Below are 57,671 nucleotides of genomic sequence, written 5' to 3'. Positions count from 1 at the left end.
TATCAATTTTTTCTGATGCACTAATATTTAAATATGCGCTTCCACTCATATCATGAAAATCACCTCTTTTTCTTTCCCCCGAATAGAGGAACTGGGATCTGTAATCTATTCCTATCGAAATATTTTCAGAGATTTTAGGAGACATTAAAAATTCGCTATCACGTGGGGAAATCATACTAATTACATTTTTACCGAAATTTATTCCATCTTCATTCCTCATTCCCCCGCCGGATGGATTAACATGACATTGTGCGCAGTTATCATTTAAACGGAGAGAAAATCGTGGCAGTGAATATATGTTTGATGAGATTTGTAATAAAAGTAAAAATAAAATCGTTAACAATTTATTCATGCTTACCTCAACTTAATTTAGAATTGTTGGCCTCAACCATGCAAGTTGCCCTCTTACTATTAGAAGAGACCATCTAATAGATTATAGCTTGTTTGAACCTATCAAATTCACATTCACATCAATTTTTTCGGCTACTTTATTTCCCACCAAATTATTATTCACTCCAAAGTCAGAAAGATTGATTACAAACTTTGCGGTTAAACCTAACAAATCTCCAGCGGCTCTCTTTTTTGTCTGTTCATTTTCAGCAAGCAATACCGATTCAACATCAGCCGCTATCTCTTTTTGTTTACCTTTTAATGTAAAAGTGCCAATTGCTTTAAAGGATAGTTTATTATCAGAAATTTGTTTTAAATCTGTTATTGATTTTAACTCAAAAGTGATATCGGGAAATTTTGGTTCGTTGAGCCAATCCTTACTTTGAAGATGCTTGTTTCGTAATCCTATTCCTGTGTTGATCGATTTCACTTTTACTGTAAAAGTACCTTTGAGCGATTTTGAAAAATCAGCTTGGTTAAAAAAAACCTCTCCCGAAATAGAACTTGCTGAGCCGGTGAAATCTTCTAATGGGGTTGAACTAGAAAATGTTATTTGATTGCCTTCTATCTTATCACTAAATATAAATTTTGAAGGATTTTTTATATCGGTTTTAAATGATTGCGCTTGTATTGTGTTGATGATTATTAGTGCTAAAAAAGAAATTCTAACTAACTTCTTCATCACAGCTCCATTTATATAAGATAGAAACATTCTTGATAATAAGATAGTTCATCGTTTTTTGGTTCTAAAAAGAAAAAATAATGATCCGGTGATGATAGCACTACAAAAAGCCAAAATTAAGGTTAGATCAAGTCCCCAAATAAATTTATCCTCCCATACTTTTTCGGTCCAGCCAAAAAGTTCATCCTTCCTTTCAACTAAAACTTGAGTTTTAGTAAAGATTTCAGAACCAGCAGAAATCCAAATTATTAATAAAACTATTACGGTTACAATAAAGCCACTTACAATGTACCTCTGAGTCTTATTCATATTTGACTCCTTTTGAAAAGATAGATTAGCTAACTATTATTTCGTCGAAATAGTTTACTTCATTTAATTCATCAGTGAATTGAGTAGATTTTGCTAAATAAAAGTGAAAAAAGGTATTTAATTGGGAATAGTTTAGGGAAAAAATATGTTATTAAGATAATTCACAAATAGAGAGGAAGAATGGCAAACTCAAAGAGTTTGATAGAAAAATCATTAGCAGCGATTGAGAAAGTTGGAAATAAATTACCAAATCCCACAACATTATTTGCACTTTTCGCTTTTGGCGTAATCATACTTTCCTGGTTTGTTTCCCAGTTTAATATTTCGGTAACACTCCCCGGCTCTGATAAAGTGATAAGACCTATAAGTCTTCTCTCGATTGAAGGACTTCACAAAATAATTGCAAATTTAATCACCAATTTTACCGCGTTTGCACCACTAGGGACTGTGCTTGTTTCACTATTAGGAATTGCTGTTGCAGAACACAGCGGATTGATAGGAACATCATTGCGTTTGCTGGTTATTAAAGCCCCTAAAAAATTACTAACGTTTGTAATTGTATTTTCCGGCATCATGTCCAACACAGCAAGTGAAATTGGATATGTATTGCTAGTTCCCCTTTCAGCGATGATATTTTTAGCAGTCGGGCGAAATCCAATTGCCGGATTAGCCGCGGCATTTGCTGGAGTCTCCGGCGGGTACAGTGCTAATCTTCTTCTTGGAACAATTGATCCCCTCCTTGCAGGTTTAACTCAGGAAGCAGCACACATAATAAATCCAGCTTATGAAGTTAACGCAGCAGCAAATTATTACTTTCTTTTTGTTTCAACTTTTTTTATTGCGGCGGCAGGAACATGGATAACCGAGAAAATTGTAATTCCAAGATTAGGCAGCTACCAGGGAACGACTGAAGTTGAAGAGATAAAAGAATTATCAATGAATGAAAAAACCGGATTAGTGTATGCCGGAATCGCCGTTACAATATTCCTTGGTATTATTTTAATTGGAATCATTCCAGAAAATGGTTTCTTGAGAGATCCCAAAACCGGAAGTATTCTTAAATCCCCATTCTTAAGCGGGATAGTTGCGTTTATTTTCCTTGGTGGATTAGTGGCAGGATTGGCCTATGGAATTGGCGCAAAAACAATTAAGTCCGATAATGATGTGATTAAAGGAATGAATAAATCAATGGAAACTCTGGGTTCCTATATTGTTCTTGTATTTTTTGCCGCACAATTTGTTGCGTTTTTTAACTGGACTAATCTCGGTCAGATTTTAGCAGTTGAGGGAGCTCAATTATTAAAATACTCGGGACTAGGTCCAATTCCATTGATGATAATGTTTATAATAATGACTGCCATTATTAATCTTTTTATTGGAAGCGCATCAGCTAAATGGGCAATTATGGCCCCAATCTTTATTCCAATGTTTATGTTATTGGGTTATTCACCTGAGCTGGTGCAAGCCGCATACAGAGTTGGCGATAGTGTTACAAATATAATTTCTCCAATGATGTCTTACTTCGCGCTTATTATTACTTTTATAAATAAGTATGATAAAAATGCAGGTATAGGAACACTTATTTCAGTTATGCTGCCTTACACTATTGTTTTCTTTATAATATGGACTTTACTTTTTATTGTATGGTTTGCGTTTGGATTGCCAGTTGGGCCCGGTGCTTCATTATATTATTCTTTATAAAATTATTTGTGAGACTTTGAGATAATAGTTATGAAAATTTTGTTGACCGGTGCTAACGGCTATATTGGGAAAAGATTACTTCCTCTGCTTTTGGAACAAGGGCATGAAGTTGTTTGCTGTGTTAGGGATAAAAAACGTTTCCCACCTGAAGGAGTTTATAAAAACTCGAGAATAATTTTATATGAAATAGATTTTCTGAAAGAAAATTCTTCTCCTGAAATTTTACATGATATTGATGCCGCATATTATCTTATTCACTCAATGAGTTCTAACCTCACTGATTTTGAGAAATTGGAAGAACTCTCCGCTAATAATTTTCTAAAACTTGTGGAAGGTAGCTCAATAAAACAAATTATATACCTTGGGGGGATGTCGAACGAACAAAAACTTTCTAAACATTTGGCATCAAGAAAAAGAGTTGAAGAAATTTTAGGTAAAAGTAAAATACCACTGACTACATTGAAAGCCGGAATAATTGTTGGTTCGGGAAGTGCTTCATTTGAGATTATTAGAGATCTCGTAGAAAAATTGCCAATTATGATAACCCCGAAATGGTTGAACACAAAACATCAACCAATTGCAATTAGAAATGTGCTCGAGTACTTAACCGGAGTTTTATTAAAACCCGAGTTGTATAATAAATCTTATGATATAGGCGGATCTGATATTCTTTCATATAAAGAAATGCTGTTACAATTTGCAGAAGTGAGAGGATTAAAAAGATTTATTACAACAGTACCGGTAATGACGCCGCGCCTATCATCTTACTGGCTCTATTTTGTTACATCAACTTCATATAAATTGGCTGTTAATCTAGTTAATAGTATGAAAATTGAAGTGATCGCAAAAAATAATGATCTCGAAAAAATCCTGAACATTAATCCACTAACTTATAAAGATGCTGTTCAATTGGCATTTCAAAAAATAGAACAGAATAATGTTATTTCCAGCTGGAAAGATTCATTGATCTCAAGTTACTCCGGCAATTCACTTCTCGAAAATATTAACATACCTACGAATGGTTGTTTTATTGACAAGAGGAAAAAAAAGATTAAAAATGATGATGAAAAAGTTTTAGAGAATATTTGGGCAATTGGTGGTGAGCGGGGTTGGTACTATTCAAATTGGCTCTGGGTTTTAAGAGGTTTTATTGACAAAATATTTGGCGGGGTGGGATTACGAAGAGGAAGAACAAATAAATCGGAAATTTATGCTGGCGATACACTCGATTTTTGGCGTGTACTTGTAGCCGATAAAAATAATAAACGGCTTCTGCTTTATGCTGAAATGAAACTGCCGGGTGAAGCCTGGCTCGAATTCAAAATAGATAAAGAAGATGAAAATAAATATCTCAAACAGACGGCTACTTTTCGTCCACGGGGTTTATTAGGAAGATTGTATTGGTATTCAGTTCTTCCCTTTCATCATTTTGTTTTTGAGGGTATGGCAGAAAGTATTCTAAACTATAATCATCAATAAAAATAGTTCTTGTAAATATTCATTATTAATTTTTAGATATGCTTACCGCCGGAATTCTTACCAATAAATCTTCAAGTTGAGCTTGATTCTCCTGCCCGATTGTAAAAGCATCAACAAAATCTTGTTTTAGTACATATTTCAAACACTCATCAACTTTATTAACTAATTGTCCTCCGCCAAAAATTTTCATACCAACAATACCTTTTCCATCAGCATGCATTCTTTTAAGAATTTTTTCCACCGTCGGTACATCGGCATCCATTGAAGCACCAAATGGATTTATACGGGCAAGATCAATCTGTACCCAATCCGAATTTGCTGCGGCTTCCAATGCTCCAAGTGAGTGGCAGGAAACTCCATGAGCTCGAATTATACCTTCCTCACGAGCTTTAGCCAAAATTTCCATAGCACCCTTTTTCTTTTCCGGCCATTTAGGATCGGTCATAAAATGTAGAAGAATTATATCAATGTAGTCTGTTCCAATTTCTTTACGAAAACGGTCAAGATCATCTCTCATTTCCTTTTCGGTTGTTGCATGGGTTTTTGATAATATTACTACTTTATCTCGTTGAATATTTTTTAACGCTTCTTTTAAGTGTGGATGAGTTCCATACTGATCAGCGGAATCCCAGAAATTTATTCCTTTATCAAATGCAATATTCAGCAAATCTGCCAGTCCTTTAACTCCAAGCTTTCTCGATTGATTTGAAGTTCTGTTAATTCCGTGGGTACCGGTTCCCATTGCTAATCGTGAAACTTTGATACCCGTTTTCCCAAGAGTTACAATATCGTTAGCATACTTTTTATTTACATTATCAGCCATAAATAGCGGCATGGGTGAAATTGCGAGGGCGCTTCCCGCCAGCGAACTAATTTTAATGAAGTCTCTTCTGTTCATACTACTTACCTTTTATCTTATCTATTTTTTGCAATTAATAACATCTCTGAATAAATAAAAATTCATTTTAGAATTTTCATTTCCGGCTCAGCTCATCCTTTTTAATTTTAATAAGAGATTAATGAAAGAAAATTCAACAAATCTTTCTTTTTAGTTTATCGTAGAATTTTGAATTTTTTCATTTTTCGCCACAACGTTGATGTGTCGATCTTTAATTCCTTAGCCGCGTTTGTTCTATTCCAATTATTTTTTTCTAATACTGAAATTATAAATCCTTTTTCGACTTCGGAAAATCCTGTTGGAGGATCGGCATTTTTCCTAGAAATCTTATTTCTTTCAGCTTCTCTTAATCTTTTTGGAAGACACTCAACTTGAATTATGTCACTATTGCATAATACAAAACAATGCTCAATAACATTTTCCAATTCCCGAATATTTCCCGCCCAATCGTATTCCATTAAAATATCATAAGCATTGGATGAAAACTGTTTAATATTCTTATTGAATTTTTTGTTAAAACTTTGAATAAAATGATTTACGAGTAGTGGAAGATCATCCATTCTTTCTCTAAGAGGTGGCAAATGAATATTAATCACATTTATTCTATAAAAGAGATCTTCTCGAAATCTACCCGCTGAAATTTCTTCATTAAAATTCTTGTTGGTCGCGGCTATTATTCTTGTTTCCATTTTAATAGATTTATTTCCACCCACTCGTTCAAACTCACGAGTCTCTAGAACCCTTAATAATTTTGTTTGAACGGCAATAGATAGATCACCAATCTCATCCAAAAATAAAGTTCCCCCTTGTGCCAATTCGAACCGTCCAATCTTTGTTTTAATTGCTCCGGTAAAAGCTCCCTTTTCATGTCCAAATAATTCACTTTCAATTAGTGATTCAACGAACGCGCTGCAATTAACGGCAATAAAGGGGCCTGTTCTCCTTGAACTATTTAAATGAATTGCCCTTGCGGCCAACTCTTTACCGGTTCCACTCTCTCCGGTAATTAAAACCGATGAATCGGTTTGTGCCACGCTTTCAAGCACCGAGAATATTTGGGTGATCTCTTTATTTCTACCAACTATATTTTCATACTTAAAAAATTCATTTAGATGCTCAGATAAATTTCTGATTTCCGATATATCAATAAATGTTTCAACCGCTCCAATATTTTCTTTTCTATTATTAATCAGAATTCCGGAATTCAGGCGGATTGGAATTTTCTTACCTCCTTTATGCAGAATTTCGAGTTCGTTTCCAATCATTGGTTTTCCTTTTCGAATGGTCTGTTCCATATGACAACCATTCCGGCATAAAGAGGAATTAAATATATCCCAGCATTTTTTACCTACAGCTTCGGATTTTTTATATCCAGTAATCTTTTCCGCCGAATTATTAAATGAAGTAACATTCCAATCATTATCGATTGTAAACGTTCCCTCAATATTGCTGTTAAAGATTGCATCCAATTTGTTCTTTTGATCAATAAGTTCCGATGTTCTCTCCTCTAGTTCATCGGATAAGGAAAGCATCTCTTTAGTATCACGAAAGACAAAAACCACACTCAAGACGGAGTCATCTTTTGTTATAGGAGTAATTGATGCGAGTACATTTTTAACATTTCCTCTTTTGTCGGTAATGTTAATTGCCAGATTTGTAAACGTGCGATTATTCATTAATGATTCTGAAACAAATTTTAGCTCATGCAAACATTCAGAGAAAAGAATAGTGCAATCAAGACCAATAATTTCATCTTCTTCATAAAATGTGATTCGAGAAGCGGCTTCATTAAAAACAATTAATTTTAAATCTTTGCCGATTACCGCAATTCCATCCGGAATGATAACCGCTTCTTTATTTTTATCTATAATCTTTTGTACTTCGCTCATTGCTTACCTCAAAACTTGTATGCAAAATAGACAGATAGTTGCATTCATGCAATATCCTTGCAATCATCATAGCAAATATGCAAAGCATTGCGCATCAGAAAATAACAATTAGCGCAATAATCGAACTATTTGATTGGAACGATTATGGTAATATTACAGCATAGCTAAATTTTGCAAGGAGTTTTCTGATCATGAAGGATGGAGTGAAATCTTGGTTTAAAGAGCGAGTTGAGTCAATTTGCGTAAAATTGGAAAGTGGCATACTCTCTAACAAATCATTGAAATGTCATGTGGTATTTGGACCTGTCAGATCAAGAAGATTAGGCTCCGTCCTTGGAATAAACAATTTAAAATCAAAAACCTGCTCATACAACTGCATCTATTGTCCATCAGGAGATACATCATGTTGCTCCATTTGTTCAACAAATTGCTTATCCCCTTACGAACTTCATTTGTCAGTTAGAAAAAAATTGTCGGAATTGGAAGAACATGGGGAAAAAATTGACTACATAGTTTTTGCAGGAAGCGGGGCTCCGACTCTTGATGCAAATCTTCCGTCAGAAATTTTACTTCTTCGTGAATTCGGCTACAAGATTGCTGTTTTCACAAATTCTTCCCTGTTGTGGAAAGATAACATCCAGGAAAATCTAATGTATGCCGATTATGTCTCCCTCAAAATAGATACAGTGAACGAGGGAACCTGGTTAAGGTTAAATAGACCACACCGCAGATTAGATTACAACAAGATACTTGAAGGAATTAAACGGTTCTCAAATTATTATCAGGGAATACTTACCACCGAGACAATGCTGATTAAAAACATTAATGATAACGCTGAAGAAATTGAACAGCTATATCAATTCTTCAGCACACTAAAATACGATCAATCATATTTTATGACGCCACGATATCCTCCGGCAGAAAGCTATGCAGAATGTCCTGAGGCCGAAACTCTACAACAATTATCGAAATTGATTAAAAGTAAAATTAAAAAATCAACAATGTTATGTTGTCCCGAGACTGAAGAATTTTTCGCGACTGATGATTTTGAAAATGAGTTGTTAGGTTTGCTAGCTCTCCATCCGGTCAGAGTTGACGCGGTTAATCAGTTCTTAAAAAACGAAAAAGATCAACAAGTTCTGCAAAATTTGCTTCTAAGCCGAACTGTTAAAAAAGTCATTCACAACAGAGAAATATTTTATGCAATTGACAATACTTATCAGACGGCTGGTAGCGGTTTAACAATTTAGTTTTAAGAAAGACTTAGTAGGGTAAATGTGTTAAAAATTGAAATAAGAATTTGCATGAACAGATCAGTGGGTAGCATAGTATATAAATTAACATAATACATAAGGGTAACTAATGGACAATCAAGAAAAACAAAAAGCACTTGAAGAAGAAGAAAAAAGAATAGTAGAAAATGTAGCAAAGATAAAACACCGTATCGCAGTCTTTAGTGGCAAAGGGGGTGTTGGTAAAACTACTGTTAGTGTGAACCTTGCTTATGCTTTACAAACAGAGGGCTATTCAACCGGTATTCTTGATGCGGATATTACCGGTCCAAATGTTCCTAAAATGCTAGGGATCGATAATGAGTTAATTATACTAGATTCTAAAATGATTCCGTTTGAAAAATATGGAGCTAAAATGATTTCGATGGCAAGTTTATTAAAAGACGGACAAGCATTGATTTGGCGTGGGCCCATGCGCTCAAAAGTAATTAACCAGTTTCTTGCCGATGTTGAATGGGGCGAGCTTGATTATCTGATTGCTGATTTACCTCCCGGAACCGGTGATGAAATTTTAACAATAGCGCAGCAGATGAAACCCGATTACGCAGTTATTGTAACTACTCCGCAGGAAGTCTCGGTTATCGACGCCGAACGTGCGATAGATATGGCGAAAAAATTAGAAATTCCATTTATAGGTATAATAGAGAATATGGCGGGATTTATATGCCCTCGTTGTAATGCGGTGGTTGAAATATTTGGGGTTGGCGGTGGTGAAAAACTGGCCAAAAAATATAATTTACCTTTTCTCGGCTCTATCCCAATTGATATTGATGCGCGCATTCTGGGCGATAACGGTAAACCAATCGTTCTTGAAAAACCTAATTGTGAAGTGACAAATGTGTTTAAATCAATAGCAAATTCAATTGAACAGCATTATCAAGTTGAATTAATAGCTAAATAAGATGGGATAATTTTCATGAAAGATAAAATTAAAATTGGAATTATAATTTGCGACAGATACAAAAGCTGTGCGGGGGGTAAGTGTTTTAGATCTATAAAAGAAAGAGTTGGTGCGTTTGATATTTATAAAGAAAATGATGTTGAACTTATCGGTTACACCACTTGCGGTGGCTGCCCCGGCGGCAATATTGAATACGCACCTGAGGAATTAAAGAAGAATGGCGCTGAAGTTATTCACTTTGCAACCGGAATGGTTGTGGGTTACCCTCCTTGCCCATACATCGATCACTTTAAAAAGTTTATAGAATCAAAATATGGGATGAACGTGGTAGTTGGTACTCACCCGATTCCGGAAAAATATTTTCTTACACATTCCGAATTAAAAACATGGGGATCTAAAAAATTGAAAGAAATTATTGAACCAATACTAACAAACAAAGATATAAGACTTTCATATGATTGAACAATTAAAATTCATAAAAGAGGAGACACTATGCCAAACTTAAATGGAACTGGTCCACAAGGACAAGGCGCAATGACCGGAAGAGGGAAAGGGCGCTGTTCGAGTACTCAAAAAAATCAACCTGATAAAACAACAGAAAAAGCAACTGATAGCGCAAATGTAGTATCGGGACTTGGGCACGGTGGAAAACCTCGCGGCGGCGGAGGAGCAGGAAAAGGCCAAGGAAGAGGTCGCGGAAGAGGATTTGGAAAGAAATAATAAATGTTGAATGAGTCGAAATCACGCATAGCAGGAAAAATAGCCGTTGCGATAGAGAAACCAGAAAAATCATCTCCTATTTCTGAAATTTTTGGAAGAAGTAAATTCTTCTTGATTCACAATACAGAAGATGATTCGGAAGAAATTATTTCTAACCCGTTCGCAAACGAATTGGGTGGAGTAGGGATACAATCAGTAAGATTTCTTATTGAAAAAAACGTTGATGCTGTAATAGTTAAAAAGATTGGTATAAATCCTTATAGGTTTTTTACATCGGCTAACATAAAAGTTTATCATTACAAAGACGGAAATGCCCACAAAGCTATCCACTTAGTTAAGGAAGAAAAAATAGAGCAAATAGATTTTATAAATAAGAAGCATTTCTCAGGTAGGAATAGAGAGAGACACGGTAAACGACATTAATTAAAAATATATAGGAAGAAATATGAATCAAAGAATAGCTGTTGCAATTGAAGAAAGCGGTGCTGAAGAAAGAGTAGCGGAACATTTTGGAAGATGTTCAAAATTTTATGTTTGCGAACTAGATGAACAAAATCAAATTCACAAGACCGAAACATTTTTTAATCCCTTAGTTGGTGAACACAGCGGAGCTTGCCAGCTGCCTGGATATGTAAAACAATTCAATGTAAATACAATTATTGCAGGCGGAATGGGACAAAAAGCAGTTTCAAATTTTTTGTCATTCGGAATTGACATAATAACAGCACCGGGACTTCTTTTTGAAGAAGCGATAACTAGTTTTTTACAAGGTAAACTTAATGGTTACGAGGCATGTAAACATGATCATAATCATAGTCACAATTGTCATTAAGGAATTGAATTGATAATATCTATCGCATCGGGCAAAGGAGGAACAGGTAAAACTACGATTGCGACAAGTCTAGCATTTGTTAATCACGGAAGTGTTTACATCGATTGTGATGTAGAAGAACCAAACGGACATATTCTACTCCATCCTCAATTTCATAAGGAAGCTCCATCGACAAAGAGTCTTCCAAGGATTGATTATTCCAAATGCAATACTTGCGGTAAATGTGCGCAAGTTTGTGAGTTTCATGCATTAATTAATTTGGGTTCGGAAATATTGCTTATCGATGAACTCTGTCATGCATGTGGTACGTGTGAATATTTATGCCCCGAAAAAGCAATCAGTGAAGTAAAGAAAAAGATTGGAGTAGTTAGAGAAGGATTCTCTGCATGGAACAATATAAAGTTTTATGATGGGGTATTAAATGTGGGTGAAGCTTCGGCTTCGCCGGTGATTAAGGATGTTAAAAAAAATATTCAACCAGATAAATTGAATATTATTGATTCTCCTCCAGGAACTTCTTGTTCGATGGTTGAGGCGGTAAAAGATTCTGATTTTTGCATACTCGTCACTGAATCCAGTCCATTTGGATTGCATGATTTGAATCTCGCAATTGAAGTTTTGCAAGTTCTAAAAATTCCATATGGCGTTGTAATAAATAAATATGAAAAATCTTACACGGATCTTGAAAATTATTTAAATGAACAGAGAATAAATATTTTGATGAAAATTCCGTTCGATAAAGGGATCGCGGTAGATTATTCAAATGGAGAAATGCCATCAATATTCTTAACAAAAATGAATGAAGAATTCAAAAACATTGTGAAGTAGATTCACACAATAGTTGCAGTACAAAAAACAATATCTAATTAAATTAAAAAGGAGTAGGAAATGGAAAACAATATGGGATCTCAAGTTCAATCTATGCCTCGCATCGGTGAAAAGGCGCCAGACTTCAAAGCTGTAACAACACAAGGTGATATCAACTTTCCTGAACAGTACGCCGGTAGTTGGGTAATACTTTTTAGCCACCCCGCAGATTTTACTCCGGTTTGTACTTCCGAATTCATAACATTCGCATATCTAGAGGATAAATTTTTAAAAGCCAATTGCAAGCTGGTTGGTTTATCAATAGACGGAATATATAGTCACATCGCATGGTTAAGAACAATCAAAGAAAAAATTGAATATAAGGGGATGAAAAATGTTGAAGTTAACTTCCCTTTAATTGAAGACATCACAATGGAAATTGCTACAAAATATGGAATGATTCAGCCTGGTGAAAGTTCTACAAAAGCAGTAAGAGCGGTTTTTGTAATTGATCCTAAAGGTATTATCAGAACGATAATTTATTATCCACTAAGCCTCGGCAGAAATTTTGATGAACTGTATCGAGTAGTTATTGCACTTCAAACCGCTGATAACTTTTCAGTTGCTACTCCTGCTGACTGGCAACCTGGTGACGATGTGATTATTTCTCCTGCCGGTTCTTGCGGCGCCGCAAAAGAAAGAATGGAAGGTAAAGATGATTTGGTTTGCCAGGATTGGTTCTTCTGTTCTAAAAAATTAGATAAAGAAAAAGTTCTTAAATCAATTATAAAAGAATAGAGTAATTAAACTGTGAATAAAATTCAAAATTATTCTCAAGTACTTGTTTTAAGCGGTAAAGGTGGAACTGGTAAAACTACTTTTACCGCTTCTATTTCTAAATTGATAAAAAACAAAATTGTTGTTGATTGCGACGTTGATGCCGCAAATTTATTTCTGTTATTAAAACCACAAATAGAAGGGGGGTATGAATTCTATGGCGGGAAAAAAGCTGTTATAAATTCTGATAATTGCCGCGAGTGTGGATTATGTGAGGAGGTCTGCAGATTTGAGGCTATAAAAAATTATAAAGTCGTTACGATCAGCTGTGAAGGCTGTGGATTCTGTGTGAGGGTTTGTCCCGAACAAGCAATTTCATTCGATTACCATAAGTCGGGAGATTTTTATTCCGGTTTACTGGTAGATAAATCCAAGTTTTTTTACGCAAAACTTTTACCGGGAGAAGGTAACTCTGGGAAACTGGTTAGTGAAATAAAAAAGGCAGCATCCAATAATGTTTCGGAAACAAATGAGTGGATAATTATTGATGGACCGCCCGGAATCGGTTGTCCTGTAAATGCCAGTCTTTCCGGTACCGACTTTGTTGTTATTGTAACTGAACCAACTCTTTCTGGATTACATGATTTGAAAAGACTAATCGAACTGCTGAAGACAATGAAATATGCGCATGGTATTATCATAAATAAGTTTGATTTGAATTTAGAAGTAACCGGAATTATCAAAAATATAGCTGATGAGAATAAAATTAATATTTTGGGCTACCTTCCCTTTCATCATGATTTTGTTAGTTCACTGCAGCTTGGTAAAACTATTATTGAATTCAACCATGAGATTGGAAAGCAAGTCGAGAACATTTGGATAAATATTACAAATCAAATAAATAATTTAAAAGGAATTACTAAATGAAAATTGCAATAACATCAACAGGCGGATCAATGAATGCGCTGGTAAGTGAACAATTTGGGCGCTGCCAATACTTTATAATTGTAGATTCTGATACTATGAAGTTTGAAGCTGTATCAAATCTAGGCGAACAAATGCAAAGCGGTGCCGGGCCTAAAGCAGCCGAGTTAATCATCAGTAAAGGTGCTGAAGTTTTACTCACCGGTCATGTTGGAGATAAAGCTGAGGAATCCCTTAAGAGAGGTGGAATAAAAATAGTTGATGGCTTTAAGTCAACAATAATATTGAAGGATGCAATAAATACTTTTTTATCTAAATAAAAGGAGATCTCAATTGTACGTTCCAACAAAAATATTTTTTACAAAAGGTGTGGGGAGACACAAAGAGTATTTAAGTTCGTTTGAAGCGGCGCTAAGAAACGCCGGTATTGAAATCTGTAATCTTGTAATGGTTAGCAGTATCTTTCCGCCCGGATGCAAAATTGTTCCAAAGCAAGTAGGATTAAAAGAAATCAGTCCCGGCCAAATTACATTTGCTGTCATGGCACGTAACTCAACAAATGAACCTAATCGTTTAATCGCGGCTTCGATTGGTGTAGCAATTCCAGCTAACGGAAAGCAGTATGGCTATCTCTCCGAGTATCATCCATTCGGTGTAAAGGAAAAAATAGCCGGCGAATATGCTGAAGATTTAGCCGCTCAAATGTTAGCTACAACTCTTGGTGTCGAGTTTGATTCTGAAACTGATTGGAATGAAAGAGAACAAGTCTTTAAAATGTCCGGAAAAATAGTTCGTACTTTTAACGTTACGCAAACAGCAGAAGGTGCAAAGAGAGGATTGTGGACTACCGTAATTACTGCCGCAGTGCTATTACCATAATAATCTAAAAATTTTAGATAAAGAGAATTTGACAAATAATTAACAAAAAGAGTTAGTGATGAAAACGAAATTAAAGCTGACAGTCCTTTATGATAACAACCAATTCAACGAAAAATTAGAAACCGATTTGGGTTTTTCATGTTTGATTGAGACAGATGAAGAATCAATACTCTTTGATAGTGGCGGGAATGGGAAAATACTTTTAGCAAATATGAAGTTGCTAGGAATAGACCCGAGTAGTGTTACAATTGTTTTTTTATCCCACCTGCATAAAGATCATACGGGGGGAATAAAAGATTTTCTTGGTATAAATAACAAAGTAAAAGTCTATTACCCCCAATCCTTTCCGGTTGATTTAATTGATATTATTAAAAATTCTGGCGCGGAACCAATTGCCTCTAATAACTTTGCGCAATTTGCAGCCAACGTTTTTACTCTAGGTGAAATTAGCGGAGTAATTCCGGAGCAGTCGCTGATAATTAATTCTACAAATGGGCTTATTGTTATTACAGGGTGCGCACATCCTGGAATAATACAAATAATTAATAAGGTGAAGGTGGAATTTCCTGATGAATTAATTTATATGGTTTTGGGTGGATTTCATCTCCACAAACTAAGTGATGAAGAAATTAATACTACCGCCCAAAAAATATATGATATGGATATTCTAACAGTTGCTCCGACACATTGCACGGGTGAGATTGCTCGAAGTAACTTCAAAAATTTATTTGGTAAAAACTATGTTAAAGTGGGTGCGGGTAAAATAGTGGAGATATAAGTTTGAGATTTTATAACTGCCTTGCTTCCTCAAGTAAACACATTATCTATTTCAGTGGATAATTGTTATGAAATTATTTTATAATGTTTTTATTGAATCATTAAAGATTACAATATTTGTTCTAGTGATGATGATCTCCGTTGATCTTATCAATGTACGAACAAAAGGCAAATTAGAGTTACTACTTAAAGGGGGCAAAAAGTGGAAACAATATATTCTCGCATCCATTCTTGGTGCGGCTCCAGGGTGTCTTGGCTCCTTTGCGGGAGTATCACTATACATTCATGGTATGATAAGCTTTGGTGCCCTAACCGGCTTAATGTTTGCGACAGCAGGAGATGAACAGTTTATAATGTTGGCGATGTTTCCCAAAACGGCAATCATGATGTTTATAATTCTTGTTATTCTTGGAATCGCTGTCGGATATCTTACTGATTACCTTGTCAAAATATTTAATATTAAAACATGTACTGATTGCGAGATCAAACAGTTTCACTCCGAAGAAAAAGGATACAGACATTATTTGAAGGAACACATTTGGGCTCATATAATAAAAGGCCATTTAGTAAAAACATTTCTTTGGACATTTGGCACTTTGTTGCTAGTTGAATATTCAATGATTTTTATTGATCTCAAAAGTATTGGTTCTGAATATATGATTTGGATTTTAGTTCTTAGTGCTTTGATTGGAATTATACCAGAATCGGGACCCCATTTACTTTTCGTTATGCTTTTCGCGAAAGGGGTAATACCCTTCTCCGTTTTATTTACAAGTTCAATTGTTCAAGATGGACATGGAATGCTGCCAATGCTTTCGTATTCTATTAAAGATTCGCTAAAAATAAAAATATTCAATTTGGTATTTGGGTTAGCTATTGGGCTTTTTATTTACTCACTTGGATTTTAATGAATAGTAATTATCATCTTTAAACGAATACTACTTATTCCCTTTTAATTTAATCAGGTATAATGATAAACCACATAAGAGAAATATCTAACTACTAATTCGTTTTATAATTAATGTTCTATTTAATGGTCAACTACTACATAATCATGAATTAATTGCAATCAACAATAATCTCATCTTAAACTTAACCATGAATGGTATAAAGAAATGAAACATGAATCAATTCAATATTTTAAAAATGAAACTCCTCTATCGGTAGAACTGGAAATTAAAGTAAACACATACGATATTGATGTTGCTAACCATGTAAACAATATAGTTTACTTACGATGGCTCGAAGATCTACGAAACTCGTTATTCTCACAAGTGTGTCCTTTAGAAGAGATTCTGAAATTGAATTACTATCCAGTTGTTGTTTACACTGAAATGAAGTATAAAAAACAAATTGTTCTATTTGATAAGCCGGTCGGAAAAGTGTGGATTGACAAAAATCCACATGGCATTATTGTGCTTAAGGCAGAAATTATAACTAACAATAAAATCGCATTTACCGCCACGCAAAAATGTGTGTTGCTCAATTTAACAACCAATATTATTTATAAAGGTGAGATTGTTGAAATCGCCAGCAAATTGGCTCAAAATTTTTAGAACCTAGTCATCGAATGAGAATTTTCATAAAATGAATAAACTGACTGTTTTAAAATGTTGAGTTTATTAATTCAGATAAATATTATATACTCTTATAGAGTGAAATGAGAACAGAATATTTTAAATCGATGAGTGTAAATAAATTTTACCTCGCTTAAACGTAATTTTACCTTCCTGATTCAATTCGTTTAGTAATTCGTTAACGGTTTGGCGTGATGCGCCAATAAGATCAGCAATATCTTTTTGGGTATATGGATGTTTTATAATTATAATATCTTCTCTTTTAACTCCATATTCATCTTTCATCTCGCGGAGAAATTCTAAGAAACGAGTCTTAACATCTTTAAATAAAACTAAATCGAGCCGGCGTTCTATTTTCTTTATTCTAAAGCTAATGAACTTATAGATTTTAATAGAAAACTCTTTATTTTGAAGCATCATTGATTTAAGATCATCAATAGACATTGGACAAAGTACTGTATTATCATCCACGACTTGAGCAAATTCGTTTCTTTGATCCTCACCAAGAAAAGCTAATTCGCCAAATATTGTACCTTTTCCAATTATTGCTTTTAAAATTTCTTTACCCTCTTCATTCCGATAGCCGATCCTCACTTTGCCACTTGCTACTAAAAATATCTTATCAGCCGAATCCCCTTCAGTATAGACATATTCATTTTTTTTATAATTCTTAAAAGAATGCTTGTCCTTAAATTCAGCAAAAAGATGAGGACATAAAATTTGGAATAAATCTACATTTTCCAAGAACCATAACTTAGACATAACTTCATCCCTAATTAATTCGGGATAAAATTAAGTATCATCTAATCATATTCAAAGAGCGTTTTGCATTATTGGTTGATTTTAAAAAAAATTATTTAACAAGTAACATTTTCCTTGTTTCGATAAAATTTTCAGTCTGTAATTGATAATAATAAATACCGCTTGGTAATGATTGATTATTTACCGTTGAATTGAATTTTACTTCATGTGAGCCCGCTGATTTAACTTCATTTACAAGAATTGCCACTTCTCTACCAAGTAAATCGTAAACTTTTAATTTTACATGCCCTGAGTTTGCAAGACGATAACTAATTACTGTCTCCGGATTAAAAGGATTTGGATAGTTTTGATTTAAGGATGTTTCGGTTGGAATTGTGTTGGGTGTTCCAATACTTGTACTAATCATAGTACTATAAGAAACATACTCAGCATTCAAAATTGCCTTGGATTGTGCGTTCTGAACAAAAACTATGAAACCTAACTGCGCATTATTCCATTGCTGATTTAGTGCAACTGATTCTGTGATCTGTAATTCTTGATTTGCTGTTAATGTAATAGCTTTACCATTAGCGCCAGGGAACATTTTCCTCATTACATTTTTATGGAATGAAATTCCATTTCTTCCCGCGTAGTTTACATTTTCTACCACAATAAATTGAACAACAAGGTTTCCTGATGGAGAAGTCGGTCCACTTTTTAATTTTGCAGTAACATTCGCTAGGCCCGATTGTACTGTACCGCTAATTTCTATATCAACAATATTTGTTTGTGTTGCAAGTGTATTAATAGAACTTCCCCAAGAAGAAAAATTATTAGCTTGCACTTGTCCATCAAATACCGCTCTTGGAGTAGAAGTAAATGAGCCATAAAATACATTTCTAGCTGAAGGATCAGCTGTATTTTCTTGGTTTAATTTGTCGTCAGGATAAGGAAACGGCATATGATAATATAGATAAACAATGCTGTTTTTGTTTTGTCCGTTTTGTAAGTAGTTATCAATTGTTGAATGAGCTGATGGACATACTACACAATGAGAATTTGTGAACACTTCAATTAATACTTTTTTACCTCCGCCAGTTACAACTGAAGTTGCAACAAGTAGAATTATAAGCAATCTATATATTTGCACTTGATGCCTCCTTAAAAATTGGTTAACAATAAAAATCTAACTCCTTCGAACGGAAGTATATAACGACAAACTCCGTTCGAACAGATTTGTCCTCCCCTGTCTTTTCCGTAAGAAACAACAGTAGAAATGTTCTGATTAATTCTCCAGCCAACTTCAATTGAAGGCCAAACTCTTCGTCCGGATGTTTCATGAAGATTAGTTGAAATTTCATATCGAAAACCTAAAGTCATGTTCTGCGAAATTATTGTAACCAAATTCAATAGATGATTACTAAATTCCGGCTGAGCTGTGTTATAGTTATCATTTACAAATTCAACTTGATAATCTGTTTCAAAGGCCAGCCATGAATTAATTGAGTGTTTTAGCTGTAATGGAATTACAGTAGAGTGAATTACATGATTATTCTTTCCATCAAAAAATTCATCATAAAATGTTTTAGAACGTTTAGCTGCTGCAATTTTAATTGATGTATGCTCTTGAAATGAGTATTCAAATTCGGCGAATAATTCATAGTATGGAGAATATTTACTCGAAAAACTTGGGAAAAGGTTTTTCATATCTGTTTTTACGAATCGGAAATCAGCAGCAGAAAATTTCCACCACGAATGTCTGCTTGATATACTTGCATTAAGATTAACGAATGAATTTTCAAATGGAGTGAGGAAAGCTTCTAATTGAAACCCCAGTTCATCATTAAAATCCACTTCATGAATTGCTCTTGTCAGTAAAGTATAAGAATGCTCTTTGATGGCTATCGGAGGATTTTGAAAAGGCAGCATTCGCGTTGGGCGAGTAAAATCATTTCTCTCATATGGATCTCGTTCATCGTAACTGTAATTTTTATAATCCAATGTAATTCCTAAACCCGATTCAGAATAGCTTATAGAAGAATACACTCCTTTTCCTTCTGAATCTATTTTATCTGTTATACCGGTTGTATTCTTATAAGAGTAGTCCAGTAAGAAAGAAATATTTTTTGAATTGTAGGAAAAATAAAAGGATGGGATTTCCGCTTTCACAGATATGTTCTTGGGTATTAATAGAAATTCACCCTCAGCGGATATGTAGGCTAGTCCGACTTTAAGATTTTTAATAGGAATAAATTCAACACCTCCTCCATACAATGAATAATTTTCTTCTCTCTTAAATTCTATTGAGTCTCTAAAGTTTAGCTTGCCGGCAATCCCGGAAATTGTGAAATTGTTGAAAGAGAATTTGCCTTTTAATCCATCCATCCAGGTATCATGTCCTAAACTTCTATTCTCAAATAAGTTTAGAGCAAGGCCTCGTCCATATAACTGTGAAAAATCTCCAACCCTTACCTGATAATTGTCCTCAGCTAACTCTACAAATCTTCTCCTCAATCCTTTATATACAAAACCAGTTTCGGGAGGATTATCGTACAAAGCACGGGCGCCAACCGAGATGTTGTATGGAAGATTTAATCGAAGATCAGCAAGATTTTCAAAATATTTGAATTGCGATTTTGAATTGCCTAGCGAACGTTCCCCATCTCCATAACGCATTGTGTTTGAGAAATCAAACGAAACCTGTGCGAGTCCTTTTACTGACAATAAGACGATAAGCACTATTATGTAATAAAATTTATGCTTCATTGCTCAAGGAGCTTAAGAATTTCTTCTTCGAGTTTTCTTTCATCCCCTGCATTGTAACCAGTGTGCTTGAATACAACCTTTCCTTCTTTATTAATTAAAAGTGAATAAGGCAGTACTTGTCCGTTAAGTCTGTTAAATATTTCGTTATTAGTATCAAGGACTATAGGATATTCTATTTTTTGAGCCGAGACAAAAGATTTTACTTTTGCAACACTCTTTTGCGAATCCTGATTAACGCCTATTATACTTAATCCTCTTTCTGAATATTTTTGCAGAAGTTTATTTAAATGTGGGATTTCTGCCCTACATGGCTGACACCATGTAGCCCAAAAATTTACGATAAGTGGACCGTTTGAATACAATGTTTTTAATTGCAACTCTTCATTGTTAATGCTATTGAGTTTTAGATCTAATTTTTCTTGCGCATTTAAAACTGTGGCAATAATTAAAACAGCAAAAAGTAGTTTCATTATAATTCCTTTTTTAGTTTAATAAAAATCTAATTCCGGTTTGTATGGAGTATGCTCGTTTTGTACCATCCGAATTATCTTCCCTTCTCATTACCGGAATTGCGCCGGATACAGAGAGAAACATTTTTTCACTAATCTTATATTCTGCTCCAACTCCAATGTTCAACTGGAAGAAATCACTATCTGGAATTGTTAAAAATGAATTGCTTGGATTGCTTGCAAACATAATTTCTGATTTAGACAACCTCTTTATTGCAAGCAAAAGAGCGTTGAAATTCCAATTATCCAAAGAGTGCCAATATTCAAGATTTAACACAAGATCACCGCCCCGTTTGAACTTCTGCATTTCATCTTCATAACTATTTAAAGGCAGTTGAAACAATAACGAAGCACTTATAGATGAGAAATTATATTCTACACCAGAAATAAAATCTAAAGTGCCGTAACCATTTAGGTAACCAAAGTTCTTTTTATCAATTGCAGAGGTTGGAACTTTTAATGCGCCTATAACTGATATATTCTCGCTTACTGTTGAGTAAACATTGCTTTTTAAGGAGATAATGGCGTCTCCCACTCCACTGCTTGATTTATTAGTAATACTGTTGTCCTGTATTAAAAAGGGGATTTGGACAGATACAATATGTGTCTCATTCAGAGCAATTCCACCATTTAATCTGAAAAGGTTATATGTAAATCCATCAGTTTTTCCACTTCCGGATAGTGAGTAATTAAATCCAAGAGAATATTTTGGCTGCTTATCATCATTATTCATATTCAAATGAGAATCAATAGAACAAGCGCCGGCATCTGAGCATTGCGCATAGAAAGAAGAGCTTGTGAATATCACAATAAAAATGGCAATGACAATTATAGATTTCATATTTCCTCTTTTTCTTACTTTAACTATCAGTAATAACAAATTGGTTCATCTTTCAATGTCGTCAAGCCGACAGATATAATCTTTTTTACAGACAAGTTGAACAAACCGGGTAATTGAAACTAATAAACTACTATTGAGGAGTTGCATTGCGTTTATATTAATTTGACAAATAATCGTGGAGAAGTGTTTTTAAGATGTGACAATAAAATCCCCGATTCATCCAGGCGGCTTTACAATTCTGTTCCATGGGTAGTCCGTTAGCTAACGGATCGAACCTACAACCCTGAAATATTTTCTTTTCTAATAAGATTCCAAATAAACTCTCTTCCTTTTTGACTCTTCAATTGTTTTTCTCTCTTCATTGCATCAGTGCGGGTTTCAACTTTTTCTGTGTAGATAATCTTCCATGGCATAAATCGTTTTGTATAGTTGGAAAGTCCTGAATTATGCTCAATAAGTCTTTTATCTAAATCGATTGTTTGACCAACATAAATCTTATTAAACTTTGATGAGAAGAGTGCATAAACATAAAACATATTGCCCCTTTTATTTAAAACGAGAAACCCCGACTAAGAGTCGGGGTTTTGCTCCGCGGGTAGGGCTCGAACCTACAACCCTGCGGTTAACAGCCGCATGCTCTGCCATTGAGCTACCGCGGAATACATTCAAAAAGTGGGTCAAAAAATAAAGTTTATGTTCCCTTTTGTCAAGCAATCATTTCACTTTTTTTCTTTATTACCATAAAAGAAAACTTAATTCTAAACATTGAGAAGCATTTATTCCCTTTTTTAACCGAATATTCATTTTTATTTGAAATATGAATCATTTTCACCATTTTCTTTGGGCACATTTATTGACTAAGTGGTTCATTCAAAATAAAGGATATTTTATGCAAGATTTAGATTCACTTAAATCAAAAGTTCAAGAGGCTTATAGTAATTGGGATAGTTCGATCTACCAAAAATCCATTTCCAAATTTCCAGAACGATTAAAAGAATTTAAGACACAATCATTCACAAACGTAAAACCGATTTACATCCCAAACGATACTGACTCTGATTACAATAAAAATCTAGGATTTCCTGGTCAATATCCATTTACCCGTGGAGTTCAGCCAACTATGTACCGGGGCAGATTCTGGACAATGAGACAATATGCCGGATTCGGAACCGCTAAAGAATCTAATGAACGATACAGATATTTACTTTCGCAAGGGCAAAGCGGATTATCGGTAGCATTTGATCTCCCAACCCAAATTGGATATGATAGCGATGACCCTATGGCTCTTGGCGAAGTTGGAAAAGTTGGGGTTGCTATTGATACTCTTGCTGATATGGAAATATTATTCGATCAAATTCCATTAGATAAAGTTTCTACCTCAATGACAATTAACGCTCCGGCTTCTGTTCTCCTCGCAATGTACATTGCCGTAGCTGAAAAGCAAGGTGTCACCCCGGATAAAATTACCGGCACAATTCAAAACGATATCTTAAAGGAATATATAGCACGCGGGACATATATTTATCCCACAAAACCCTCGATGCGTTTAATTACAAATATTTTTGAATACTGCGCAAAAGAAGTACCAAAGTGGAATACAATTTCAATTTCCGGTTATCATATTCGTGAAGCTGGTTCAACTGCGGCGCAGGAAGTTGGATTTACCCTTGCAGATGGTATTGCCTATGTAAAAGCCGCTATTGACGCAGGATTAAATGTCGATGAGTTTGCGGGACAATTATCATTCTTTTTTAATGCTCATAATGATCTTCTTGAAGAAGTAGCTAAATATAGAGCCGCTAGAAGATTATGGGCTAAAATTATGAAAGAGAGATTCGGAGCTAAAAAAGAGAAATCGATGATGCTTCGTTTTCATACACAAACCGCCGGATCAACATTAACCGCTCAGCAAGTTGATAATAATATAGTACGCGTAACCATTCAAACTTTAGCCGCTGTTCTTGGTGGAACTCAAAGCTTACACACAAATTCACGTGATGAAGCGCTGGCTCTTCCTACAGAACAATCTGTAAAAATTGCATTACGCACTCAACAAATTGTTGCTCATGAAAGCGGGGTTGCAAACACTATAGATCCTCTCGCCGGCTCCTATTACGTTGAAGCTCTGACTGATCAGATAGAAAAAGAAGCCGAAGAGTACATTAGTAAAATTGACGCTATGGGAGGCGTTACAAATGCGATTGAAGCCGGCTATGTCCAACTCGAAATTCAAAAAGCGGCATATCAATTCAATAAACAACTTGAAAGCGGAGAAAGTGTAGTTGTTGGTGTTAATAAGTTTGTTCAGAAAGAGGAAACAAAAGGAGAACTCTTACGAATAGATGAAAAAGTTCAAAAAGAACAAATTGCTTTTCTTAACAAAATTCGCTCTGAAAGAAATAATGAAGTAGTAAAAGAAAAACTTGCCGCGCTTAAAACTGCCGCAGAAGGGGACGCTAACTTGATGCCCTTTATTCTTGATGCCGTTAAAGCTTATGCAGGCATTGGCGAAATCTGTAATGTTATGAGAGATGTCTTTGGTGAGTACAAGGAAAATGTGGTAATCTGAAAAATAGTTTAGAGTGTTGAGTGATGAGTGTAGAAATTAATTAAGGAGCTTAAAATGAATATTACACATATAGAACATATCGGAATTGCGGTAAAAAATTTGGAAGAATCAATTAAATATTATGAAAATGTGCTTGGATTTAAATGTTACGCAGTTGAGGAAGTTGCAGATCAAAAAGTTAAAACCGCTTTTTTTATGGTTGGACAAACTAAAATTGAATTGCTGGAATCTACCGATCCCGAAGGACCAATTGGTAAGTTTATTGAAAAGAAGGGGGAAGGAATTCATCATTTGGCATTTGCTACTGATAATCTTGCCGAATCATTAAAAGAGGTTGAAGCAAAAGGAATACAACTAATTGATAAACAACCCCGCAAAGGCGCCGAAGGATTAAATATCGGTTTCCTTCACCCAAAATTTACAGGCGGCGTTTTAACGGAATTGTGCGGAAAATAGTTTAGAGTTTAGAGTGATGAGTGAAGAGTATTTTAGTTTGATTAATGAGAAGCAGGAATATTATTCTAGTATTTTATATCAGAAAGCATTTAAGTTTTCTGTTAGAATTACAAAATTCTATAAGTACATTCTTAAAAATGATCTAACTTTTATTCCAATTCACAAACAGCTTTTAAGATCCGGAACATCAATCGGAGCTAATATTTCTGAAGCTCAAAGCGCTTCATCAAAAAATGATTTCGCCAATAAATTAACAATTGCTTTAAAAGAATGCAGAGAAACCGAATATTGGTTAAAACTTTTATTCGAGACCGAATTAATAAATCAAAATGAATTCGAAAGTTTAATTAAAGACTGTGATGAATTAGAAAGAATATTAACCAGCAGCATCAAAACTGCTAAAGGTTTATAACTCAATACTTTTACCCGCCGCGGCGGGCAAGCTCATCACTCTACACTATTTTACGGAGGTTAAATGCCACACAGTGGAAAGATCAAAGAGTTAATGGATATGCGCGCAAAAGCGCGACTAGGCGGCGGTGAAAAACGAATTGAGTCGCAACATCAAAAAGGAAAATATACCGCAAGAGAACGTATAGATATGCTGCTCGATGAAGGCAGCTTTGAAGAATTCGATATGTTCGTATCGCATAGAACTGTAGATTTTGGATTAGATAAGCAAACATATTTGTCAGATGGTGTTGTTACAGGTTACGGTACAATTGATGGACGGCTAGTTTATGTTTTTTCGCAGGACTTTACAGTCTTCGGTGGTTCCTTATCAGAAATGTATGCCCAAAAGATTTGCAAAGTAATGGATAAGGCAATGAAAGTCGGTGCTCCAGTTATAGGTATAAATGATAGCGGCGGTGCGAGAATACAAGAAGGGGTCAAAAGTTTGGGCGGTTATGCGGAAATATTTCAAAGAAATATTATGGCAAGCGGAGTGATTCCACAAATTTCGGCAATATTTGGACCCTGCGCCGGCGGTGCAGTTTACTCCCCTGCACTAACCGATTTTACAATTATGACTAAGGGCACCAGCTATATGTTTGTTACCGGTCCAAAAGTAGTTAAAACTGTTACCGGTGAGACTGTAACTGAAGAAGAGCTTGGCGGTGCAATGGTTCATGGATCAAAATCGGGTGTAACTCATTTCGTGGCTGACGATGAACAGGAAGGTATTCTACTTATAAGAAAAATACTTAGCTATCTTCCACAAAATAATTTAGAAGATCCGCCACTTGCAATGTGTGATGATCCTATCGATAGACTTGAAGATTCATTGAACGAAATTATTCCTGAAAGTCCAAATAAACCTTATGATGTTAAAGATGTTATTCACGCAATTACAGATTATCATGAATTCTTAGAAATACAGAGACATTACGCGCCAAACATAATTACTGGTTTTGCACGTTTTAATGGTGTTTCAGTTGGAATAGTTGCCAATCAACCAAATTACTTGGCCGGTGTGCTGGATATTAACGCATCTAGAAAAGCCGGAAGATTTGTTAGATTCTGTGATGCATTCAATATTCCGATATTAACACTAGTCGATGTTCCCGGATTTTTACCCGGAACTACTCAAGAATATGGTGGAATTATTCTGCATGGAGCTAAACTATTATTTGCTTATGGGGAAGCAACCGTTCCAAAAATTACGGTTATATTAAGAAAAGCATATGGCGGGGCTTACGATGTAATGGGATCGAAACATTTGCGCGGAGATATTAATTATGCCTGGCCGATGGCTGAAATTGCGGTTATGGGTCCTCGCGGAGCTATAGAGGTTCTTCACAATAAAGAGATTAGTGAAATTAAAGATGAGCAGGAAAGAATAAAATTCATTAGTGAAAAAGAAGAAGAATACAAGCGCAAATTTGCTACTCCATATACAGCCGCAAAATATGGTTATATTGATGATGTTATTGAACCAAGGAATACAAGGTTCAGAGTAATTCGCGCACTTCAATCTTTGGCAACAAAGAAAGATGTGAATCCTCCAAAGAAACATTCAAACATCCCTTTGTGAGGTAAAAATGAATTTAGCAATAATAGCTCAAGTTACTGCTCAAGTTGATTCCGTAACCAGTTCTAAGATGCATCAAAACGCCGAGAAATTTACACAAGTTGATCCAATAGGAATAGGGATTACTTTTGTTGGAATGGCAGTTGTATTTTTTTCTCTGCTGTTACTTTATTTAGTATTCATTAACATAACTAAATTATTAAATCAAAAATTAAAGAGATCGATTAAGAGAGAAGGTCAAACGGTAGAAATAAAGGTAAATGAAGAAGAACTTTCCGGCGAAGTGAACGCGGCAATTGCTATGGCAATTCACTTGTATATGAGTGAGATTCATGACCAAGAAAATATGGTGCTTACAATTAATAGAGTAGCAAGAACTTACTCACCGTGGAGTTCAAAAATCTACGGTATAAGACAATTTCCAAGATGAGGATGAAATAATGAAAAAGTTTAAGTTTACGATCAATGGCTCTCAATACGCAGTTGAGATATTGAACACAGAAGATAATATGGTAGAAGTTGAAGTCAACGGAACCGTATATCAAGTTGAAGTTGATAAACAAATTCAAAAAACAAAAACGCCAAAATTGGTTCGTTCTGTTGTATCTCCGTCAACAGATATGGCAAAATCGGAACAAAAAACTTCAAAGCCCACCGAAGCAAAAGGGGTTGGATATGTGAAATCTCCTTTGCCTGGGGTTATCCTTGATATTCATGTTAAAGAGGGAGATATTGTAAAAATTGGTGATAAATTATTAACACTTGAAGCAATGAAAATGGAAAACAGTGTTAATGCAGATAAAGAAGGAAAAATCACTTCAATTAAAGTCAAACAGGGTGATTCTGTTATGGAAGGCGACCTTCTGATTCAGATAGGAGGTTAATTATGCAGCAATTTCTTGATTTTACTGTTCATGGATTTGACCAATTTATGCGTTACACAGCATTCGCGAATTTTACGCTTGGCCACTTAATAATGATAATTGTTGCGCTGATATTCCTTTATCTGGCAATTGCAAAAGATTATGAGCCATTACTTTTAGTACCGATAGGATTTGGAATTCTAATTGGCAACATACCTTTTTTGGAGAATGCGGGGCTTCAAATTGGCATTTATGAGAAAGGAAGCGTTTTAAACTATTTATATTTTGGAGTTTCTCAAGGTGTCTATCCCCCATTAATCTTTTTAGGAATTGGGGCAATGACAGATTTTTCTACCCTGCTCTCCAATCCAAAATTAATGTTAATTGGAGCAGCGGCTCAGTTTGGTATCTTTGGAGCTTACATAATAGCCACTGCTTTAGGATACGATCCTCAACAAGCAGCAGCAATTGGAATTATTGGTGGTGCCGATGGTCCAACTGCAATATTTTTATCATCCAAACTAGCTCCCGAATTAGTAGGCGCAATTGCGGTTTCAGCATATTCATATATGGCATTAGTACCTGTAATTCAACCACCAATTATGAAATTGCTAACCACTCATAAAGAGCGTGTTATAAAGATGAAACCGCCTCGCCAAGTTTCAAAATTAGAAAAGATACTATTCCCTATTGTTGGTTTGTTATTAACAACTTTTATAACACCTTCAGCTCTTCCATTATTGGGAATGTTGTTTTTTGGAAATATTTTGAAAGAGAGTGGCGTAACAAAGCGTTTAGCCGATACAGCAAAAGGTTCTTTAATTGATATAGTTACAATATTAATAGGATTAACAGTTGGAGCTTCCACCCAGGCCACAACATTTTTAACGGCAAAATCTATTGGAATATTTGGATTGGGCGCGGTATCTTTTATGGTGGCAACCACCATGGGCGTATTATTTGTGAAGTTGATGAATTTATTTTTGAAAGATGAAAATAAAATAAATCCTTTAATTGGAAACGCCGGTGTATCAGCGGTTCCGGATAGCGCTCGGGTATCCCAAGTTATAGGATTGCAGTATGATCCTAAAAACCATTTGCTAATGCATGCAATGGCGCCAAATGTTGCCGGTGTTATTGGTTCTGCTGTTGCCGCCGGTATTTTGTTATCATTTTTCCTTGGATAAATTTTTAATGGTCGGAATTCTATTCCGACCATTTTATAAAACCCTAATTTCTTACTACCAACCCGCTTGAATCTAAATTAATAAAGAAAAATTATTCGCTTTTAATTATGAATTATCAGCAATATTTTTATTCCAACATTAATAGAAGAATTATGAAAAATATTTTTACAGCGATATTGGTTCTTTTTAGTAACATTTTGATAACTGCTCAATTTGGTGAAGATTTCTGTTCCTTCGGAAAAATAAATTCATTTCAAAGAAATTCATCTGCACTAAATAAATCATTGTATCCCGGTGATAGCAAAATTGATGTAACTTATTATAAACTTGATCTTAATATTTCTAACGCATCAAAATATTTGCGAGGAATAGTAACTGTAAACGCAAAACCGGTGAGAGATGCTTCATCAAGTTTTTATCTTGATTTGTGGTATGGACTTAAAGTGAATTCGGTTAAACTAAAGGGTAATAATTTAATTTATAATCATTCACTGACTGATAAATTAGAAATTTTTTTAGACCGGGTTTATATACCTGGCGAGGAATTTAGCGTTGAAATTAATTACGAAGGTACACCTAACGCTTCGGGAGGAATTGGAGGTAGTTTTGTTTTTAGTACTCACTCAGGACAACCTGTAATTTGGACTTTGAGTCAACCTTACGGCGCAAAGGATTGGTGGCCATCTAAAGATACACCGGGTGATAAAGCAGATTCATCGGATGTATGGATAACCTCAGATCAATCATTTGTCTCTGTTTCCAATGGTAAATTAATTGATGTTTTTACAAATGCCGGTGGTACAAAAACTTACAAATGGAAAAATCACTATCCCATCTCGAATTATTTAATCTCAATCGCGATGAGTAATTACAGCATCTATGAAAGCACTTTTGAATATGAACCGGGGAAATTTTTTCCAATCACACATTATATTTATCCCGAATTATTAAATGGCGCGAAACCCAACTTAGATAAAACAAATAATATGATGACCATCTTCAGCAATCTTTTTGGTGAATATCCCTACCCAAAAGAAAAATACGCACACGCAAATTGTGGATTTAGCGGCGGAATGGAGCATCAAACCGCAACTTCAATTGGGGGTAACGCAATGAGTGAATCCATTATTGCACACGAGTTAGCGCATCAATGGTTCGGCGATAAAATAACTTGTAAAGATTGGCAAAACATCTGGTTAAATGAAGGTTTTGCAACTTATGGCGATAAACTATATCATGAAGCCGCATACGGCAAAACTGTTTTTAATTCGCAAATGAATAATGTATTTGCTCGTGCGCGTGATGCAAAGGGTTCCATTTATGTTCAAAATATAAATAGTATTGGTGAAATTTTTAGCTCGGCCCGCTCATATAACAAAGGAGCCGCTGTTCTTCATATGCTGCGTGGTATTGTGGGAGATGAATATTTTTTTAAGATACTTCAGGAATATCTTATAGAACCTCAGCTTGCTTATAATGTAGCAGTTACAGATGATTTTCAAAGAATTGCTGAACGTGTTTCGGGAAAAGATTTGGCTTATTTTTTTCAAGAATGGATATATGGGGAAAACTACCCTAAGTATTCTGTAGGTTGGAGTTATAAAAATTTGGATGCAGATAATTATTCGGTAACATTTTCACTTAAACAGCAAACCAACACCAATCCTCTCTTTTTTATTATGCCGGTAAATATTAAAATTACAACTACTTCGGGAGTGCTCGAACATAACCTTTTTAATAATTTAAAAGAACAGTCTTGGGAAATTACGGTAAAAGGACAACCACTAAGCCTAGAGTTTGATCCTAATAATTATATATTAAAGGAGATAGTTGCTTACACTGGAATTAAAGAAGATGATATTCCAAATTCATTTTTATTATATCAAAATTATCCTAACCCATTTAATCCGGGAACAACAATTAATTACCTACTCTCATTTATCAGCGATGTGAATTTGAAAGTGTATGATTTGCTGGGCCGTGAAATCACTACTTTAGTCAACGAAACTCAGCAGCCCGGTTATTATAATGTCAAATTTTCAACTCTCAATCTTGAGGGTAAGAATGGTTCGCAAATTACCAGCGGGATTTATTATTACCAACTGAAGGCTAATAATCTAGAATCTAATTCTGGAGAGTCATTTATTCAGACCAGAAAAATGGTTCTTTTACGATAATTATAATTATTAGGTTTTTCAGATTTTTTAATTAGGATATGATTCTTATTTTAAGTGTAAATTATTTCTTATTATGTAAATAAATTCAAAACAAGAATGAACAATTATGAAAAATTTTACGATAATACTATTAGGTTTAATAATTTTTTCATCAATCAGAACGGAAGGTGTTGATTTGTTTATACGCGAAACTAAGTTTTATGATAATCTAACGGATTCAACTGAATTCCAAAAAAAATATAGAGAGCTAGATAAATATTACTCAAATGCCAAACTCGGATCATTTGTAGATAGCGGAAAAACATATTTCCGATTATTTGCTCCAACCGCAATAAACGTAAGATTAATTACACAAGCTAATCCCGAGGATAAAAATCATAAAGAGTACTTTATGAATATGGACAAAACGGGAGTTTGGGAAGTTGCACTTGAAGGTGAAATGTATGGAGTGTATTATGGCTATAAAGTATATCACAAAGGTGAAGATGTAAGTAATCCCAACAAACCAATATGCGTGGATCCATATGCAAAAGCTGTAGCCACATTTACTACTTATATGAATCCTCGCCGGTCGATTGTCGTTAAGGAAAAAGCGTATGACTGGGAAGGGACAGATTGGATTAAAAATGATTGGCGCGACCTTATAATCTATGAGATGCATGTGCGTGATATGACTGCCCATAAATCATCCGGTGCAAAATTAAAAGGTACTTACAAAGGATTAACAGAAAAAGGAAGAAACGGTGGTTTAGATTATATTAAATCTCTCGGCGTTAATACGGTTGAACTTCTTCCGGCTCAAGAATTTGGAATTTGCGAAATCCCTTACAAAGATTCACTTGAGGATAAGTTTAATACTTGGAATCCCTACGAAAGAAATCATTGGGGATATATGACTTCCAATTTTTTCGCACCGGCGGCTTATTACACAAAGGATTGGAAAGAATTGAAATGGAATAAATGGATAGGGACAGACGCTTCACAGATAGATGACTTTAAGGATATGGTAAAAGCTTTCCACAAAGAAGGAATTGCGGTAATTATGGATGTTGTTTATAATCACCTCTCCGAATATGAAATTGGAAACTTAAAACAGATAGATAAGAATTATTATTTCAGACTTGATGCAAGTGGTAATTTTATTGCAGAGAGTTTTTGCGGCAATGATTTAAAAACAGAAAGACCAATGGTTCGCCGGTTAATTGTTGAAAGTATTTTGTACTGGATGAAAGAATATAAAATAGATGGCTTTCGTTTTGATCTGGGTAAATTAATTGATTGGCAGACGATAGAATTAATTATTGCCGAAGCAAAAAAGATAAATCCAAATGTTGTAATTGTATGCGAGCCCTGGGGCGGAGGTTACGATCCTCACGGATTTTCTCAAAGAGGATGGGGCGCGTGGAATGATCAAATTAGAAATGGGATAAAGGGAGAAAATCCATTTAATGGATTGGGTTGGATTTTTGGTCAGTGGTATGGAAATAATTCCCCAAAAAGAATTAAAAGTTATGTTAATGGAACACTTACAATTGACTCATTAGGTTTATTTGTAAAAAAAGAACATTCTGTAAATTACCTAGAATCACATGACGGATATACTCTGGGAGATTTTATCAGGATAGGTACAAGAGAAGTTGATCCAAAATCGATAATTAAAAATGTTGATTCACATGTTAAACTTTCGCAAAAACAATTAAAGCTTAACAAACTTGCCGCATTGTTTTTATTTACCTCACAGGGAATGACTATGATCCATAGCGGGCAAGAATTTGCGAGATCTAAAGTGATTCCTTATAACATTAAAGTTAACGATCCTCATAAGGGAATGATTGATCATAATACTTACGATAAGGATAATGAAACAAACTATATAAACTATGATCATGCGGAAACTAATAATGAGCTTTTAGAATATTATAAAGGATTAATTGATTTGCGAAAGAAGCATAGTGCTTTTAGAAGAGCGGAATATGACAGTATTAAACTTTACGAGCATCCCAACAGCAAGTTCGGATTATTTTATACTATTTATCATGAAGGCAAACATTACGCAGTTATTCTGAATGCAGATCCGAAACATGAATTAGAATTTAATTTGGCACAAGGCAGCTGGAATGTTTTAGTTGATGAATATAAAGCTTCATCTATTCCGAATGCAATTATTGAGCGAGGAGTAAAACTAAGTCCATCTACTGGAATGGTTCTGGTTAAACAATAGCGATCAATATTTTAATTTTATTCAATTATAAAGAGCTTTACGAAGTGAACTTTCAATTGCCTTTTTAAATGTTGCAAGACTCACAGGTTTTTGAAAAATAAACTCAACGCCGATGTTTTTATATTCTGCTTCTATTGATAAGTTTATGTCACTACTCAGCACAATTACCGGCGGTTTAAATTTTAGATCTGCAATATTTATCTGCTTAACAAGATCATATCCGTTCATAACCGGCATTTTATGATCGGTAATGACTAAAGCTGGAGAATTTTGTTTTATAATCTGAAGAGCCGCTTGCCCATTTTCAGCTTCCAAAATATTATAATTTGCAACTAGAGTCTTTATTAATTTTGAATATAAAATCCTATCTGTTTTACCATCATCCACTAACAAAATATTAGAAGAAGCAACAGGAATTGAAAAAATAAACTCAGTTCCTTTTCCATATTCACTATTTACCCATATTTCGCCACCATGCTTGTGAATAATCTCTGCTACTAATGAAAGTCCCAGCCCGCTTCCTTTTTCACCAGCTGTACCGGCTGTTGTAAATTTTGTGTCGACTTTAAATAGTTTATCAACGTTTTCCTTTTTAATTCCAATTCCATTATCCTTAACCGAAAATTCAATTTGCCGTTTTTCAATATTAGGATGGGCAGTAATATTAACTTCGCCTCCGTTTTGAGTAAACTTAATTGCGTTAGATAATAGATTATTGAAGACTTGCAGCATCAAGCTTTCATCTGCATGAACAAAAATTTCTTTGTTCAATTGTGAATTTAACTTTATCGACTTTGGAATTGCGGCTCCGGAAGTAATTTGGATTGATTTTGAAATTACATTTCTGATATCCATTCTTTCTGGTTCAAATCTAATTCTTCCAGTTTGGAGTCGGGTCCAATCCAATAATGAGTTTACCAAACTGAGCATACTTTTGGAAGATTCTTTAATGAATTGAATATACTCCTGCCTTTTCTCTAACTCCATCTCTTTATTATTAATCAAAATATCTGCGAAACCAAGTATCGAGCTAAATGGAGTCCGCAAATCGTGAGAGATAATTGAAATGAATCTATCCTTTGTGTCATTAAGTTCTTTAAGTTTAGCGGCTGTATTTTTTAATTCTTCTTCAGCTCGGTTTGAAAGTGTATTATCACTAACAACGCCAAAAATCCTCTGTATTTCTCCATGAAGATTTCTGATTAATGTTATTCTGTTCTCAATCCATAATACGTTTCCAAGCGCATCCAAAATCCTATACTCAAATTTCTCGAATGTTCTGGCTTTATCGCTATAAAAAGATTTGAGTCTATCAATAAAATTTGAAGAATCATCCGGGTGCAATATTTTTTTCCACAAGTGTGGATCTTCAATAAATTGTTCAGCTGTATAACTGGTAATTTTTTTTACGGCGTGAGTATAAAAATCAACCACTAATTTCCCATCTCTATTTACCGCAGTCCAAATAAACTCGTTAATATTTTCAGAAATACTTCGGTATCGTTCTTCGGAAAGCTTCAGAATTTCCTCAGCCTTTTTCTCCTCCGAAATATCCCGTAAAATCCATACAGTAAAATTTTCATTTTCAATTTGATACGATGTAACGGAGGCTTCAATTTCAATTTGAGTATTATTTTTACCCTGGGCAGAAAAATCAAATCGGGTTGGTATCTGTTCACCGGTTTCCGATTTTTCTAAAATATTGGTGAGCTTTTCAATATCCTTCTTCGCAACAAAACTTAGGATATTCATTCCTATTACATCACTCACACTTGTAAATCCAAACATATTAACAAACGAATCGTTGATAAGTACAATTTTTCTTTTACTCAGAAGAGCAATTCCATCAAGTGATGCCTCAAAAACAGAACGGATTAAGAGCAGATCTTTTTCTGATTCTTTCTTAATTGTTATGTCGGTTAAAATAACATTATAAAACCCGGAAACATCTGAAGGATCTTCAATTTCCGAAAAACTTGCCAGCACATACACCGGCTGTCCATTCTTACCCTTCAGCGGTAATTCAATTGTCTTCTGTTCATTCTCTAATATTGTGGGAATGGAAAATTCATTGTTACTCGAATAATATGGATCGATAAGATTTGTAAAATTAAGTTTAGTAACCTCATCTGCAGAATATTCAAACACTTTCAAGAAATGTGGATTTGCGTATGTAATTTTACCGCGCGAGTTTAATGTGCAAATATAGTCATGTGAATTTGTAACAATATTTCTAAATTTTTCTTCCGATTTAATTAACTGCAGCTGCGTTTTTTCCGATTGCGTAATGTCGGTACAAGCAATTATGTATTCCTTTTCATCCTTATCAGAAAATAGAGTAAACTTGAGAAGATAATATTCAGCTATCTCTTCATCAACACCAATTCTAATTTTTTCTTCAACAACATTTGTAGTTTCAAGATTTCTTTTAATTTTATCAAATCTATCCTCATTTATTTGAGGAAACATTTTAACTAATGCTTTTCCATAAACTTCACTTTTAGTTAACCCGAAAAGATTTTCAGCTTTAGGATTCCAAAAAATAATTTTACCTTTTTGGTTTACACCAATTAAACCATCAACTATATCGGAAGCAATTTTCTCATATTTAGAGAGTTCATTTAACTTTTCAGTATTTAACTCCAAATCTGCACGACTAAGATCAGAATCCTTAACAAGGATAATAACCCAATCAACATCCAAACCAGATTCACTAAAAGGAATAAGCGTTAGCGTGGAATTGATCTCCTCATCATTTTTTAGATATGGTATTTGAGTATAAATTAGTTTGTTTGATTGAACCACGCTATCAAGATGATTTTTAAATAAGAGCAAAGACACTCTTTTACTGGCAGAATCCATTAATGTACTCGCTTCGAACAGAAATGAGTATGTCTCCGAAAAAAAAGGTGCAAATTTTACATTACCTCTTGAGTCGCAAATAATAAAATAATCGCATAACTGGAGTAAAAATTTTTGAAAATCATTTGATTGTAAAAGCGAAAACGAAGAACGAACCTGATCTGATTTTAGATCTTCTAATATTAGCAATCCGCCACTTGGTTCATCATCAATAATGATTGGGGTTCCTTTTAGAATTAAAGAGAAGGATCCACCTCTAGTAGTTTTTGAGGTAGATAAAACTCTTTCGATTGATTCTCCTTCATTCAGCTTAACTAATTCCTCTTTGAGATCAATCCCCTCAAAAATTTCAAGCTCTTCTAAATTTTCACCGATTGCCAATTCGGCATCAATTTTTTTAACACCATTAAAAAAGAAGAAATTTTTATTAACGTATTTAATCCTCAAATCTTTTTGAAATATAAGAATCCCAACTGGGGCAAATTCCATCATATCTCTAAAAGATATTTCGGTGCGGCTTTTTTCGAACGAGCGATCCATCAATATTGAACTCAAATGTGTATTCTTAAAGCAATTTATAAAATATAGGTGATAAACTAAAGGTGTGCGCTGTACTGATTAATACAAATTATTTATAAACCGGGTAAAGAAAGGAGCTAGATTTCTCTACCCGTAGCAATATTAAAGTAAAAATATTTCTAACACTTCATTCAAAAATGATAATACTTATCCGCTAGAGTTGGTTCAACCGGTATTCCAATTTATTAACTTCTTCATGAAGTTTTGCCGGCACTCTTTCACCCAAACTTTGGTAAAATTTCCTAATTTCAGCCACTTCATTTAATCCTTCAGCTTTATCTATATGGAATAGCTTTGCCATTGTTTCTTCAGATAAACCCAAACCTTCTACATTCAACTTATTGAATTTTGGTTCTCTACCTACAGCAGTTTCAACATAGTTCTCTTTACCATCAATTCTATCTAATATCCATTCCAAGACACGAATATTCTCACCAAATCCTGGCCAGATAAATTTCCCCTTTTCATCTTTTCTAAACCAATTAACGTAAAATATTTTAGGTAGTTTTCCCTTATTATCATTATTTGCAAATTCAAGCCAGTGACTGAAATAATCCCCCATATTATAGCCGCAGAATGGAAGCATAGCAAAGGGATCTCTTCGAACATTACCAACCGCTCCAGCCGCGGCTGCGGTTGTTTCTGATGATACAATTGAACCAAGAAATACGCCTTGCTGCCAATCGAAGGATTCAAATACTAGAGGAACAACCTGAGCTCTTCTCCCGCCGAATAAAATTGCAGAGATTGGTACACCAGCTGGATTTTCCCACTCCGGATCAATTACAGGGCACTGACTAGCCGGGGCTGTAAATCTTGAGTTGGGATGCGCGGCATTTTCTTTGCTATCGGGGGTCCAATCATTTCCAAGCCAACTGGTGAGATGTTGGGGTTTTTCAGATGTCAATCCTTCCCACCATACATCTCCATCATCAGTTAAGGCAACATTGGTAAATATTGAATTTTTTTGAAGTGAGGCAATTGCGTTTGCATTAGTTTTACTTGCTGTACCGGGGGCAACCCCAAAAAATCCATATTCTGGATTAATAGCGTATAACCTTCCATCATCACCAAATTTCATCCAGGCAATGTCATCACCAACACATTCTACTTTCCACCCTGGTAAGGATGGCGTTAACATCGCCAAATTAGTTTTCCCACAAGCACTTGGGAATGCGGCGGCTATATATTTTTTTTCTCCGTGTGGATTAGTAATTCCCACAATAAGCATATGTTCGGCTAGCCAGCCCTCACGTTTTGCCATAGTAGAGGCAATCCTTAAAGCAAAACATTTTTTCCCCAGCAATGCGTTACCACCATATCCACTTCCGTACGACCAAATCTCTTTATCCTCAGGAAAGTGTACAATATATTTTGTTTCGCTGGAGGGCCATTCTACATCCTTTTTTCCTTCAGTTAACGGATAACCTACTGAGTGAAGACATTTAACAAAATCGCCATTGCCAAGTGTATCTAATACGGCTTTACCCATTCTAGTCATAATCCTCATATTACATACTACATAAGCGGAATCTGTCAATTCAACTCCGATATGTGAAATATTTGAGCCCAGAGGACCCATACTGAAAGGAATGACGTACATTGTTCTTCCTTTCATAGAACCCTTATACAAATTGGAGAGAGTATTCCTCATTTCATTAGGATTCATCCAATTATTTGTTGGTCCAGCATCTATTTGATTTTTGGAACAGATGAACGTTCTCTCTTCAACTCGGGCTACATCTTTAGGATCAGACTTTGCGTAATAACTATTAGGTTTATATTTCTCATTCAGTTTAATGAAGGTACCGCTTTCAACAAGTTTATTTGCCAACAAGTTATATTCTTCTTCGGAACCATTACACCAGTAGATTTGATCTGGCATACACATTTCTGCCATTTCCTTCACCCAGTCTAAAAGTTTTTGATTTTTAGTCATAACTTTCCTTGATAATTAATGTTATTGTAAAAATAAATTAAATGGTTTATGATATCAAAATCTTATTTATTAGCGATTATGGTCATAGATTTTATTGTACTTTAGAATGAATAGTAAGTGCATTTAATTTAGCTAATGTTTAATGAACTTATTAATCTGATCCACTATTTTTTGAGTTGCGCCAAGATTTTCCTTAACGAATTCAGCACAAATTTTTCCAGAATTCTTTCTAAACTCGTCGTCAGAAAATATTTTTCTTAATAACCGGTATGCATTTTTTTTATCGGAAATAGTAAATGCACCTTTAATAGAAATTAATTTGAGTGCCTCCTGACTATTATGGTACTTGGGACCAAAAAATACAGGTATGCCATAAACTGCTGGTTCTAGTACATTGTGGATTCCCTGCTTAAAACTACCGCCAACATATGCCGCATCAGCATATGAATAGAGAGTTAGTAAAATTCCAATTGAATCAATTAGGATTACTCGTTCATCCTTATAATTATTAAGGTATGAAAATCTTATTGTTTGGAAATTTTTAGCGAATGTATTCTCTAATCTCTCGATATGGAAAATAGTTGGTTCATGCGGTACAATAATTGTGATTAAAGATGATTCAATCTGCATCAGTTTTACTAGTGCTGGGAGCAGTACTTCTTCATCATTTTCCCATGAACTACCGATTACCAGCACTTTTTTTTCAGTAAAAAAATCATCTTTGAACAATTTTTTTTCTTTAGCCGCTATGCTTTTTTGATAAACCCTATCAAATCGGGTATCACCAATTGCCTTTATCCTGCTTTTTTCAACATTAAATTCAATAAAATTTTGCACATCCTCTTCCGATACCGCAAGTATTTTAGTTATAGATGAATATAGAGAATTGTGAAAACTTTTAACTATCGGAAGTTTGCGAGATGTATTTTTTCTCATTGTAGCATCAACAATCAGCGTTGGTATTTTCCTTTTGTTCAACTGCCAAATCATATTTGGCCATATATCATACCGCATAAAGATTGAAATGCTCGGACGAACTAAATTTAAAAATCGGCTCGTAAGAAATGGTGTGTCAAATGGAAAATAAGAAATAATATCTGCATGCGGGTACTTTAAAGAATTAAGATATCCCGATGGAGAAAAGAATGTTACAATAATATTTATGTTTTTATGATTTCTAATTTTTTCAATTATGGGTTTAGCCTGCTCAAACTCTCCCATTGAAGCAGAGTGAAACCATACCATCTGTTTTTTTCTGTCTATTCCTGTTAAATCGATAATCAAGTTTGAGAATAATTTTTTTCTTCCTTCCAAGCCAATCTTTATCTTTTTATTAAACAACCTTGCAAATAAAAGGAAGAGTTTTATAAAAGGAAGGATTACTAGATTGTAAGTGAAATACCAAATGTTTTTCATAAAGTACTTATAAAATTGGTTATTTGATTATATACTAAACCCGGCATTAAATCATTCATACAGCTAAAATGTCTTTTTGGACATTTGTCTAACCCGACATGGCTGCACGGTCTGCAATTAAGTCCAATATTTTCAATTATTAAATTTTGCACACCATATGGGGAGAATCCAAAACTCCTTACAGTTGAACCGAATAATGATAAAACCGGTGTTTTCACCGCGGCAGCGGTATGCATTAATCCGGAATCATTCGAAATTACCAATTTGCACAATTTTAATTCGCTTGCCATCTGAAGCAGATCATTCTCAGTCTGTAAGTTTACTGCTTCTGGAATTTCATTCGAAATTTTCTCGCAAATAGCTTTGTCATCTTTACCGCCAAAAACCAATATTTGAAAACCATCGAGAGATAATTTTATTCCAAGTTCAGTGTAATACTCAGCGGGCCACATTTTGGTTTTATGACGTGACCCGGGACAAATTCCAATATATTTTCTACTTTCAATTATTCGCGGTTTAACCTGATCGCTTATAAAAATTTCAAGTCCATCATTATCAAGTTTTATTTCTGCTGTTTCGGCATATAATTTAGGAATTGAAAAATCTCCTAACAAATCAATTTTTGTATTTACTAAAAGCCACTTTTTAATGGATGGTTTATTTATTCTCAAAACTGACGAACTTGCGCCAAAACAAAGCAGTCTGCTTCTCAAATTTCCTTGCAAATCAATAATTAAATCATATTTAGAATTACTAACTGTTTTCTTTAATTCGGTGAAATTATCATTCGAATAAGTAAGAATTTGATTTATATGAGGATTATTTTTAACTGCATCAGAATATTGTTTTTTAACTAAAACATCTAATTGTGAATTGAATTTACTTTTTTTTAATGATCGGATAACCGGCGTGGTTAATAAAATATCTCCCAGAGAACTTAAACGGATTATTAGAATTTTAACTTTATTTTGATTCAATTATAACACAGTAATTTTGTGTGCAAATTTAGATAATTAGTCAGTTGGTTCCAATGGTAAGTAGTTACTATATTTGGCTAAATAATTTTGAAGAAATAGGAAAAGCGAGATGACAACTTTACCCCCTCCAAATACAAATTTTTTCCCGGAAAATTCATTAGAAAAAAAATGCTATAATATTGCCGAAATGTTTAAGGAATTTATTCCCATCATGAACGATAGAAATAGGCTCGGATATAATCTTTTTAAGTTTATGAAGGGTGAGGGGGATAAACCTGAAATTATAGTTAAAAATGCAAAACTAAAAATTGAAGGTATTACCTCGGATGAACTTGCAAAAAGAATTTCGGAAGAATTAGCAAAGAACTAAATTCTTAATATTTTTACATCAACTGGTTGCGAATTTCCTTTACTGATATTTCTATTAAAATAATGGATTGCAGTAAAATTTAGTTTTTATCAATTTTTTCGCCCCGCATAAATTTCTCAACTAATAATACATCCCCCTCGCTTCCAATAAATATTGGGCATCTCTCATGGAGCGATTCTGGTTTCTTATCAAGAATTCTTTCATTTCCATCCGTAGCCCTACCACCTGCATTTTCAATGATAAATGCCATCGGATTGCATTCATAAACTAATCTAATTTTTCCTTTGGAATTTCTTCTATCTCCCGGATACATATAAATTCCACCATAGAGTAGAGTACGATGAAGATCTGCTACCATTGAACCAACATAACGAGCTTGGTATGGTTTACCCTCAAAATAATTTGATTGAATATACTTTATGTAATGCTTTAATCCGTTAGGCCAGCTAAAATAATTTCCTTCGTTGATGCTGTAAATTCTTCCACTTTTCGGAATCCTAATATTTTCGTGAGATAGGATAAATTCCCCGAATGCCGGATCAAGAGTAAACCCATGCACTCCATGACCGGCAGTATAAACAAATATTGTACTTGAGCCATATACTATATAACCGGCTACTTCCTGTTTATAACCGGGTTGAAGGCAATCTTCAAGAGAACCAGGACCAGTCCCCGGTGTAATTCTTTTATAAATAGAGAAGATTGTGCCAATGCTAATATTCGCATCAATATTTGATGAACCATCAAGCGGATCGAACAACAATACATATTTCCCGGTTTGATGGTGTGCAGGCAAATGAATAATATCTTCCTCCTCCTCGGATGCCATAACACAAAAATGTCCTCCATGATCCATTGCTTTAATTAGAGTATCATGAGCAAACATATCAAGTTTTTTTACCTGTTCTCCATGTACATTTTCAGAACCGGTAAACCCAAGTATATCGGCCAATCCTGCCTTGTTAACCTCGAGCGAAATTAGTTTAGCCGCTAAACCCAATTGCAATAATATATTTGATAATTCTCCAGTTGCGCCTGGATGTAGCTTTTCCCCTTCTACAATGTGACGGGGTAATGTCATAAATCCTCTTATTGCCATTTGAACTCCTAATCAAAATTAATATCTAAAGTAAAATTATTTTTCATCGACATGAAACTTGTGCAATAGCCTGTGAAGTATGGGCGCAAAAAACACTCCTGCTATTACCAAAAATATTATACCGCTATACAGCGCATAGAATGAAGCGAAAAGTTTCCCACCGTCACTTTTTAATATGTCTACAGGCCCCATCCCGCCCAAAATCATAGACGAATTCAATAATGAATCAATCCAATTTAAACCTTCAATAAAGTGATAGCCAAAAACGCCTATCAACAATGAGAAGAGAATAATGCCAAAACCAAAAATAAAATGTTTCAATAACCTGAAATAATAATTTGTAATTGGTATTAGTTGTTCTCTTTTGTGCTCGTACATTTTTTCACCAATCTAATTTTCTAATTTTAGTTTTGATAGACCGAATTTATTCATCATAATTTTATCATAAAGTTTAGTCGGTAGAAAAAATCTAAGAAAAGGGAGAGAAATGCTTCTGTTGCCCATCCTGATTATTGACGGAGGATTTTTTTGTAGAATCTTGTCAACTAATTTAATAGTAAAGCTTTCAAGTGAGGTTGCGTTTAATTGTGATATTTCAGCACGCGCTTTAATCTCCTTTTCGAGTTTAGAATAGATAGAATCTGATTTAAATATTCGTTCAACAGTTTTTGATGCCGCCGAACCAAAATTTGTTTTTATTCCACCCGGCTGAACAGTAACTACTTTTATTCCGAAAGGAAATAATTCCATTCTTAAAGCATCCGATATTGAATGAAGTGCGGCTTTAGTTGCGCAATAAGCACCGGAGAATGGTGTGGTTGCCAAACCCGAAATACTGCCAATATTTACAATTACACCATTCCCATTTGATTTCATCACCGGTACAATTTTATTAATGAGTTTTAAAGGCCCGAACAAATTAGTATTAAATTGATGTTTAATTTCTTCATCCGGGATTTCAACTATCGGTCCAATTAATCCGTATCCGGCATTGTTAATTAAAATATCAATCCGTCCCTCTGTTTTTATGATGAGTTGAACAACTCGATCAATATCGTCATCAATGGAAACGTCAAGTTGAAAGGTATAAATCGATTTTTCAGCTAGGTCAGCTAGAGTCTTAACATTGCGAGCAGTTGCGTAAACTTTATGACCGATATTATTAAGTGAGAGAGAGAGTGACTTGCCAATTCCAGAAGAACATCCAGTAATTAGAATTACTTTAGGATGCATAACAAATTCCAGATTATTTAATTAATTACCAACAATATATGTTATATAAAACCTTATTTATACTATCCTCTGGCATTTTCCTGATCTTTATACTGAAGCTGATACAGTTTATAGTAAATTCCTTTTTTTGCCAGCAATTCTTGATGCTTGCCTGTTTCTTTAATTTCTCCTTTATGCATCACAACAATTTTATCTGCATTTTGAATTGTTGAGAGACGGTGAGCTATTACGATAGAAGTCCGGCCAACCAACAATTTCTCAATTGCATGCTGAATAAGTTCTTCAGTTTCAGTATCAACACTCGAAGTGGCTTCATCCAAAATTAAAATTTGTGGGTTATAAGCTAATGCTCTGGCAAAAGAAACCAACTGCTTTTGTCCAACGCTTAAAGTCGCCCCTTTTTCCTTCACCTCTTCGTCATAACCATTAGGCAGCTGTGATATAAATTTATGCGCACCAACAGTTTTTGAAGCCTCCACAATAATATCCTCGGTAATTTTTTCAGAACCAAGAGAGATATTAGATTTGATTGTTCCGGAGAATAAAAAGACATCCTGAAGAACAATTGAAATAAACTTTCTTAAATCTCTTTTATCAAGTTCGCGAATATCTATTCCATCGAGTTTTATGCTTCCCTTTTCAATATCATAAAATCGTGTAAGAATATTTATCATACTTGTTTTACCAGCGCCGGTAGCACCAACAATTGCAACGGTTTCACCCGGATTAATTTTCAAAGAAATATCGCGTAAAACATATTCTCCTTCATTATAAGCAAACCAAACATTTTCGAACTCTATAGCGCCTTTTACTTTATCAACATTTTTGGGAACATCGGGATTTTTGATGAATGTTTCTGTGTCAAGCAGTTTAAATATTCTTTCAGAGGAAGCCATCGCCCCTTGAAGAATATTATATTTTTCTGATAGATCACGCACCGGCCGCCAGAACATATCTGTATATTGCAAGAAAGCTATTAATACACCCAATGTTAAATGCTGTTGAACTACCTGTCCCCCGCCATACCAAATAATTAATGCAACAGTAACAGCGCTTAATAATTCTACGAAAGGGAAAAATACAGCATAATAAAAAATTGATTTTATATTTGCCTCTTTATGATCATTATTGATCGTTGAAAACTTATTTAATTCTTTCTTCTCTTTAGCGAAGAATTGAACTACGCTCATTCCGGTAACATGTTCCTGCATATATGAATTTAAATTTGCAAGATACTTTCTTACATCCCGGTATGTTTCTCTAACTTTTTTTCTGAATAGAAATGTGGCATAAAACAATATTGGCATTACGAGCAATACAACAAGCGATAGATCCCACGACATAAGAAACATGAAAATAAAAATCCAAATTATTACAAAGATATCACTAAACACTTCCACAATGCCCGAAGAAAACATCTCATTCAGCGCTTCAACATCATTCGTAACACGGGTTACAGTTCTGCCAATAGGAGTTTTATCAAAATATTTTAATGCCAATTTTTGAACATGAGAAAACAGTTGTATTCGAAGATCATAAATAATTTTCTGTCCCATATATTCCATGTAATAGGTAAGAAAATATTGTACAACCCCTTGAATCATCAGAAGGCCTAATAAAGCTGCGCATATTAAAAGGAGTCCATCAAAATTTTTAGGGACTATATAATCATCAACGGCAATTTTACTCAAATATGGGCGGAGTGGACCGAGAGCGGCAACAAAAATATTTAAAGAGATAGCTAGAAATACATATTTTTTATATGGTTTTATATATTGAAGCAGTCGCTTCATTAATCTTGAATCGTAAGCTTTACCTAATATTTCATCATCTTTTTGTTCATCAGCCATTGCTAAGCCATTTCCGAAAGTTCTTCTTCCAATAATTGTTTTGTATAAAGTTCAGTATATATTCCATTTAGTTTTATAAGTTGCTCATGATTACCCTCTTCGGCAATCCGGCCTTTATCGAGAACAAATATTTTATCTGAATCTTTAACTGTTGAGATTCTGTGACTTATAATTATACTTGTTCTCTGCTTCATGAATTCTTTTAATCTCTTTAATATTTCCTCTTCGGTATGTGTATCAACCGCCGAAAAGGAATCATCAAGAATTAATATACTCGGGTTTATTGCCAATGCACGAGCAAGAGACGAGCGCTGTTTTTGTCCGCCGCTTAATGTGATCCCTCTTTCACCTAAAATAGTTTCATATCCTTTAGGGAATGAATCTACATCCTTTTTAAGTTGAGCTATGTCCGAAACCGATTCAACTAATTCTTCGTCATTCGATTCAACACCGTAAATAATATTATTTGCCAGAGTATCAGAGAAGAGAAAGTTTTCCTGAGGAACCATTCCAATATGTCGTCGCAAGATTTCTAAGGGAATTTTTTTAATATCATTTCCATCAATTAAAATTCTCCCTCCGGTTATATCATACATACGCGGGATCAGATTTATAAGTGTAGTTTTGCCAACACCTGTGCTTCCTATAAATGCAACTGTTTCACCATGATTTATTTTAAAACTCAAATTTTCAAAAACATAAGGAAGATTTTCCGAATAGCGGAAAGACACATTTTCAAATTGAATTGATCCATTTATTTTACTAATAATGAAATCTGTTGCCTCGGTATTTGCAATATCCACTGGTTCATTAAAAATTTTCATTATCCTCTTCATACTAGCTTCTGCTTGCTGAATCATATTAGCAACCCAGCCAAATGAAATCATAGGCCAAATTAACATCACCAGATAAGCGAAAAATGCCGAGATAGTACCCAAAGTCATTTCATTATTTATAACCATCTTACCACCGAGCCACAAAACAATAATTGAGGAGAGCCCTGCTATCAATGAAAATACTGGCATAAAAAGGGCATACAACCTTACCAGATCCATTTTCCTATCAAGGTATTCCTGACTGTGTTTCCTAAACTCGTTTATCTCAAATTCTTCTCTCACGTAAGATTTAATAACTCGAATACCTGCAAAATTTTCCTGAGCTTTGCTAGTAAGTTCTGCAAATTTTTCTTGTATGCGGGTGTATCGTGAATGTACTTTTTTCATAACCAGATAAACAATAGAAGAAAGTATTGGTAGAGGAATTAGTGCATATAATGTGAGTGAAGTATTCAATGAAAGCATTATTGTAATAACAATTATAAAACGAATGCCATTATCAATTGAGTACATTACCGAAGGACCAACAAACATTCTTACCGCGCTTATATCATTTGTTGCATGAGACATTATACTACCGGTGGAATTATTTTGGAAAAATCGAAGTGGTAGTTTTTGAATGTGTGCCCAAAAATCCTGCCGCAAATCATACTCAATATCACGAGACATTACAATTATTGTCTGTCTAATTAGAAAGCGAAAGAACCCCGAAACAATTACTGTTCCAACTATAATTAGCGCATAACGAATAATTGTTTCTTGCGACAAATTCTTTTCAAGAGCTTCAATTGCATCTTTTAAAATTAACGGGATGTAAACTAACCCAAGATTAGATAATAAAATGCAAACAAGTCCAATTAATAATTTCTGCTTGTACTTTAAAAAATATTTTTTGAGGTGAACTAAACTTCCGAACAAAACAATCCCTTCATATAATATAGAGCGTTGAGTAGTGAGAATATCTTTTAGATACTCAACATTAAAAATCACCCAATCAGTTCAAAGCCGGTATATTTTTGAAGAACCTTTGGAATAATAATTTTACCTTCAGGAGTTTGATTATTTTCTAAGATAGAAACCATCAAACGACTTGTTGCTAAGCCGCTGCCATTTAATGTATGAACAAATTCCGGTTTTTTGGTTTCTTCATTCCGGAATCGGATATTCGCGCGTCTTGCCTGAAATGTTTCAAAGTTACTGCATGATGAAGCTTCAAGCCATTTATTTTCTGCCGGTGACCAGGTTTCGATATCATAACACTTAGCGGCCGAAAAACTTAAATCACCGCTACATAACATCAATATTCTATAAGGTACATTTAAAGCTTTTAGAATATTTTCGGCATCATTGGTCATATCTTCCAGTTCTTTATAGGAATTATCCGGTTTAGAAAATTTTACCATTTCAACTTTATTAAACTGATGAACACGTAAAAATCCTTTTGAATCTTTTCCGTATGAACCGGCTTCTCTTCTAAAACAGGGAGAATATCCAACATATTTTATTGTTAAATCTTTTTCGGCTAAGATTTCATCACGATGAATATTTGTGATTGGTACTTCTGCGGTTGGAATGGGATACAATCCATCTTTTTCGATAAAATACATATCCTCTTCCATTTTTGGAATTTGCCCTGTACCTCTCATTGAATCACGATTAACTAAAACCGGAGGAAGCACCTCTGCGTAGCCATGATTATTAATATGAGTATCGAGCATAAAATTAATTAATGCACGCTCTAGTGTTGCCCCTTTAGCGGTATACAATGGAAAACCAGAACCCGAAATTTTAGTTCCTCTCTCAAAATCTAGTAAGTTCAATTTTTTTCCGAGCTCAACATGATCAAGAACTTTAAAATCATTTTCAAATTTGAATCCTTCAGGAAGCCATCTTCTCACTTCAACATTTTCCTCAGCGCTTTTTCCAACCGGTACTGAAGAGTGGGCAATGTTTGGTGTTAAGCGTAATATTGAATCAATCCTTTCTTCAATCTCTTTTAATTTCCCATCGAGAATTGTAATTTCATCGCCAACCTGTTTCATTTCCGTGAATACTGCTGTAGTGTCCTCACCCGCTTTTTTCATTTTCGGAATCTGTGCAGATACTTGATTTTTTTTTGCCTTAAGTTCTTCTGTTTGTGAAATAAATGTTCTTCTCTCCTCATCAAGTTGAATTATTTCATCAACAATATCTTTTGCGTTTTTATTTAATAATCCTTGTTTAACGATTTCGCGATTTTCACGAATAAATTTTACGTCTAACATTATTTCTCCAAAACATTTTGAACTTCAGATTTTTTATTTAATAACTATGGTATAAATTTTATTTTGCACATATATTTCTTTAACTATAGTTTTACCGTCAGTATATGATTTCACCTTTTCATCGGTAAATACTTTAGCTCTAACTTCATCTTGAGGAAGATCTACTGCCATATCAATTTTCGAACGAACTTTACCATTTATTTGAACAACTATCGTAGTATTATCTTTTGTTAACGCGTCAGGATCTACATTGAACCATATAGGTTTTTCAAATAATGAAGTTTCTTTTCCAAGTAAGTTCCAGCACTCTTCTCCAAGATGCGGAGCAAGCGGCGCAATCATTACGGCAAATCTTTCTAATATATATGTTTTAACATCAGCTTTGCACTCTGCTAAATTTTTTAATTCATTCAATAATTCCATTAATGCGGCAACTGCAGTATTAAAATGAAAGTTATCAATCTCAGTCTGAACTTTTTCTAAGGTTGAGTTTACTTTTCTATAAATATTCTTTTCCGTTTCATTCAATTCAGAGATAATATATTTGTCATTAGAAGGATTTAGCCTAGCAATATCCTTGTGCGTTTCAAAAATTGCATAGGATCTCTGCACAAACCGGTCAACTCCAACAATACCTTTATCGCTCCAGTCACCACCAAGTTCATAAGGACCCATGAACATCATGTACATTCTAAATACATCGGCACCATACTCATTAATAAATGAATTAGGATCGACAACATTGCCTTTTGATTTAGACATCTTTGCGCCTTGACTGGTAATCGTACCTTGATGAATTAATTTTTGAAAAGGTTCATCGCTGTTTACCAAACCAATATCGCGCAAAAATTTATGAACGAATCTGGCGTATAATAAATGCATCACTGCATGTTCAGCGCCGCCAACATATGTATCAACCGGAGCCCATTTATTTGCGAGGGCTGTATCAAACATTCCATCAGTATAATTTGGATTTAGATAACGCAAGTAATACCATGATGAATCAACGAATGTATCCATAGTATCGGGATCACGTTTTGCGTTATTTCCACATTTGGGGCATTTTACATTTATAAAATCTGATTTAGCGGCAAGTGGAGAACCGCCATCCGGTTTAAAATTTACATCGTAAGGAAGAACAACAGGTAGCTGATCTTCGGGAACAGGAACTTCACCGCATTTTTCACAATGAATAATTGGAATCGGTGTTCCCCAGTACCGCTGACGGGAAATAAGCCAGTCGCGCAAACGATAATTAGTTGTGCGCTTGCCGAGGCCCTGCGTTTCTAAATCTTTCGAGATTTCTTCAATTCCAATATCGGAGTTTAATCCATTATATTTTCCGGAATTGATCATTGTACCGGTTTCTGTAAATGCTTCAGTCAATTCATCGGTCTCATTTGTTCCATCTTGTAAAATGACCTTGCGAATTGGCAAATTAAACTTTGTAGCAAATTCAAAATCACGTTCATCATGTCCTGGAACCGCCATCACATATCCGGTACCATAAGTAGCGAGCACGTAATCAGCAATCCAAATTGGAACCTTCTCACCATTAACCGGATTTATTGCAAAAGCTCCCGTCGGTACACCCGTTTTTTCTTTTACTGTTGATGTTCTGTCAACTTCGCTCAATGATTTTATTGAGTCGATATATTTGTTGACCGCTTCTTTGTATTCCGGTTTTGTAATTTTTTGTACCAATTCTTTTTCCGGCGCAAGTACAACATAAGTTACACCAAATAAAGTATCGGGCCGAGTAGTAAAAACTGTAATCTTTTCATCTAAACCTTCAATTGTAAAATCAACTTCGGTACCATGACTTCTCCCAATCCAATTCTGTTGCATCAATTTAGTTTTTTCAGGCCAATCAATTTTGTTTAATCCATCTAGTAATTCATCGGCATAATCGGTAATCTTAAAAAACCATTGCGTCAATGCCTTTTGTACAACAGTTGTCCCGCATCTTTCACAGCTTCCATCACTTAAAACCTGCTCGCGGGCTAAAACTGTATGACACGAAGGACACCAATTTACTGGCGCGTTTTTTCGGTATGCTAATCCTCTCTCGTACAATTTTAAAAATAAATACTGATTCCATTTATAATATTCGGGAACGCAAGTCATTAATTCGGCAGACCAATCATACATTCCACCCATATGTTTAACCATCTCTCGGATATCATTTATATTTTTGAGTGTGCTATCTTTGGGATGCACTCCCGTTTTAATAGCATAATTCTCTGCCGGAAGTCCGAATGCATCGTATCCCATTGGTTCAAAAACATTAAAACCTCTCAATTTTTTAAATCGCGCGTAGGAATCGGTTGGACCATAATTATACCAATGACCAATATGCATTTTAGCGGCAGATGGATATATAAACATTACCAGGCAATAGTGTTTTTTTTCAGTTTCAGATAAATCGGTTTTATAAACCCCTTTTTCTTCCCAGATGGTTTGCCACTTCTTTTCGGTTTCTTTAAATGGATATTTCATAAATTATTATTGGATAGTTAAAAATTGATGCTAAAATTACGAAAAAATGGGATGGGTTATCAAGGAAAGTTAAAAATAGTGATTTAAATGAAGCAGCCCCGAAATTGTTTCGGGGCTACAATAAATTCTGGTACAATAAAAAGTTAAATCTGGTAAAACATGCTCACGTCCCCAGCTCCCTCACGAATAATTTCGGGATCTTCTCCGCTTAAATCTATAATACTGCTTGGATTGCCATCAAGTGCACCTGAAGCAAGCATTAAATCAACCTGATTATTAAAAATTGATTGGATCTCCAGAGGGTTAACCAGCACATCCCCTTTCCGGTTTGTAACGCTGGTGCTAATAATTGGATTGCCTAGTTCTTTGGCTAGCATTAATGCAACATTATGATCGGGGATTCTAATTCCAACAGTTTCGCGTTTGGTCCACAATTTTTTGGGAACCTCCTTTGATGCTTGAAGAACAAAAGTATAGGGACCAGGTAAAAGTTTTTTCATCATTTTATATGCGTAATCTGAAACCTTAGCATATTTAGCTATGTCTTTTAAGTCCGGACAGATGAAGCTAAATAACTTAGTTCCGGCATCCTGCTTAATCTGATATACTCTATCAAGTGCATCACGGTTAAAAATGTCGCAACCGATTCCATATACCGTGTCGGTTGGATAGATAATAACTCCCCCCTCTCTTAAAACTTCTACCGCTTTGTTGATAAAACGTATTTGTGGATTAATGGGATGAAGTTCATAATATTCCATATCAACTCCCTTTCTTGTTGTTTATTATTGAGAATTATGAAATGTTGTTTTTGAAGCTTGTCATTAGCCAGTCGGTAATAAATTCACCTTTAAACAAACTTTTTAATTTCAAATTGTCAATAGAAATCAAAATTATTTTCATTTAGTTATGCTTTAATGTCAAAGTTTTTTTTATATAATTGCAAAAGGAAATTTGTTCCGCTGGATTATTAATTGACCAAAAGGATATTGAAAAATATGAGTGACAAAGAAAATATAATAGTGATAAGAAAAGGTACCGCCAAAGATGTTTCAATTATATTAGAATTAATTAAAGCTCTTGCCGATTATGAAAAAGCTCCTCATGAGGTTATTGCCGATGAAAAATTATTAACACAAAACTTGTTTGGTGACAAACCATATGCCGAAACCTTAATTGCTGATTATGATGGTGAACCTGCCGGATTCGCACTTTTTTTTCACAATTTTTCAACTTGGGTTGGAAAACCGGGAATTTATCTCGAAGATTTATTCGTAAAACCTCATCTACGTGGAAAAGGTATCGGTAAAAAGTTGTTGATTCAGATTGCAAAAATTGCGGTTGAAAGAGATTGCGGCAGATTCGAATGGGCTGTACTCGATTGGAATGAGCCATCAATCCAGTTTTATAAAAATCTTGGCGCGAAACCAATGGATGAATGGACAATATTCCGTATGACTGAACAACAAATAAAAGTATTGGCTGATATTGTAGATTAAATAGCGTTAGTAATCACGCACTTTTTTTTACCACTCTCCGCGAATCCTTTGCGCCCTTTGCGTTAAAAAATCAATCCGCTCACTAAACAATTTTATTTAATTAACGATACTATCCTAACAAAATATCTGAATCAAGTGCATGGAAATTAAGTCATCTCATAATAAATATTTAATCGAAACCAATGAATTAAAGGAATTGCTCAATAATGAGGATATTATCCTAATTGATACTCGCGAACCTGAAGATTATGAAATTGAGCACATCCCGGGGGCAATAAATATTTACGACATATTTACTTATCTGGCAGTTAATGAAACTAATGGTTACGAAGCTCTAGCTCAACATTTTACCAAAAAATTTTCTGAAGCCGGAATTACCCAAAATAAGAGAGTTGTTATATATGAAGACGCGATGGATAATGGATATGGAAGATCGTGCCGCGGGTTATTCATCCTTTATTTCTTGGGACATAAAAATGTACAGGTTTTGCATGGCGGATTTCAAGCTTGGATAAATTGCAATTTACCAGTAACTAAAATTATTCCCCAAACGACTCCCACTGAATTTATTCCAAGTATAGATAGATCAATTATAATTACAAAAGAAGAGATGCTACGTGAAATTGAAGATTCAATAATTACAATATTGGATTGCCGTGATAGAGCCGAATGGGTGGCAATTAGCTCATCTCCCTATGGTCCCGATTTTACACCACGAAAAGGAAGAATTCCCAGGGCAACATGGATGGAATGGTACAATACGATGAAATATGAAAATCAAATCCCCTGGTTCAAATCCCCTCAAGAATTGCGTGAGTTGTTCAAATCTTACGGATTAAATGAGAAAAGTAATATTTACGTTTATTGTTTCAAGGGTGCGCGGACATCCAATACATATATGGCATTAAAAATGGCTGGATTTGAAAACGTTAAAAATTATCTCGGATCATGGAATGAATGGTCGAGAGATGAATCACTCCCTATTGAAAAAGGTTATCCTAAGCATAAATAGGATTAATGTTTATTCCCCCTAATCTTTTTTATTCTCACCCCTCTTTTTCCTATTTTTGAATTAGATTAATTAAAGAAAAAATGACAAGAAATAAAACAGCGGTAGTTGCGGTAAGTGGTGGTATGGATAGTTGTGTAACTGCCGCTATTGCAAATCAAAATTACAATTTGGCGTTTGCGCATATTAATTATGGGCAACGCACCGAAAAACGTGAGTTGAAGGCTTTTACCGATATTGCTGATTATTATAAAGTTGAGAAAAGATTGGTAATTGATTTTTCTCACTTCGCGAAAATCGGCGGTTCCTCTCTAACAGATTCAAGACTTGAAGTTACAAAGGCAGATCTTACAAATAAAGAAATTCCTTCTTCCTACGTTCCATTTAGAAACGCGAATATTTTAAGCGCGTGTACAAGCTGGGCAGAAATTTTAAATGCATCTGCAATATTTATTGGAGCTGTTTATGAAGACGCAAGCGGATATCCGGATTGCCGTCCACAGTTTTTTGAAGCTTATGAAAAAATGATAGATTTAGGAACAAAGCCGGAAACTAAAATAAAAATTGAAACACCAATAATTCATTTTTCGAAAAGTGAGATTGTAAAAAAAGGACTTGAGATTGGCGCTCCGCTTGACTTAACTTGGTCCTGCTATCAAAACGAAGATGAAGCATGCGGTGTGTGCGACAGCTGCGCTTTCCGGCTGCGTGGATTTGCCCAAGCCGGAGTTGATGATCCAATTATGTATAAAGTTAGACCGAAGTATTAATAATGGGTGCAATAATAATTACTAGTTTTTTTAATTATTAATTTTTTTTATTCAATGAATCTGAAAGAAAAACTATACCGCGAATTTATAATCGACCATGGTTAATTGACCGTCTCCTCATCTTTAAAGTAATAAGGATTGCATTAATCCAAAATTTCCATCAATAATAAAGGTTTAAATATGAGCGATAAAACTAAAATACTGGTAACTTTTCCAAACCCCAACCCGGAAAGAGATTACTCAATAATTCACTACGCTCCGGAGTTTACTTCTGTCTGTCCCGTTACCGGTCAGCCCGATTATGCCGAAATTATTCTGGAATATGTTGCCGATAAAATTTGTGTGGAATTAAAATCCTATAAGTTTTATCTCCAATCATACCGTAATGATGGGATTTACTTTGAAGCCGTAACAAATAGAATAGCTAATGATCTCATTAAAGTAATGAAGCCCCGTTATCTCAAAATAATTGCAAAGTTCAACACCCGCGGAGGAATTGCGTCCGATATTATAGTTGAACATAAAAAGAAATCTTTAAAAGCTAAACGCTAATAAACAGGAGATGTTATGGCAAAAAAATTAATAAAAAGAAGCTGGGCCGAGCCATTCAAAATTAAAATGGTTGAGCCAATAAAAATGACTACTCTCGAACAAAGACAGAAAGCCGCGAAAGAAGCAGGTTACAATACATTCTTATTAAAATCGGAAGATGTTTATATTGATTTATTAACCGACAGCGGTACAAATGCTATGAGTGATTATCAATGGGCAGGAATGATGCTTGGCGATGAAGCTTATGCAGGAAGCAAAAACTTTTACACACTCTGGGATAATGTTAAAAAATATTATGGTATGCCCTACTTCGTACCTACACATCAAGGGCGCGCCGCTGAACATATGATTTCTAAAATCATGATTAAGCCTGGCGATTTTATTCCCGGTAATATGTACTTCACTACTACCAGACTCCATCAAGAACTTGCGGGCGCAACCTTTGTGGATGTAATTGTTGATGAAGCTCATGATCCTCAAAATCACTATCCATTTAAAGGAAACATTGATCTGAACAAACTTGAAGCGTTAATTAAACAGGTTGGCGCAAAAAAAATTCCTTATGTAAGTATGGCAGGCCCGGTGAATATGGCCGGTGGTCAACCTTTCTCAATGGAAAACTTAAAGGATGTTTACAAGCTAACCCAAAAATATGGCGTTAAACTATGGTTCGACGCGACACGCGCGACCGAAAATGCCTACTTCATTAAAATGAAGGAAAAAGGATATTCCACAAAAAGTATTGCAAGCATTCTTAAAGAAATGTGCTCCTATTTTGATGGACTTTGGGTTTCCGCAAAAAAAGATTTAATGGTTAACATTGGCGGATTTTTAGCTACAAGAAATAAAAAAGTTTATGAAGAAGCCCGCAATATGGTTGTGGTTTATGAGGGTCTTCATACTTATGGCGGATTAGCCGGGCGAGATATGGAAGCTATGGCTCGCGGTATTGAGGAAATGGTTCAGTTCGATAATGTTAAAGCTCGTATCGGTCAAGTTGAGTATTGCGGTAAACAGCTGGAGAAATATAATATTCCAATAGTTCAGCCTTACGGAGGACACGCAATATTTCTCGACGCAAAAAGATTTTTACCTCATCTAAAACAAGATTTATTCCCGGCTCAAACACTCGCTTCCGAAATTTATATCGACAGCGGAGTTCGTGGTATGGAGAGAGGAATTGTATCTTCAGGACGCGATCCCAAAACCGGTAAAAATCGTTATCCTAAACTTGAACTTGTACGTTTAACTTTCCCAAGAAGAGTTTACACTCAAGCTCATATCGACGTAACGGTTGAATCTATTGCCGAAGTGTTCGCAAATCGTAAATCAATTAAAGGACTTAAAATGGTTTATGAGCCAAAATACTTGAGATTTTTCCAGGCAAGATTTGCTAAATTGTAGTCGCAATTTTTGACTACTTGATTTATCGATTATAAGTTAATTGTCAGAATGCCGGACTTGCTCCGGCATCTGCTTATCGGGAATTGCAAAAAGTATTTATTACCTAATTATTTTGAAGGCATTCAATCAATGGATGTGGAACCTCTGAAAATAAAAGAAGAATTTATTCAAGCCAAAAATCAAATTTTTGGCGATGAAGAACTTTTAAAAAATTCTCTTCAATTTAGTATTAAGTATAGTCTGCTTGTTGAAGAATATGTTCAGACCGTCCTAAAAGGTAAAAAATTAGATTTTGCGATTGCCTCTGTTGGCAGCTTTAGTAGAAGAGAACTATCCCCGTATTCAGATATAGATATGATGTTCATTTCTGAAAAAGTTAAAAATGATGAAAAGCTGATTAAAGAATGTGTTACAATGTTATGGGATGCAGGTATTGAAGCTTCTCACACCGTGAGAGAGTATTCTGATATAAAAAGATTTCTTGAAGAAGATTTACAAGCCTTCACACAATTTTTTGAAACCCGATTTATACAAGGCAACGAAAAAATTTACTGGCAGTGGAATAAAAAAGTTTTTGATTCTTTAAATGATAAACACAAAAACCGATTATTACAGGAATATTTTTCAGATACAAAAGCACGCCATCAAAAGTATGGCGATTCAGCAAAAGTATTAGAGCCAAATATAAAATTTACCGCTGGCGGATTGCGTGATCTTCAAATTATTGAATGGATTTACGCTATTAAAAATGGGATGATATTAAATAATCAAGAGGAAATTTCTCAAACGCAATTTTTCCTTAATCAAATAAAACAGGATGGAATTGTAATTCCTAGAGCGGCAGCGCGGTTGCTTGATAGTTATGAGACATTATTATTCGCAAGAAATCATGTGCATCTACTATCAAAACATAAAAACGATAGGTTAGAATATTCATTTCAGGAAAAGATTGGGCACTTTTGTGGATATGCTGGAAACAACTGGCAGAATTTCATGAAGAAGTATTTTGAAGCGGCGAATATAATTAAGCGTTTTTCCGGTACCATGCTCAAGAGATTTGAGGAAGAAGTTGATTCAAAAATTTCTGATATCCTCACAATTGATCTTGATGACGATTTCTCGATGAAAAATTCAATTATAAGTTACAAAGGTAAAGATGACCTTAATTTATCCACAATTCTAAGAGCTTTTTATTATCGAGGATTGCACGATGCACGTTTAGACGAGACTCTACGTTCTGCGATAATTGAGAAAGTAATCGACATTGAGGAAGAACATACAGTTGAACATACTTCTTCGGTATTCTTTCGTGAGATT

At 34.7% G+C, this 57,671-nt stretch carries 55 protein-coding genes and 1 tRNA gene (2 of these 56 cut by a window edge); 32 read left to right on the top strand and 24 right to left on the bottom strand.

Annotated features, from left to right (window positions below):
* From KF816_04815 to KF816_04805, 3 genes are all read right to left on the bottom strand, one after another.
* Positions 1-352 carry the 5' end (the start) of a hypothetical protein gene (locus KF816_04815; GenBank protein ID MBX3007335.1) on the bottom strand. Its footprint begins 776 nt before the window's first position, so only the first 352 of its 1,128 coding nucleotides appear in the window; the start codon lies at positions 350-352; its stop codon lies beyond the left edge, outside the window.
* A gap of 81 nt (positions 353-433) precedes the next feature.
* Positions 434-1,072, bottom strand: coding sequence for a YceI family protein (locus KF816_04810; GenBank protein ID MBX3007334.1), 639 nt, complete (start codon positions 1,070-1,072; stop codon positions 434-436).
* Positions 1,073-1,120: 48 nt separating this feature from the next.
* The gene (locus KF816_04805; protein MBX3007333.1) at positions 1,121-1,381 is read right to left on the bottom strand and encodes a hypothetical protein; all 261 of its coding nucleotides are present in this window, start codon (positions 1,379-1,381) and stop codon (positions 1,121-1,123) included.
* A gap of 180 nt (positions 1,382-1,561) precedes the next feature.
* On the opposite strand from KF816_04805, the gene KF816_04800 reads away from it, so the two are divergent.
* Both KF816_04800 and KF816_04795 read left to right on the top strand, forming a co-directional pair.
* On the top strand, positions 1,562-3,082 hold the full coding sequence (locus KF816_04800; GenBank protein ID MBX3007332.1) for an AbgT family transporter: 1,521 nt from the start codon (positions 1,562-1,564) through the stop codon (positions 3,080-3,082).
* Positions 3,083-3,112: 30 nt separating this feature from the next.
* Positions 3,113-4,561, top strand: a complete 1,449-nt coding sequence (locus KF816_04795; GenBank protein ID MBX3007331.1) for an SDR family oxidoreductase — start codon at positions 3,113-3,115, stop codon at positions 4,559-4,561.
* Positions 4,562-4,586: 25 nt separating this feature from the next.
* On the opposite strand, the gene KF816_04790 is transcribed toward KF816_04795, so the two are convergent.
* Both KF816_04790 and KF816_04785 read right to left on the bottom strand, forming a co-directional pair.
* Positions 4,587-5,459 (bottom strand): aldo/keto reductase, encoded by an 873-nt coding sequence (locus tag KF816_04790; GenBank protein ID MBX3007330.1) that lies wholly within the window; start codon positions 5,457-5,459, stop codon positions 4,587-4,589.
* 155 nt (positions 5,460-5,614) lie between these two features.
* Positions 5,615-7,348 (bottom strand): sigma 54-interacting transcriptional regulator, encoded by a 1,734-nt coding sequence (locus KF816_04785; GenBank protein ID MBX3007329.1) that lies wholly within the window; start codon positions 7,346-7,348, stop codon positions 5,615-5,617.
* A gap of 191 nt (positions 7,349-7,539) precedes the next feature.
* Between KF816_04785 and KF816_04780 the strand changes: the two genes are divergently transcribed.
* The 14 genes from KF816_04780 to KF816_04715 all read left to right on the top strand — a co-directional run bounded on the left by KF816_04780 (position 7,540) and on the right by KF816_04715 (position 16,813).
* Complete coding sequence (locus KF816_04780; protein MBX3007328.1) at positions 7,540-8,598, top strand: radical SAM protein; 1,059 nt, start codon at positions 7,540-7,542, stop codon at positions 8,596-8,598.
* A gap of 112 nt (positions 8,599-8,710) precedes the next feature.
* On the top strand, positions 8,711-9,541 hold the full coding sequence (locus KF816_04775; GenBank protein ID MBX3007327.1) for an Mrp/NBP35 family ATP-binding protein: 831 nt from the start codon (positions 8,711-8,713) through the stop codon (positions 9,539-9,541).
* A 15-nt stretch (positions 9,542-9,556) separates the two neighbouring features.
* On the top strand, positions 9,557-10,003 hold the full coding sequence (locus KF816_04770; protein ID MBX3007326.1) for a CGGC domain-containing protein: 447 nt from the start codon (positions 9,557-9,559) through the stop codon (positions 10,001-10,003).
* Positions 10,004-10,033: 30 nt separating this feature from the next.
* On the top strand, positions 10,034-10,261 hold the full coding sequence (locus tag KF816_04765) for a DUF5320 domain-containing protein (GenBank protein MBX3007325.1): 228 nt from the start codon (positions 10,034-10,036) through the stop codon (positions 10,259-10,261).
* A gap of 3 nt (positions 10,262-10,264) precedes the next feature.
* The gene (locus tag KF816_04760) at positions 10,265-10,684 is read left to right on the top strand and encodes a NifB/NifX family molybdenum-iron cluster-binding protein (protein MBX3007324.1); all 420 of its coding nucleotides are present in this window, start codon (positions 10,265-10,267) and stop codon (positions 10,682-10,684) included.
* Between the two features lie 22 nt (positions 10,685-10,706).
* Positions 10,707-11,093, top strand: a complete 387-nt coding sequence (locus KF816_04755) for a NifB/NifX family molybdenum-iron cluster-binding protein (GenBank protein ID MBX3007323.1) — start codon at positions 10,707-10,709, stop codon at positions 11,091-11,093.
* Positions 11,094-11,102: 9 nt separating this feature from the next.
* Positions 11,103-11,921 (top strand): ATP-binding protein, encoded by an 819-nt coding sequence (locus tag KF816_04750; protein MBX3007322.1) that lies wholly within the window; start codon positions 11,103-11,105, stop codon positions 11,919-11,921.
* Between the two features lie 60 nt (positions 11,922-11,981).
* Positions 11,982-12,698, top strand: coding sequence for a peroxiredoxin (locus KF816_04745; protein ID MBX3007321.1), 717 nt, complete (start codon positions 11,982-11,984; stop codon positions 12,696-12,698).
* Positions 12,699-12,710: 12 nt separating this feature from the next.
* The gene (locus tag KF816_04740; GenBank protein ID MBX3007320.1) at positions 12,711-13,604 is read left to right on the top strand and encodes an ATP-binding protein; all 894 of its coding nucleotides are present in this window, start codon (positions 12,711-12,713) and stop codon (positions 13,602-13,604) included.
* Complete coding sequence (locus KF816_04735; GenBank protein ID MBX3007319.1) at positions 13,601-13,921, top strand: NifB/NifX family molybdenum-iron cluster-binding protein; 321 nt, start codon at positions 13,601-13,603, stop codon at positions 13,919-13,921. Before KF816_04740 ends, KF816_04735 begins: the two co-directional genes overlap by 4 nt.
* Before the next feature lie 13 nt (positions 13,922-13,934).
* Positions 13,935-14,480, top strand: a complete 546-nt coding sequence (locus KF816_04730; protein MBX3007318.1) for an arginine decarboxylase, pyruvoyl-dependent — start codon at positions 13,935-13,937, stop codon at positions 14,478-14,480.
* A gap of 58 nt (positions 14,481-14,538) precedes the next feature.
* A complete protein-coding gene (locus KF816_04725) occupies positions 14,539-15,258 on the top strand; it encodes an MBL fold metallo-hydrolase (protein ID MBX3007317.1) in 720 nt (239 codons plus the stop codon).
* A gap of 67 nt (positions 15,259-15,325) precedes the next feature.
* A complete protein-coding gene (locus tag KF816_04720; GenBank protein MBX3007316.1) occupies positions 15,326-16,165 on the top strand; it encodes an arsenic efflux protein in 840 nt (279 codons plus the stop codon).
* A 207-nt stretch (positions 16,166-16,372) separates the two neighbouring features.
* Entirely contained in the window at positions 16,373-16,813 is a 441-nt protein-coding gene (locus KF816_04715; protein MBX3007315.1) for a thioesterase family protein, read from the top strand.
* A gap of 120 nt (positions 16,814-16,933) precedes the next feature.
* On the opposite strand, the gene KF816_04710 is transcribed toward KF816_04715, so the two are convergent.
* From KF816_04710 to KF816_04680, 7 genes are all read right to left on the bottom strand, one after another.
* A complete protein-coding gene (locus KF816_04710) occupies positions 16,934-17,596 on the bottom strand; it encodes a Crp/Fnr family transcriptional regulator (protein ID MBX3007314.1) in 663 nt (220 codons plus the stop codon).
* Positions 17,597-17,687: 91 nt separating this feature from the next.
* Positions 17,688-18,725 carry an Omp28-related outer membrane protein gene (locus tag KF816_04705; GenBank protein ID MBX3007313.1) on the bottom strand — a complete coding sequence of 346 codons (1,038 nt, stop codon included), beginning with the start codon at positions 18,723-18,725 and terminating at the stop codon, positions 17,688-17,690.
* An 11-nt stretch (positions 18,726-18,736) separates the two neighbouring features.
* The gene (locus KF816_04700) at positions 18,737-20,341 is read right to left on the bottom strand and encodes a hypothetical protein (protein MBX3007312.1); all 1,605 of its coding nucleotides are present in this window, start codon (positions 20,339-20,341) and stop codon (positions 18,737-18,739) included.
* Positions 20,338-20,811 carry a TlpA family protein disulfide reductase gene (locus KF816_04695; GenBank protein ID MBX3007311.1) on the bottom strand — a complete coding sequence of 158 codons (474 nt, stop codon included), beginning with the start codon at positions 20,809-20,811 and terminating at the stop codon, positions 20,338-20,340. The genes KF816_04700 and KF816_04695 overlap by 4 nt, the downstream gene beginning before the upstream one ends.
* 13 nt (positions 20,812-20,824) lie before the next feature.
* Entirely contained in the window at positions 20,825-21,691 is an 867-nt protein-coding gene (locus KF816_04690; GenBank protein ID MBX3007310.1) for a hypothetical protein, read from the bottom strand.
* A 275-nt stretch (positions 21,692-21,966) separates the two neighbouring features.
* Positions 21,967-22,227, bottom strand: a complete 261-nt coding sequence (locus tag KF816_04685) for a GIY-YIG nuclease family protein (protein ID MBX3007309.1) — start codon at positions 22,225-22,227, stop codon at positions 21,967-21,969.
* Between the two features lie 51 nt (positions 22,228-22,278).
* Positions 22,279-22,350 (bottom strand) — tRNA-Asn (locus KF816_04680).
* 230 nt (positions 22,351-22,580) lie between these two features.
* On the opposite strand from KF816_04680, the gene KF816_04675 reads away from it, so the two are divergent.
* The 9 genes from KF816_04675 to KF816_04635 all read left to right on the top strand — a co-directional run bounded on the left by KF816_04675 (position 22,581) and on the right by KF816_04635 (position 33,196).
* Positions 22,581-24,260, top strand: coding sequence for a methylmalonyl-CoA mutase family protein (locus tag KF816_04675; GenBank protein ID MBX3007308.1), 1,680 nt, complete (start codon positions 22,581-22,583; stop codon positions 24,258-24,260).
* Between the two features lie 54 nt (positions 24,261-24,314).
* Complete coding sequence (gene mce, locus KF816_04670; GenBank protein MBX3007307.1) at positions 24,315-24,716, top strand: methylmalonyl-CoA epimerase; 402 nt, start codon at positions 24,315-24,317, stop codon at positions 24,714-24,716.
* 16 nt (positions 24,717-24,732) lie between these two features.
* Positions 24,733-25,128, top strand: coding sequence for a four helix bundle protein (locus KF816_04665; GenBank protein MBX3007306.1), 396 nt, complete (start codon positions 24,733-24,735; stop codon positions 25,126-25,128).
* 63 nt (positions 25,129-25,191) lie between these two features.
* Complete coding sequence (locus KF816_04660; protein ID MBX3007305.1) at positions 25,192-26,751, top strand: acyl-CoA carboxylase subunit beta; 1,560 nt, start codon at positions 25,192-25,194, stop codon at positions 26,749-26,751.
* 7 nt (positions 26,752-26,758) lie between these two features.
* On the top strand, positions 26,759-27,178 hold the full coding sequence (locus KF816_04655) for an OadG family protein (GenBank protein MBX3007304.1): 420 nt from the start codon (positions 26,759-26,761) through the stop codon (positions 27,176-27,178).
* 10 nt (positions 27,179-27,188) lie between these two features.
* The gene (locus tag KF816_04650; protein MBX3007303.1) at positions 27,189-27,632 is read left to right on the top strand and encodes a biotin/lipoyl-binding protein; all 444 of its coding nucleotides are present in this window, start codon (positions 27,189-27,191) and stop codon (positions 27,630-27,632) included.
* 2 nt (positions 27,633-27,634) lie between these two features.
* A complete protein-coding gene (locus KF816_04645) occupies positions 27,635-28,798 on the top strand; it encodes a sodium ion-translocating decarboxylase subunit beta (GenBank protein MBX3007302.1) in 1,164 nt (387 codons plus the stop codon).
* Between the two features lie 152 nt (positions 28,799-28,950).
* A complete protein-coding gene (locus tag KF816_04640; protein MBX3007301.1) occupies positions 28,951-30,975 on the top strand; it encodes a T9SS type A sorting domain-containing protein in 2,025 nt (674 codons plus the stop codon).
* Between the two features lie 106 nt (positions 30,976-31,081).
* Positions 31,082-33,196, top strand: coding sequence for a pullulanase (locus tag KF816_04635; GenBank protein ID MBX3007300.1), 2,115 nt, complete (start codon positions 31,082-31,084; stop codon positions 33,194-33,196).
* A 21-nt stretch (positions 33,197-33,217) separates the two neighbouring features.
* On the opposite strand, the gene KF816_04630 is transcribed toward KF816_04635, so the two are convergent.
* The 4 genes from KF816_04630 to KF816_04615 all read right to left on the bottom strand — a co-directional run bounded on the left by KF816_04630 (position 33,218) and on the right by KF816_04615 (position 40,969).
* A complete protein-coding gene (locus KF816_04630; GenBank protein ID MBX3007299.1) occupies positions 33,218-36,598 on the bottom strand; it encodes a PAS domain S-box protein in 3,381 nt (1,126 codons plus the stop codon).
* A 193-nt stretch (positions 36,599-36,791) separates the two neighbouring features.
* Entirely contained in the window at positions 36,792-38,576 is a 1,785-nt protein-coding gene (locus tag KF816_04625) for a phosphoenolpyruvate carboxykinase (GTP) (protein ID MBX3007298.1), read from the bottom strand.
* Between the two features lie 132 nt (positions 38,577-38,708).
* Complete coding sequence (locus KF816_04620) at positions 38,709-39,992, bottom strand: 3-deoxy-D-manno-octulosonic acid transferase (GenBank protein ID MBX3007297.1); 1,284 nt, start codon at positions 39,990-39,992, stop codon at positions 38,709-38,711.
* Positions 39,989-40,969, bottom strand: coding sequence for a glycosyltransferase family 9 protein (locus tag KF816_04615; protein MBX3007296.1), 981 nt, complete (start codon positions 40,967-40,969; stop codon positions 39,989-39,991). Before KF816_04615 ends, KF816_04620 begins: the two co-directional genes overlap by 4 nt.
* Positions 40,970-41,078: 109 nt before the next feature.
* Here KF816_04615 and KF816_04610 point away from each other — a divergent pair, with 109 nt between their 5' ends.
* A complete protein-coding gene (locus tag KF816_04610) occupies positions 41,079-41,339 on the top strand; it encodes a hypothetical protein (GenBank protein MBX3007295.1) in 261 nt (86 codons plus the stop codon).
* A gap of 79 nt (positions 41,340-41,418) precedes the next feature.
* Here the strand turns inward: KF816_04610 and fbp are convergent, their stop codons facing one another.
* The 8 genes from fbp to KF816_04570 all read right to left on the bottom strand — a co-directional run bounded on the left by fbp (position 41,419) and on the right by KF816_04570 (position 51,881).
* Positions 41,419-42,438 carry a class 1 fructose-bisphosphatase gene (gene fbp / locus KF816_04605; GenBank protein ID MBX3007294.1) on the bottom strand — a complete coding sequence of 340 codons (1,020 nt, stop codon included), beginning with the start codon at positions 42,436-42,438 and terminating at the stop codon, positions 41,419-41,421.
* A gap of 36 nt (positions 42,439-42,474) precedes the next feature.
* Complete coding sequence (locus tag KF816_04600) at positions 42,475-42,816, bottom strand: hypothetical protein (protein ID MBX3007293.1); 342 nt, start codon at positions 42,814-42,816, stop codon at positions 42,475-42,477.
* 12 nt (positions 42,817-42,828) lie between these two features.
* On the bottom strand, positions 42,829-43,671 hold the full coding sequence (locus KF816_04595) for an SDR family NAD(P)-dependent oxidoreductase (GenBank protein MBX3007292.1): 843 nt from the start codon (positions 43,669-43,671) through the stop codon (positions 42,829-42,831).
* 62 nt (positions 43,672-43,733) lie between these two features.
* The gene (locus KF816_04590; protein ID MBX3007291.1) at positions 43,734-45,521 is read right to left on the bottom strand and encodes an ABC transporter ATP-binding protein; all 1,788 of its coding nucleotides are present in this window, start codon (positions 45,519-45,521) and stop codon (positions 43,734-43,736) included.
* Positions 45,522-45,523: 2 nt separating this feature from the next.
* Positions 45,524-47,275 carry an ABC transporter ATP-binding protein gene (locus KF816_04585; protein MBX3007290.1) on the bottom strand — a complete coding sequence of 584 codons (1,752 nt, stop codon included), beginning with the start codon at positions 47,273-47,275 and terminating at the stop codon, positions 45,524-45,526.
* Between the two features lie 68 nt (positions 47,276-47,343).
* A complete protein-coding gene (gene serS / locus KF816_04580; GenBank protein MBX3007289.1) occupies positions 47,344-48,621 on the bottom strand; it encodes a serine--tRNA ligase in 1,278 nt (425 codons plus the stop codon).
* 33 nt (positions 48,622-48,654) lie between these two features.
* Positions 48,655-51,120, bottom strand: coding sequence for a leucine--tRNA ligase (leuS, locus tag KF816_04575; GenBank protein ID MBX3007288.1), 2,466 nt, complete (start codon positions 51,118-51,120; stop codon positions 48,655-48,657).
* Between the two features lie 143 nt (positions 51,121-51,263).
* On the bottom strand, positions 51,264-51,881 hold the full coding sequence (locus tag KF816_04570; protein MBX3007287.1) for a threonylcarbamoyl-AMP synthase: 618 nt from the start codon (positions 51,879-51,881) through the stop codon (positions 51,264-51,266).
* A 237-nt stretch (positions 51,882-52,118) separates the two neighbouring features.
* On the opposite strand from KF816_04570, the gene KF816_04565 reads away from it, so the two are divergent.
* The 6 genes from KF816_04565 to KF816_04540 form a co-directional block, all read left to right on the top strand.
* Complete coding sequence (locus KF816_04565; protein ID MBX3007286.1) at positions 52,119-52,619, top strand: GNAT family N-acetyltransferase; 501 nt, start codon at positions 52,119-52,121, stop codon at positions 52,617-52,619.
* Positions 52,620-52,758: 139 nt separating this feature from the next.
* A complete protein-coding gene (locus KF816_04560) occupies positions 52,759-53,631 on the top strand; it encodes a sulfurtransferase (GenBank protein MBX3007285.1) in 873 nt (290 codons plus the stop codon).
* Positions 53,632-53,711: 80 nt separating this feature from the next.
* A complete protein-coding gene (queC, locus tag KF816_04555) occupies positions 53,712-54,398 on the top strand; it encodes a 7-cyano-7-deazaguanine synthase QueC (GenBank protein ID MBX3007284.1) in 687 nt (228 codons plus the stop codon).
* Between the two features lie 180 nt (positions 54,399-54,578).
* Positions 54,579-54,950, top strand: coding sequence for a preQ(1) synthase (queF, locus tag KF816_04550; protein ID MBX3007283.1), 372 nt, complete (start codon positions 54,579-54,581; stop codon positions 54,948-54,950).
* A 15-nt stretch (positions 54,951-54,965) separates the two neighbouring features.
* Positions 54,966-56,354: a tyrosine phenol-lyase gene (locus tag KF816_04545; protein ID MBX3007282.1), complete on the top strand. Its 1,389-nt coding sequence runs from the start codon at positions 54,966-54,968 to the stop codon at positions 56,352-56,354.
* Between the two features lie 129 nt (positions 56,355-56,483).
* A protein-coding gene (locus KF816_04540) for an HD domain-containing protein (protein MBX3007281.1) crosses the window boundary here: on the top strand, positions 56,484-57,671 show its 5' portion. 1,374 nt of this gene lie beyond the right edge of the window; the window shows 1,188 of its 2,562 coding nt (coding positions 1-1,188); the start codon lies at positions 56,484-56,486; its stop codon lies off the right edge, out of view.

It is taken from the genome of Melioribacteraceae bacterium (assembly GCA_019638015.1).
GTDB lineage: Bacteria > Bacteroidota > Ignavibacteria > Ignavibacteriales > Melioribacteraceae > JAHBUP01.
This window is presented reverse-complemented; position numbering and strand designations above follow the sequence as displayed.

Bases quoted from the DNA above. Each gene is read 5' to 3' on its own strand.
- KF816_04735 (MBX3007319.1), top strand. From the start codon at position 13,601: ATGAAAATTGCAATAACATCAACAGGCGGATCAATGAATGCGCTGGTA.
- KF816_04760 (MBX3007324.1), top strand. From the start codon at position 10,265: ATGTTGAATGAGTCGAAATCACGCATAGCAGGAAAAATAGCCGTTGCG.
- KF816_04570 (MBX3007287.1), bottom strand. From the start codon at position 51,881: ATGGAATATTATGAACTTCATCCCATTAATCCACAAATACGTTTTATC.
- KF816_04665 (MBX3007306.1), top strand. From the start codon at position 24,733: ATGAGTGAAGAGTATTTTAGTTTGATTAATGAGAAGCAGGAATATTAT.
- KF816_04800 (MBX3007332.1), top strand. From the start codon at position 1,562: ATGGCAAACTCAAAGAGTTTGATAGAAAAATCATTAGCAGCGATTGAG.
- KF816_04640 (MBX3007301.1), top strand. From the start codon at position 28,951: ATGAAAAATATTTTTACAGCGATATTGGTTCTTTTTAGTAACATTTTG.
- KF816_04650 (MBX3007303.1), top strand. From the start codon at position 27,189: ATGAAAAAGTTTAAGTTTACGATCAATGGCTCTCAATACGCAGTTGAG.
- KF816_04600 (MBX3007293.1), bottom strand. From the start codon at position 42,816: ATGTACGAGCACAAAAGAGAACAACTAATACCAATTACAAATTATTAT.
- KF816_04645 (MBX3007302.1), top strand. From the start codon at position 27,635: ATGCAGCAATTTCTTGATTTTACTGTTCATGGATTTGACCAATTTATG.
- KF816_04725 (MBX3007317.1), top strand. From the start codon at position 14,539: ATGAAAACGAAATTAAAGCTGACAGTCCTTTATGATAACAACCAATTC.
- queC (MBX3007284.1), top strand. From the start codon at position 53,712: ATGACAAGAAATAAAACAGCGGTAGTTGCGGTAAGTGGTGGTATGGAT.
- KF816_04755 (MBX3007323.1), top strand. From the start codon at position 10,707: ATGAATCAAAGAATAGCTGTTGCAATTGAAGAAAGCGGTGCTGAAGAA.
- KF816_04630 (MBX3007299.1), bottom strand. From the start codon at position 36,598: ATGGATCGCTCGTTCGAAAAAAGCCGCACCGAAATATCTTTTAGAGAT.
- KF816_04635 (MBX3007300.1), top strand. From the start codon at position 31,082: ATGAAAAATTTTACGATAATACTATTAGGTTTAATAATTTTTTCATCA.
- KF816_04720 (MBX3007316.1), top strand. From the start codon at position 15,326: ATGAAATTATTTTATAATGTTTTTATTGAATCATTAAAGATTACAATA.
- KF816_04625 (MBX3007298.1), bottom strand. From the start codon at position 38,576: ATGACTAAAAATCAAAAACTTTTAGACTGGGTGAAGGAAATGGCAGAA.
- leuS (MBX3007288.1), bottom strand. From the start codon at position 51,120: ATGAAATATCCATTTAAAGAAACCGAAAAGAAGTGGCAAACCATCTGG.
- KF816_04790 (MBX3007330.1), bottom strand. From the start codon at position 5,459: ATGAACAGAAGAGACTTCATTAAAATTAGTTCGCTGGCGGGAAGCGCC.
- KF816_04715 (MBX3007315.1), top strand. From the start codon at position 16,373: ATGAAACATGAATCAATTCAATATTTTAAAAATGAAACTCCTCTATCG.
- KF816_04590 (MBX3007291.1), bottom strand. From the start codon at position 45,521: ATGGCTGATGAACAAAAAGATGATGAAATATTAGGTAAAGCTTACGAT.
- KF816_04795 (MBX3007331.1), top strand. From the start codon at position 3,113: ATGAAAATTTTGTTGACCGGTGCTAACGGCTATATTGGGAAAAGATTA.
- KF816_04560 (MBX3007285.1), top strand. From the start codon at position 52,759: ATGGAAATTAAGTCATCTCATAATAAATATTTAATCGAAACCAATGAA.
- KF816_04695 (MBX3007311.1), bottom strand. From the start codon at position 20,811: ATGAAACTACTTTTTGCTGTTTTAATTATTGCCACAGTTTTAAATGCG.
- KF816_04805 (MBX3007333.1), bottom strand. From the start codon at position 1,381: ATGAATAAGACTCAGAGGTACATTGTAAGTGGCTTTATTGTAACCGTA.
- mce (MBX3007307.1), top strand. From the start codon at position 24,315: ATGAATATTACACATATAGAACATATCGGAATTGCGGTAAAAAATTTG.
- KF816_04675 (MBX3007308.1), top strand. From the start codon at position 22,581: ATGCAAGATTTAGATTCACTTAAATCAAAAGTTCAAGAGGCTTATAGT.
- KF816_04660 (MBX3007305.1), top strand. From the start codon at position 25,192: ATGCCACACAGTGGAAAGATCAAAGAGTTAATGGATATGCGCGCAAAA.
- queF (MBX3007283.1), top strand. From the start codon at position 54,579: ATGAGCGATAAAACTAAAATACTGGTAACTTTTCCAAACCCCAACCCG.
- KF816_04765 (MBX3007325.1), top strand. From the start codon at position 10,034: ATGCCAAACTTAAATGGAACTGGTCCACAAGGACAAGGCGCAATGACC.
- KF816_04655 (MBX3007304.1), top strand. From the start codon at position 26,759: ATGAATTTAGCAATAATAGCTCAAGTTACTGCTCAAGTTGATTCCGTA.
- KF816_04775 (MBX3007327.1), top strand. From the start codon at position 8,711: ATGGACAATCAAGAAAAACAAAAAGCACTTGAAGAAGAAGAAAAAAGA.
- serS (MBX3007289.1), bottom strand. From the start codon at position 48,621: ATGTTAGACGTAAAATTTATTCGTGAAAATCGCGAAATCGTTAAACAA.
- KF816_04745 (MBX3007321.1), top strand. From the start codon at position 11,982: ATGGAAAACAATATGGGATCTCAAGTTCAATCTATGCCTCGCATCGGT.
- KF816_04595 (MBX3007292.1), bottom strand. From the start codon at position 43,671: ATGCATCCTAAAGTAATTCTAATTACTGGATGTTCTTCTGGAATTGGC.
- KF816_04770 (MBX3007326.1), top strand. From the start codon at position 9,557: ATGAAAGATAAAATTAAAATTGGAATTATAATTTGCGACAGATACAAA.
- KF816_04710 (MBX3007314.1), bottom strand. From the start codon at position 17,596: ATGTCTAAGTTATGGTTCTTGGAAAATGTAGATTTATTCCAAATTTTA.
- KF816_04690 (MBX3007310.1), bottom strand. From the start codon at position 21,691: ATGAAATCTATAATTGTCATTGCCATTTTTATTGTGATATTCACAAGC.
- KF816_04620 (MBX3007297.1), bottom strand. From the start codon at position 39,992: ATGAAAAACATTTGGTATTTCACTTACAATCTAGTAATCCTTCCTTTT.
- KF816_04810 (MBX3007334.1), bottom strand. From the start codon at position 1,072: ATGAAGAAGTTAGTTAGAATTTCTTTTTTAGCACTAATAATCATCAAC.
- KF816_04685 (MBX3007309.1), bottom strand. From the start codon at position 22,227: ATGTTTTATGTTTATGCACTCTTCTCATCAAAGTTTAATAAGATTTAT.
- KF816_04610 (MBX3007295.1), top strand. From the start codon at position 41,079: ATGACAACTTTACCCCCTCCAAATACAAATTTTTTCCCGGAAAATTCA.
- KF816_04545 (MBX3007282.1), top strand. From the start codon at position 54,966: ATGGCAAAAAAATTAATAAAAAGAAGCTGGGCCGAGCCATTCAAAATT.
- KF816_04785 (MBX3007329.1), bottom strand. From the start codon at position 7,348: ATGAGCGAAGTACAAAAGATTATAGATAAAAATAAAGAAGCGGTTATC.
- KF816_04700 (MBX3007312.1), bottom strand. From the start codon at position 20,341: ATGAAGCATAAATTTTATTACATAATAGTGCTTATCGTCTTATTGTCA.
- KF816_04565 (MBX3007286.1), top strand. From the start codon at position 52,119: ATGAGTGACAAAGAAAATATAATAGTGATAAGAAAAGGTACCGCCAAA.
- KF816_04780 (MBX3007328.1), top strand. From the start codon at position 7,540: ATGAAGGATGGAGTGAAATCTTGGTTTAAAGAGCGAGTTGAGTCAATT.
- fbp (MBX3007294.1), bottom strand. From the start codon at position 42,438: ATGGCAATAAGAGGATTTATGACATTACCCCGTCACATTGTAGAAGGG.